General features: G+C 38.0%; 54 protein-coding genes and 1 other annotated feature (1 of these 55 running past the window's edge). Of the genes, 35 read left to right on the top strand and 19 right to left on the bottom strand.

Annotation, left to right across the window (positions count from 1 at the left end):
• The 3 genes from ACOMCU_RS22345 to ACOMCU_RS22335 all read left to right on the top strand — a co-directional run.
• Positions 1 to 288: the 3' end of a S41 family peptidase gene (locus ACOMCU_RS22345; RefSeq protein WP_421051429.1), read on the top strand. The gene continues 1,155 nt to the left of window position 1, outside the view; only the last 288 of its 1,443 coding nucleotides appear in the window; its start codon lies off the left edge, out of view; the stop codon is at positions 286 to 288.
• A 123-nt stretch (positions 289 to 411) separates the two neighbouring features.
• Positions 412 to 1,593, top strand: coding sequence for a PDZ domain-containing protein (locus ACOMCU_RS22340; protein WP_421051428.1), 1,182 nt, complete (start codon positions 412 to 414; stop codon positions 1,591 to 1,593).
• Positions 1,593 to 1,817 (top strand): DUF2198 family protein, encoded by a 225-nt coding sequence (locus ACOMCU_RS22335; protein WP_036131113.1) that lies wholly within the window; start codon positions 1,593 to 1,595, stop codon positions 1,815 to 1,817. Before ACOMCU_RS22340 ends, ACOMCU_RS22335 begins: the two co-directional genes overlap by 1 nt.
• Before the next feature lie 373 nt (positions 1,818 to 2,190).
• Here the strand turns inward: ACOMCU_RS22335 and ACOMCU_RS22330 are convergent, their stop codons facing one another.
• Entirely contained in the window at positions 2,191 to 2,517 is a 327-nt protein-coding gene (locus tag ACOMCU_RS22330) for an AzlD domain-containing protein (RefSeq protein WP_421051427.1), read from the bottom strand.
• Complete coding sequence (locus ACOMCU_RS22325) at positions 2,514 to 3,245, bottom strand: AzlC family ABC transporter permease (protein WP_010858084.1); 732 nt, start codon at positions 3,243 to 3,245, stop codon at positions 2,514 to 2,516. The genes ACOMCU_RS22330 and ACOMCU_RS22325 overlap by 4 nt, the downstream gene beginning before the upstream one ends.
• 133 nt (positions 3,246 to 3,378) lie before the next feature.
• Here ACOMCU_RS22325 and ACOMCU_RS22320 point away from each other — a divergent pair, with 133 nt between their 5' ends.
• The 8 genes from ACOMCU_RS22320 (at position 3,379) to ACOMCU_RS22285 (ending at position 16,626) form a co-directional block, all read left to right on the top strand.
• Positions 3,379 to 3,930: an XRE family transcriptional regulator gene (locus tag ACOMCU_RS22320; RefSeq protein WP_219361450.1), complete on the top strand. Its 552-nt coding sequence runs from the start codon at positions 3,379 to 3,381 to the stop codon at positions 3,928 to 3,930.
• Positions 3,931 to 3,941: 11 nt separating this feature from the next.
• The gene (locus ACOMCU_RS22315) at positions 3,942 to 4,577 is read left to right on the top strand and encodes a TVP38/TMEM64 family protein (protein WP_010858086.1); all 636 of its coding nucleotides are present in this window, start codon (positions 3,942 to 3,944) and stop codon (positions 4,575 to 4,577) included.
• Positions 4,578 to 4,735: 158 nt separating this feature from the next.
• Positions 4,736 to 8,245, top strand: coding sequence for a helicase-exonuclease AddAB subunit AddB (addB, locus tag ACOMCU_RS22310; protein WP_421051426.1), 3,510 nt, complete (start codon positions 4,736 to 4,738; stop codon positions 8,243 to 8,245).
• Between the two features lies 1 nt (position 8,246).
• Positions 8,247 to 11,960, top strand: a complete 3,714-nt coding sequence (gene addA, locus ACOMCU_RS22305; protein ID WP_421051425.1) for a helicase-exonuclease AddAB subunit AddA — start codon at positions 8,247 to 8,249, stop codon at positions 11,958 to 11,960.
• 106 nt (positions 11,961 to 12,066) lie between these two features.
• Positions 12,067 to 13,236 carry a DUF418 domain-containing protein gene (locus ACOMCU_RS22300; protein ID WP_010858089.1) on the top strand — a complete coding sequence of 390 codons (1,170 nt, stop codon included), beginning with the start codon at positions 12,067 to 12,069 and terminating at the stop codon, positions 13,234 to 13,236.
• A 97-nt stretch (positions 13,237 to 13,333) separates the two neighbouring features.
• Complete coding sequence (locus tag ACOMCU_RS22295) at positions 13,334 to 14,236, top strand: fumarylacetoacetate hydrolase family protein (protein WP_010858090.1); 903 nt, start codon at positions 13,334 to 13,336, stop codon at positions 14,234 to 14,236.
• 134 nt (positions 14,237 to 14,370) lie between these two features.
• On the top strand, positions 14,371 to 14,739 hold the full coding sequence (locus ACOMCU_RS22290; RefSeq protein ID WP_010858091.1) for a YisL family protein: 369 nt from the start codon (positions 14,371 to 14,373) through the stop codon (positions 14,737 to 14,739).
• A 417-nt stretch (positions 14,740 to 15,156) separates the two neighbouring features.
• Positions 15,157 to 16,626: an alpha-amylase family glycosyl hydrolase gene (locus ACOMCU_RS22285; protein ID WP_421051424.1), complete on the top strand. Its 1,470-nt coding sequence runs from the start codon at positions 15,157 to 15,159 to the stop codon at positions 16,624 to 16,626.
• Positions 16,627 to 16,681: 55 nt separating this feature from the next.
• Here ACOMCU_RS22285 and ACOMCU_RS22280 read toward each other — a convergent pair whose 3' ends face one another.
• Both ACOMCU_RS22280 and ACOMCU_RS22275 read right to left on the bottom strand, forming a co-directional pair.
• On the bottom strand, positions 16,682 to 17,539 hold the full coding sequence (locus ACOMCU_RS22280; protein WP_421051422.1) for a DegV family protein: 858 nt from the start codon (positions 17,537 to 17,539) through the stop codon (positions 16,682 to 16,684).
• An 80-nt stretch (positions 17,540 to 17,619) separates the two neighbouring features.
• Complete coding sequence (locus tag ACOMCU_RS22275; protein WP_010858094.1) at positions 17,620 to 18,429, bottom strand: Cof-type HAD-IIB family hydrolase; 810 nt, start codon at positions 18,427 to 18,429, stop codon at positions 17,620 to 17,622.
• Positions 18,430 to 18,553: 124 nt separating this feature from the next.
• On the opposite strand from ACOMCU_RS22275, the gene ACOMCU_RS22270 reads away from it, so the two are divergent.
• On the top strand, positions 18,554 to 19,318 hold the full coding sequence (locus ACOMCU_RS22270; protein ID WP_010858095.1) for a prolyl oligopeptidase family serine peptidase: 765 nt from the start codon (positions 18,554 to 18,556) through the stop codon (positions 19,316 to 19,318).
• Between the two features lie 53 nt (positions 19,319 to 19,371).
• Positions 19,372 to 19,680: a metal-sulfur cluster assembly factor gene (locus ACOMCU_RS22265; protein WP_010858096.1), complete on the top strand. Its 309-nt coding sequence runs from the start codon at positions 19,372 to 19,374 to the stop codon at positions 19,678 to 19,680.
• 105 nt (positions 19,681 to 19,785) lie between these two features.
• Here the strand turns inward: ACOMCU_RS22265 and ACOMCU_RS22260 are convergent, their stop codons facing one another.
• Complete coding sequence (locus ACOMCU_RS22260) at positions 19,786 to 20,472, bottom strand: Crp/Fnr family transcriptional regulator (RefSeq protein WP_036131116.1); 687 nt, start codon at positions 20,470 to 20,472, stop codon at positions 19,786 to 19,788.
• Positions 20,473 to 20,748: 276 nt separating this feature from the next.
• Between ACOMCU_RS22260 and ACOMCU_RS22255 the strand changes: the two genes are divergently transcribed.
• Complete coding sequence (locus tag ACOMCU_RS22255; protein ID WP_421051421.1) at positions 20,749 to 22,875, top strand: ATP-dependent Clp protease ATP-binding subunit; 2,127 nt, start codon at positions 20,749 to 20,751, stop codon at positions 22,873 to 22,875.
• Between the two features lie 52 nt (positions 22,876 to 22,927).
• Here ACOMCU_RS22255 and ACOMCU_RS22250 read toward each other — a convergent pair whose 3' ends face one another.
• Positions 22,928 to 23,122 (bottom strand): YjzD family protein, encoded by a 195-nt coding sequence (locus ACOMCU_RS22250; protein ID WP_010858099.1) that lies wholly within the window; start codon positions 23,120 to 23,122, stop codon positions 22,928 to 22,930.
• Positions 23,123 to 24,062: 940 nt separating this feature from the next.
• Here ACOMCU_RS22250 and ACOMCU_RS22245 point away from each other — a divergent pair.
• Positions 24,063 to 25,001: a beta-ketoacyl-ACP synthase III gene (locus ACOMCU_RS22245; protein ID WP_010858100.1), complete on the top strand. Its 939-nt coding sequence runs from the start codon at positions 24,063 to 24,065 to the stop codon at positions 24,999 to 25,001.
• Positions 25,002 to 25,031: 30 nt separating this feature from the next.
• On the top strand, positions 25,032 to 26,273 hold the full coding sequence (gene fabF, locus ACOMCU_RS22240; RefSeq protein WP_010858101.1) for a beta-ketoacyl-ACP synthase II: 1,242 nt from the start codon (positions 25,032 to 25,034) through the stop codon (positions 26,271 to 26,273).
• A 528-nt stretch (positions 26,274 to 26,801) separates the two neighbouring features.
• Here the strand turns inward: fabF and ACOMCU_RS22235 are convergent.
• Positions 26,802 to 27,122, bottom strand: coding sequence for a hypothetical protein (locus ACOMCU_RS22235; protein ID WP_010858103.1), 321 nt, complete (start codon positions 27,120 to 27,122; stop codon positions 26,802 to 26,804).
• An 11-nt stretch (positions 27,123 to 27,133) separates the two neighbouring features.
• Positions 27,134 to 28,123 (bottom strand): tryptophan--tRNA ligase, encoded by a 990-nt coding sequence (gene trpS / locus ACOMCU_RS22230; RefSeq protein WP_421051420.1) that lies wholly within the window; start codon positions 28,121 to 28,123, stop codon positions 27,134 to 27,136.
• A 158-nt stretch (positions 28,124 to 28,281) separates the two neighbouring features.
• Positions 28,282 to 28,514: a binding site (T-box leader), on the bottom strand.
• A 484-nt stretch (positions 28,515 to 28,998) separates the two neighbouring features.
• Between trpS and spxA the strand changes: the two genes are divergently transcribed.
• From spxA to pepF, 4 genes are all read left to right on the top strand, one after another.
• Positions 28,999 to 29,394 (top strand): transcriptional regulator SpxA, encoded by a 396-nt coding sequence (spxA, locus tag ACOMCU_RS22225; RefSeq protein ID WP_024362527.1) that lies wholly within the window; start codon positions 28,999 to 29,001, stop codon positions 29,392 to 29,394.
• Positions 29,395 to 29,828: 434 nt separating this feature from the next.
• Entirely contained in the window at positions 29,829 to 30,497 is a 669-nt protein-coding gene (mecA, locus tag ACOMCU_RS22220) for an adaptor protein MecA (protein ID WP_010858106.1), read from the top strand.
• 186 nt (positions 30,498 to 30,683) lie between these two features.
• On the top strand, positions 30,684 to 31,805 hold the full coding sequence (locus ACOMCU_RS22215) for a competence protein CoiA (RefSeq protein WP_010858107.1): 1,122 nt from the start codon (positions 30,684 to 30,686) through the stop codon (positions 31,803 to 31,805).
• 332 nt (positions 31,806 to 32,137) lie between these two features.
• Complete coding sequence (pepF, locus tag ACOMCU_RS22210; RefSeq protein WP_010858108.1) at positions 32,138 to 33,955, top strand: oligoendopeptidase F; 1,818 nt, start codon at positions 32,138 to 32,140, stop codon at positions 33,953 to 33,955.
• A gap of 523 nt (positions 33,956 to 34,478) precedes the next feature.
• Here pepF and ACOMCU_RS22205 read toward each other — a convergent pair.
• The 4 genes from ACOMCU_RS22205 to ACOMCU_RS22190 all read right to left on the bottom strand — a co-directional run bounded on the left by ACOMCU_RS22205 (position 34,479) and on the right by ACOMCU_RS22190 (position 37,374).
• Positions 34,479 to 35,288 carry a DsbA family protein gene (locus tag ACOMCU_RS22205; protein ID WP_010858109.1) on the bottom strand — a complete coding sequence of 270 codons (810 nt, stop codon included), beginning with the start codon at positions 35,286 to 35,288 and terminating at the stop codon, positions 34,479 to 34,481.
• Positions 35,281 to 35,688, bottom strand: a complete 408-nt coding sequence (locus tag ACOMCU_RS22200) for a hemoglobin (protein WP_010858110.1) — start codon at positions 35,686 to 35,688, stop codon at positions 35,281 to 35,283. The genes ACOMCU_RS22205 and ACOMCU_RS22200 overlap by 8 nt, the downstream gene beginning before the upstream one ends.
• A gap of 262 nt (positions 35,689 to 35,950) precedes the next feature.
• Positions 35,951 to 36,745, bottom strand: a complete 795-nt coding sequence (locus ACOMCU_RS22195; protein WP_421051419.1) for a lytic transglycosylase domain-containing protein — start codon at positions 36,743 to 36,745, stop codon at positions 35,951 to 35,953.
• A gap of 35 nt (positions 36,746 to 36,780) precedes the next feature.
• Positions 36,781 to 37,374: a CYTH domain-containing protein gene (locus ACOMCU_RS22190; protein WP_421051418.1), complete on the bottom strand. Its 594-nt coding sequence runs from the start codon at positions 37,372 to 37,374 to the stop codon at positions 36,781 to 36,783.
• 204 nt (positions 37,375 to 37,578) lie between these two features.
• Between ACOMCU_RS22190 and ACOMCU_RS22185 the strand changes: the two genes are divergently transcribed.
• The 6 genes from ACOMCU_RS22185 (at position 37,579) to ACOMCU_RS22160 (ending at position 42,508) form a co-directional block, all read left to right on the top strand.
• Positions 37,579 to 37,962 (top strand): hypothetical protein, encoded by a 384-nt coding sequence (locus tag ACOMCU_RS22185; RefSeq protein WP_010858113.1) that lies wholly within the window; start codon positions 37,579 to 37,581, stop codon positions 37,960 to 37,962.
• A 59-nt stretch (positions 37,963 to 38,021) separates the two neighbouring features.
• A complete protein-coding gene (locus ACOMCU_RS22180) occupies positions 38,022 to 38,693 on the top strand; it encodes a GTP pyrophosphokinase (protein ID WP_010858114.1) in 672 nt (223 codons plus the stop codon).
• Positions 38,690 to 39,484, top strand: a complete 795-nt coding sequence (locus tag ACOMCU_RS22175; protein WP_010858115.1) for an NAD kinase — start codon at positions 38,690 to 38,692, stop codon at positions 39,482 to 39,484. Before ACOMCU_RS22180 ends, ACOMCU_RS22175 begins: the two co-directional genes overlap by 4 nt.
• Position 39,485: 1 nt before the next feature.
• The gene (locus ACOMCU_RS22170) at positions 39,486 to 40,388 is read left to right on the top strand and encodes an RluA family pseudouridine synthase (protein WP_036131130.1); all 903 of its coding nucleotides are present in this window, start codon (positions 39,486 to 39,488) and stop codon (positions 40,386 to 40,388) included.
• A 279-nt stretch (positions 40,389 to 40,667) separates the two neighbouring features.
• Positions 40,668 to 42,044, top strand: coding sequence for a magnesium transporter (gene mgtE / locus ACOMCU_RS22165; protein ID WP_010858117.1), 1,377 nt, complete (start codon positions 40,668 to 40,670; stop codon positions 42,042 to 42,044).
• Positions 42,045 to 42,094: 50 nt separating this feature from the next.
• Entirely contained in the window at positions 42,095 to 42,508 is a 414-nt protein-coding gene (locus ACOMCU_RS22160) for a hypothetical protein (RefSeq protein ID WP_010858118.1), read from the top strand.
• A gap of 65 nt (positions 42,509 to 42,573) precedes the next feature.
• Here ACOMCU_RS22160 and ACOMCU_RS22155 read toward each other — a convergent pair whose 3' ends face one another.
• The gene (locus tag ACOMCU_RS22155; protein ID WP_010858119.1) at positions 42,574 to 43,098 is read right to left on the bottom strand and encodes a CotY/CotZ family spore coat protein; all 525 of its coding nucleotides are present in this window, start codon (positions 43,096 to 43,098) and stop codon (positions 42,574 to 42,576) included.
• A 135-nt stretch (positions 43,099 to 43,233) separates the two neighbouring features.
• Between ACOMCU_RS22155 and ACOMCU_RS22150 the strand changes: the two genes are divergently transcribed.
• The 6 genes from ACOMCU_RS22150 to ACOMCU_RS22125 all read left to right on the top strand — a co-directional run bounded on the left by ACOMCU_RS22150 (position 43,234) and on the right by ACOMCU_RS22125 (position 46,132).
• Positions 43,234 to 43,638: a hypothetical protein gene (locus tag ACOMCU_RS22150; protein ID WP_010858120.1), complete on the top strand. Its 405-nt coding sequence runs from the start codon at positions 43,234 to 43,236 to the stop codon at positions 43,636 to 43,638.
• Positions 43,638 to 44,093 (top strand): stage V sporulation protein AC, encoded by a 456-nt coding sequence (gene spoVAC, locus ACOMCU_RS22145; RefSeq protein WP_010858121.1) that lies wholly within the window; start codon positions 43,638 to 43,640, stop codon positions 44,091 to 44,093. The genes ACOMCU_RS22150 and spoVAC overlap by 1 nt, the downstream gene beginning before the upstream one ends.
• Entirely contained in the window at positions 44,087 to 45,082 is a 996-nt protein-coding gene (locus ACOMCU_RS22140; protein WP_010858122.1) for a stage V sporulation protein AD, read from the top strand. The genes spoVAC and ACOMCU_RS22140 overlap by 7 nt, the downstream gene beginning before the upstream one ends.
• A gap of 16 nt (positions 45,083 to 45,098) precedes the next feature.
• Positions 45,099 to 45,458 carry a stage V sporulation protein AE gene (spoVAE, locus tag ACOMCU_RS22135; RefSeq protein ID WP_010858123.1) on the top strand — a complete coding sequence of 120 codons (360 nt, stop codon included), beginning with the start codon at positions 45,099 to 45,101 and terminating at the stop codon, positions 45,456 to 45,458.
• A 64-nt stretch (positions 45,459 to 45,522) separates the two neighbouring features.
• Complete coding sequence (locus tag ACOMCU_RS22130) at positions 45,523 to 45,699, top strand: YjcZ family sporulation protein (RefSeq protein ID WP_010858124.1); 177 nt, start codon at positions 45,523 to 45,525, stop codon at positions 45,697 to 45,699.
• A gap of 184 nt (positions 45,700 to 45,883) precedes the next feature.
• A complete protein-coding gene (locus ACOMCU_RS22125) occupies positions 45,884 to 46,132 on the top strand; it encodes a stage VI sporulation protein F (protein ID WP_010858125.1) in 249 nt (82 codons plus the stop codon).
• Positions 46,133 to 46,449: 317 nt separating this feature from the next.
• Here ACOMCU_RS22125 and ACOMCU_RS22120 read toward each other — a convergent pair whose 3' ends face one another.
• From ACOMCU_RS22120 to ACOMCU_RS22110, 3 genes are all read right to left on the bottom strand, one after another.
• Entirely contained in the window at positions 46,450 to 46,878 is a 429-nt protein-coding gene (locus tag ACOMCU_RS22120; RefSeq protein WP_010858126.1) for a GNAT family N-acetyltransferase, read from the bottom strand.
• 3 nt (positions 46,879 to 46,881) lie between these two features.
• A complete protein-coding gene (locus ACOMCU_RS22115) occupies positions 46,882 to 47,397 on the bottom strand; it encodes a YjcG family protein (protein WP_010858127.1) in 516 nt (171 codons plus the stop codon).
• Positions 47,398 to 47,480: 83 nt separating this feature from the next.
• Positions 47,481 to 48,200: an alpha/beta hydrolase gene (locus tag ACOMCU_RS22110; RefSeq protein ID WP_010858128.1), complete on the bottom strand. Its 720-nt coding sequence runs from the start codon at positions 48,198 to 48,200 to the stop codon at positions 47,481 to 47,483.
• A 115-nt stretch (positions 48,201 to 48,315) separates the two neighbouring features.
• On the opposite strand from ACOMCU_RS22110, the gene ACOMCU_RS22105 reads away from it, so the two are divergent.
• The gene (locus ACOMCU_RS22105; RefSeq protein WP_010858129.1) at positions 48,316 to 48,897 is read left to right on the top strand and encodes a phosphatidylglycerophosphatase A; all 582 of its coding nucleotides are present in this window, start codon (positions 48,316 to 48,318) and stop codon (positions 48,895 to 48,897) included.
• 113 nt (positions 48,898 to 49,010) lie between these two features.
• On the opposite strand, the gene ACOMCU_RS22100 is transcribed toward ACOMCU_RS22105, so the two are convergent.
• From ACOMCU_RS22100 to ACOMCU_RS22090, 3 genes are read right to left on the bottom strand one after another with little or no spacing between them, the layout of a single operon-like run.
• A complete protein-coding gene (locus ACOMCU_RS22100; RefSeq protein ID WP_421051417.1) occupies positions 49,011 to 50,810 on the bottom strand; it encodes an ABC transporter substrate-binding protein in 1,800 nt (599 codons plus the stop codon).
• Between the two features lie 20 nt (positions 50,811 to 50,830).
• Positions 50,831 to 52,327 (bottom strand): ABC transporter permease, encoded by a 1,497-nt coding sequence (locus ACOMCU_RS22095; protein WP_421051416.1) that lies wholly within the window; start codon positions 52,325 to 52,327, stop codon positions 50,831 to 50,833.
• A 13-nt stretch (positions 52,328 to 52,340) separates the two neighbouring features.
• Entirely contained in the window at positions 52,341 to 53,771 is a 1,431-nt protein-coding gene (locus ACOMCU_RS22090) for an ABC transporter permease (protein ID WP_421051415.1), read from the bottom strand.
• A gap of 122 nt (positions 53,772 to 53,893) precedes the next feature.
• Here ACOMCU_RS22090 and ACOMCU_RS22085 point away from each other — a divergent pair, with 122 nt between their 5' ends.
• Positions 53,894 to 55,633: an ABC transporter ATP-binding protein gene (locus ACOMCU_RS22085; protein WP_421051414.1), complete on the top strand. Its 1,740-nt coding sequence runs from the start codon at positions 53,894 to 53,896 to the stop codon at positions 55,631 to 55,633.
• Between the two features lie 966 nt (positions 55,634 to 56,599).
• A complete protein-coding gene (locus ACOMCU_RS22080) occupies positions 56,600 to 57,412 on the top strand; it encodes a thermonuclease family protein (RefSeq protein ID WP_421051413.1) in 813 nt (270 codons plus the stop codon).
• Positions 57,413 to 57,671 lie beyond the last annotated feature (259 nt).

Below are 57,671 nucleotides of genomic sequence, written 5' to 3'. Positions count from 1 at the left end.
TTTAAAGTAGGGGATATGAGTGAAGAAATTGCTTATACACAAAAAGCCTTACAAAAGCTAGGGTATCAGATTGTTCGTCTAGACGGTTATTTAGATGAAGCAACAGACGAAGCGGTAAAGCTTTACCGTAAGCAGAAGAAGTTACCGAAATCAGACAACGATGTTTATATGGATACAGCCTTTTTCAATAGCCTGAATGAAACGTTAAAAAACTATAAAGAGGATCGCACAAATGATTTACAATTCCAGATGGCAACAAGCTTTTTATTGCATAACATTGAACAATAGCCACTATACATCTAGTAAATATGACGGGAATACAAAGCTTTCTACTAGTTTGTACTACGCAAGAGAGTGGTCCTTTGATACAATGAATTCATAGTAATCGAGATAGAAATGGCGGGTGTCTGTATGGCGAGTAGTATTTTAATAGAATTTGTAACAGCGATTGGCCGCTTTTTACTGAACCCAGTACTATATATAGCAATTTTATTCGCTATTTTATTAGGATATAGTCGCGTGAAGCAGGAGCGTAAATTTTTTAATAGACGTATTATTTGGGGCTGGACAGAGTTAGTAGGGCAATGGAAACGTGGATGGCCTTATGCACTAATCATTTCAATTATAAGTGTTGGGGTGGGTTTGACCGTACCAAAAACATTTTTACTTGTGTTGGTTGCATTCTCTACACTGGCGCTCTTGCTGTTTTTCATTAATTCACTGTCACCAATTTATACAATGGGGTTCGCAACACTAGCAACATGGGCTATGTATCATTATAATTGGTCGTTTTCATGGTGGAAAGTTTCGTTAGTAGGTACAGATTTATTTGAAGGCGCGATTGTAACAATCACTATTATAACTGGATTGTGTGTGATTGCTGAAGGTATGCTGATTCGTCGAACTTCAACAATGGTGACTACACCACGTGTTGAAAAAACGAAGCGCGGTATGCAGGCTATTGTGTATCGCACGAGAAACATTTGGGTACTACCAATATTCTTTATAATGCCTGGAGATATGATTTCGTCAGTCTTTCCATACTGGCCACAATTCACATTGGGAGAAAGGTCATTTGCATTTATCCTATTTCCTGTAGTAATCGGATTTGCTAAGCTTTCAAGAAAAGAATTACCCGTTTTACAATTACCGAAAATTGGCCGTTCCGTATTATTATTAGGGCAACTGATATTAATAGGCGGACTTGCATCATTCATCGAGCCACTCATAGGCTTTATAACGCTTGCAGTAGGCGTAATCATTCGTCTTATTATTGCAATATACTATGCGATGCAGGACAAGACGGAAATTTATGCGGTTGCACCGAGTTCTAAAGGGGCAGTTATTGCGGCAGTTTTACCGCATTCACCAGCAGAGAAAATGGGTTTACTTGCAGGGGAATGTATTCGGAAAGTAAATGGCCACCCAATCTACACAGAAAGCGAATTATATGAGGCTTTACAATTAAATGCTGCTCATTGTCGATTAGAGGTACTTGATCGTAACAATGAAATCCGTCTAACACAGCACGTAATTTACAGCAATGATCATTATCGTATTGGATTATTGTTAGCGGAGCAGAGGGATGTATGATCGATGTTTTTGGAAAAATGATGTTGGCATTATTTGTACCTGCATTATTAGTGTTATTGTTTACACGAATTACGTATAATCGCTACGTGGCCCTTTTATTAGCAATTGCCCTCATTGCCGCATCGGTTTATGCAGGCTATACTTCGCCACCAATTATTTTCGTAGTAGATGCTTTTTCGTTAACAGTAGGTTTTTGGCTCGCAAGTCGCATGCAAAAAAAATAGGCTCATCACCAAAAGTTGGGGATGACATTTGTTATAAGGTATGTCATTTATACCGCATTAACTAGGTGGTGGATACACTGACCGTAAAAGCCCGACTGATTGAAGTTTCACTTTATATTAGTTGATTGGAGTGGAGGCTGGGCGACTCTTTGGGGATCAGCGTCACAGATGAGACCCTGGAGCGAGCCACGTAGAGGAACGAAGGCTAAAAGCATCACGTCCTGTGATAACGCCTTCGTGACCAACATCCTATTGCCCTAAGCAGCTCATTGGACGCCCACAGGAAAGCCCAGCCGGAACGGAAATCAACCCCACGTTATGGTGATGAGCCAAAAAAAGGTACTTAGCAGACAAAAATCTGCCAAGTACCTTTTTACATGAAAAATCTTACCGCTGCCATAATAACGACCCCTGTAACAACCGTAATGGACAAACTTTTTGTGACAAGTGCAATAATAAGTGTTGGCACAAATGTAATAAATACAGGCCAATCGAGTGTAACGAAACTTTTGCTTTCCGTGTCCAGCAAATTTTCGAAGACAAGGGCACTTAAAATACAAACAGGGATGAAGCTAAGCCATTTTAATACAACCTCAGGCAACTTCACACTGCGTACGAACATAAATGGAATAATACGTGGCAGCCAGGTTACTAGCGCACACCCGATAATAAGCCACACCATTGAAGCTGTTGTTGTCATTTATCTGTCACCACCCCAATTGTTGCTACAATGATTGTTGCTAGAAGCACAGCAACGTGAGAAGGTACTATATAGGATAAGCCATACATACAAACAGCCATATATCCAATTAACATCAAGTAGTGCATAATCTTCGTTTTATTGACACTACTAAGCTGTAGAACAAGTAAAGCGACAAACATGCCAATCAATGCAAAGTCTAGGCCCCATTTTTCAGGATTTGCTACCCATTGCCCTAAAAAGGCACCCGTTACACAGGACAAAATCCAAAATAAATAGGCGGTTATATTTAAGCCATCCATCCATTTTCCATATAACTTGCCGTTTTGCATTTGTTTCGTGACAGCCACACCAAATGTTTCATCAGTTAATAAAGTACCGAATCCAACATTTCGTAACATAGAATAACGTGTAAAATGAGGCGCTAAAGTTAAACTCATTAATAAATGGCGTAAATTTACGACAAATATGGTTACAATGATGGCAGAGGCAGGACTACTAGTTAACAGCAAGGCACAAAAAATAAATTGTGCAGAACCAGCATAAACGAGTATTGTTAATAGTGCGATTTCAAGTACAGACAAGCCTGAAGCGGAACCTACAACACCGAAAGCAAGTCCTATACTAATATAGCCGAGTAAGGTAGGAACACAGTCCTTGACTCCTTGGAAAAAGCTGTTGTCTGTTGAGATTGTGGGTTTATCGTGAAGTTCTGTCGTACTTGTCATAAATAGATCATCCTTTCGAAAAAAATTCCATGTATACTAATAATGGAATGGTGAAATAATTTGATAGTTCTGATATGTCTATTAAAGTATACATATGTCTTATAAAATAAACAATAGGAAATGGTGAGTTAAGTTGGAACAAATGAGTCGAAATTTAGCTTTTCAACTAAAAAAAATACGGCAACAAAGAAGTTTGAGCCTAGACGATGTTGCCAAAGCAACGGGGGTTAGTAAGGCGCAACTTGCCCAAATTGAAAAAGGTGAATCCAATCCAACTGTATCAACTATTTGGAAAATAGCTGCGGGCTTACGGATTTCATTTTCTTCATTATTGCAACCTCCAACTGCCCATTTTATGAAATTTAGTAGTAAGGATGCGCCACATGTCGATGAGGATGAAGGACGCTATCGTGTGTACTCCATTATTCCTTACGATCCAGAGCGAGGCTGGGAGTTCTACAAGATTGAAATGGAACCCGGAGCTTGCAGTAGGAGTGAAGCGCACACAGAAGGGGTAGAGGAAACAGTAACAGTTATCCAAGGACAAGCTGTTATTTCTGCTGGAGAAATGCATGAACAATTAGTAGAAGGGGATACACTGGTATTCTCGGGGCATCAACTACACGAATATAAAAATACGTCGGAAGAACTGACAATTTTACATTTAATTTTGCAATACAAATAGAGGTGTCTATATTGAATGAATGGTTTACTGTAGAAAATATTGAGCATGTTGCAGCCGAATATCGAACATTTGGTCCGCTGATTGGTTTGTTATTGCCCTTTATAGAGGCATTCTTACCGTTTTTACCATTGGTCGTGTTTGTTGTAGCAAATGCAAGTGCGTTTGGCTTATGGTTAGGTTTTTTAATGTCGTGGCTTGGCTCAGTGGCCGGCTCGTATGTAGTTTTTTTGCTCGTCCGTCATTTTGGTAAGCATCCAAAGCTCCGTTTTGTAACGGGCAGTAAAAAGGTAGAAAAACTGATTCAATGGGTAGATATGAATGGGATTAGCCCGTTGTTTGTATTGCTGTGTTTTCCTTTTACACCTTCTGTTATTGTCAATATAGTAGCCGGATTATCTCACATTCATAAAAAGTTTTACTTAGTAGTGCTGTTAGCAGGTAAATTCGTCATGATTTTAGGAATGAGTGTGCTTGGCTATGATTTGAAATCGTTATTGACAAGTCCTGTACGACTAATAATTGCTGGAGTTGCGATTATCGTGCTATGGTGGATTGGAAAGCTGATTGAGAAGCGATTGAATGCTCGTGTGGAAAGAGATTTGAAGCAAATGCGAAAATTGCCGAAAAATGATAACCATGCCAGTTGAATATACACATCTAGGCCCTTGTATCATGTAAAATGGTAGAAGGGACTTTTTTAATTTTTAATAATATAGCCTTAAATCGGTGTCATGAACATTGAAGCGACAGCTATATAAAAACCAAGACATCGTTAATTTTTATCATAAAGCAGGGGGAAAAGTGAATGACATTGCGTATTGTTTCAGGGCGTGCTGGTACAGGAAAATCAGCGTTTATTCATAAGGAGATTGTTGAGCAGTTAACTACAGATCCGTTAGGGTATCCGATTTTTATTATTGTACCTGACCAAATGTCTTATACAACGGAGTATGAGCTCACGAATAAGCATGGCTTACAGGGGTTAATTCGGGCGCAAGTTATGACCTTTAAACGTTTGGCATGGCTCGTACTACAGGAAACAGGTGGTATTGCTCGTAAAGAGGTAAACGGCTACGGCTATCGGATGCTCATTCGCAAACTACTAGAGGAGCAAAAAAATGAATTCTCGTTATTTCGACAAGCTGCAGGGAAGCGGGGCTTTACGGAGGAAATTGAAACATTACTACGTGAATTTAGCCGCTATAGTGTGAATAGTACAGTGTTGTCTGAAGTGGCTACGTCTTTAAAGGCCATTGACGCACCGAATACATTACAGGCAAAAACCAATGACCTGCAAATTGTATTACAGGCTTTAGAGGATCGACTTGGCACGACTTATGTCGATAGTGAAGGGTATTATCCAATTTTAACGGAACAACTGAAACATTCAGAGACAATGAATCAAGCAACGATTTATATAGATGGCTTTACAGCATTTACGGTAAGAGAGTTAGAGCTTGTGAAGGAACTGCTCAAGGTGACAAAGCACGTAACAGTTGTGCTACCCTTTGACCATATTGAGGAAGCGAAAGATGAGCAGGCACTATTTAATGAAGCAGCGACAACAAATCAACGCCTACTTGACATTGCACAAGAGGAAGGGATTGAGGTCGAAGCACCATTGCATTTTATTAAAACGCATCGTTTCCACTCCGAAGATTTGCGTCATGTGGAAGCAGGATTTACAGATATGGTACCACATACGAAAAAAACACATGGAGATGTAATGGTCTTAGAGGCTTCAAATCGTCGTGCTGAAGTCCATGCCATTGCCCGGGAAATAACAAAATTGACAAGGCAGGAAGGCTACCGTTACAAGGACATTGTTCTGCTTTATCGACAGGCCGATGTATATGATCCATTGATTTCAGCAATTTTCCAGCAATATGATATTCCGATATTTACGAATACCAAAAAGACAATGCTGCATCATCCTTTGATTGAATTTAGTCGTTCAGCTTTAGAGGTTGTTACATCTAATTGGAAATACGAACCTATTTTTCGAAGTGTGAAAACAGATTTATTTTTCCCGTTATATGCTGAGCGAAGTGTGTGGCGTGAACGTGCGGATCGTTTAGAGAATTACTGTTTGGCACAGGGGATTTACGGCGAACGCTGGTTTGAAGAATCTCGCTGGTTTTATAAAAAATATCGAGGTCTTGAATTCCATTCGCGCATACAAACCGACGAAGAGCGTGCGATGCAGGCAGAAATCGAGGCAATTCGTGATGATATACGACAACCATTAAAAATTTTTCAAGACAAGCTAATACTAGCGAAAACAGGAAGAGAGGTTGCAACGGCATTATTTGAGCTGATTGAAGATGTCCAAGTATATGACAAGCTCCAGTCTATGAAGGACAAAGAACTAGACAGAGGAGATGCACTTGCTGCAAGTGAGCATAATCAAGCTTGGAATGAATGGGTTGTAGTGTTGGATCAGTTTGTTTACATGTTCGGCGAGCAGGAAATGTCTGTCGAAGAAGCAGCAAAGATTTTAGATGAAGGCTTTGATACTTTAGAATTTTCGCGTATACCCCCTACACTTGATGAGGTGATGGTGGCAACAGTCGATTTAGCACGATTATCAGACGTTAAGATTGCTTTTGTTGTCGGCATGAATGATGGCATTTACCCAACAAGATTGGATTATGAAGGCTTACTGTCCGATACTGAACGAGAATGGTTCACTCAGATTGGCTATGAACTTGCACCAACTTCAAAAAACCGTTTATTGCAGGAGAATTTCCTATTATATCGCGCGTTGACAACACCTTCGGACAAGCTATATATGACTTATCCAACGGCAGATGAAGAAGGCAAGGCATTATTATCATCGTTGTATATCAAAAAAATTATCGGCAATGACAAAACAGCAGGTCTATTAAGTGGTGTAAGGGTCCAACGTGTCGTCATAGATCCAATAGAATTATTAGATGACAATGTGCTGCCTTATTTACGTCATCCTCGAACGGCATTAGCCCATTTAATGGTCCAACTACGTCAAGCTGAACATAGTCGTGAACTTGAACCAGAATGGCTAGCTTTACAGAAATTTTATGAGCAGGATCCGTACTGGTCATTAATATTAGAGCGAGTTATGCAACCAATCTCACATAAGAATGAAGCAGAGCCATTAGAAACGTATATCACCCAAGAGCTATACGGCAAACGATTAACATCGAGTGTGTCGCGAGTGGAGAAATATTTTCGCTGTCCATTTTCACATTTCACAACGTACGGCTTGCGTTTAGAGGAACGTGCTGAGTATCGATTAGAAACATTTGCAATGGGCGATTTATTCCACGAGGCATTAAAATGGATAACAGAGGAGACACATCGTCAACAGCTGTCATGGATTCGTTTAACAAGACAGCAAATTCAGCAGTTAGCTAGACAGGCTGTTGAACAAATTGTACCAGTATTTTCACATCAAATCTTATTGTCCAGTGCGCGTTACCGTTACATTCAGCGCAAGCTTATTCGTATTGTGGAACGCACAATGACCGCACTTACCCAGCATGCCAATGTCTCCCATTTTAAACCGATTGCCATTGAAGCATCATTTGGGCCAGGGCAACATGAACAGTTACCCGCGCTTGAAATTGATTTAGCAGGTGGAAAGAAAATGTTTATGCGGGGACGTATTGATAGGGTAGATAGTGCATCATTTGATGATCGCTCCTATTTACGGATTGTCGATTATAAGTCGTCCAGTCGGGATTTAGATTTAAACGAGGTGTATCATGGGTTGTCATTGCAATTATTGACATATCTAGATGTAGCGATGGAAAATGCCTCATACTGGCTACCAGGAGATGCTGAACCAGCGGGCGTATTATATGTCCACGTCCACAATCCGATGTTAAAGCTCGATAAGGATTTGAGCCATAGTGAAATTGAGGAAGATCGTTTAAAGCAATACAAAATGAAGGGCCTTTTAACAGAAAATCCACAAGCGATTTTATCAATGGACGAACAGCTTGAAGAAGCTAGTGGACATTCACAAATTATCCCAGTCTATATGAAAAAAGACGGTACCCCGTCAGAATCACAATCGCGTATTGTGCCTGTGAATGACATGAAAAATATCCAGCATTTTGTGCGTCGTAAGCATCAAGAGGCAGGAAATGGCATTTTAGCTGGTGACACGGCGATTAGTCCGTATAAATTAAAATCAAAAACGGCATGTGATTATTGTCAATTTGCATCTGTCTGTCAATTTGACACGTCTGATGGTAAGCAAAGTTATCGTCAGTTACCTCAGGCAAAGCCGATAGAGGTCGTAGAGAAAATTCGTAAGGAGTTGAATTAAGATGGTGCAGCAAATACCAGTGAAGCCAGAGAATGTCACTTGGACAGACGCTCAATGGAATGCGATTTATGCAAGTGGACAGGATACACTTGTGTCAGCGGCAGCTGGTTCTGGCAAAACAGCGGTACTGATTAATCGCATGATTGAAAAAGTGGTAGCGAACGACAATCCTATCAATGTTGATGAACTGCTCGTCGTGACGTTTACAAATGCTTCCGCTGCTGAAATGCGTCATCGTATGGGTGAGGCATTAGAAAAGGCGATAACAGAAAATCCGACGTCACAACATTTGCGACGACAGTTAAGCTTGGTCAATAAGGCACAAATTTCGACGCTCCATTCTTTTTGTTTAGCCATTGTGAAACAATATGCGTACATGTTAGATATTGATCCGGGCTTCCGTATTGCGAATGAGGCAGAGATAGCATTACTTCGAGATGATATCTTGGCAGATGTGTTAGAAGCTGCATACGATGTTGAAGACGAAGCACAAGTCCAAGCAATCTATCGCCTTGTTGATAGTTTTACATCAGATCGTGATGATCAGGCTATTGAAACACTGATGAGCAAGCTTTATGATACATCTCGTGTTCATGCCGAGCCACAAAAATGGCTAAGCAGTCTACCACAGGCATATGAGCTAGCAGGTGATGTCACGATTGACGATTTAGAGTTATCCATTTATGTAAAACTAACTGTGAAACATAGCCTAGAGGAAGCTTTTGTCTTACTTTCTGAAATGCGTGCGATTACGTTGCAGCCAGAAGGACCTGCACCGTATGCTGAAACCGCAGAAATTGATTTTGCGATGATTCAAGAGGGAATTCGCATCAGTCGTGAAGGAACGTGGCAGGAATTATTTGATTACTTTTCGACCGTCAAGTGGTCGACATTAAAGCGAGTGGCGAAGGATGCTTTAGTCGATGTGGATTTACAAGAACTTGCCAAGAAAAAGCGTGATGCAGCCAAAAAAATTATAAATAAACTTAAAGAAACATACTTTGTGCGTACACCTGCACGGTTGCTTGAAGAAATTTGTCTCATGGCACCTACCATTGCCACATTGGTTGAGTTGACAAAAGTGTTTAGTGAGCAATTCCGTATGGCAAAGTTAGAACGGGGAATTATTGATTTTTCTGACTTAGAGCATTTTGCATTACAAATACTAACAGAAAATGTAGATGGAACACTACAGCCATCTCCTGTTGCATTAGATTTAAAAAAACGTTTTAAAGAAGTGCTAGTCGATGAATATCAAGATACCAATATGTTACAAGAAACAATTTTACAACTAGTGAAAACCGGCGATGAGTTAGACGGCAATCTTTTTATGGTGGGTGACGTTAAGCAAAGTATTTACCGCTTCCGCCTAGCAGAGCCAAAACTCTTTATGAGAAAATATGGTGAGTTTATTGAGCAACCTGATGGGACAGGTATGCGCATTGATTTAAATGCTAATTTTCGTAGTCGCAAGGAAGTGCTGAACGCAACAAACTTTGTTTTTGCACAAATTATGGGAATACGTGTTGGAGAAATACATTATGATGAAAATGCCTCGTTAAAGCCTGCAGCACCATATGATGAAAAGGAAGTCCCGGTTGAGTTGGTTGTGTTACATCCACCGCTAGAAGAGGAAATCGACGACGAAGTAGAGGACCTAGTCAGCGAAGCATCTGAACTAGAAGAACTAAAGAAATCGCAGTATGAGGCGCGCTTTATAATTGAACGCATAAAGCAAATGATGGAAGACGGCACAACTGTATACGACACAAAAACGAAGTCAGAACGTCCGTTAAAATATAGTGATATTGTTATATTAATGCGCTCAATGACCTGGTCGACGGATTTAGTGGAGGAATTTAAACTTGCAGGCATTCCCCTCTATGCAGAATCATCAAAGGGCTACTTCGATGCGCTTGAGGTTATGATTATACTCAATACATTGAAGATAGTAGATAACCCCTATCAAGATATTCCTTTAGCCTCCGTATTACGTGCACCATTCGTTGGCTTAACGGAAAATGAGCTAGCGAAAATTCGTTTGGCAGAGTCCAAAGCGCCTTTTTATGACGCTTTGAGACAGTTCATTCGCAGTGAAGGTCATGGCGTGCAATCAACCACGTTTGAAAAGCTACAACGTTTTATGCTGGCATTTGAAAATTGGCGTGATTTAGCACGTCGTGGTTCGCTGTCAGATTTAATTTGGAAGATTTACTTGGATACGCATTATTATGAAATGGTTGGGGCCATGCCTAATGGCAAGCAGCGTCAAGCGAATTTACGTGTCTTACATGACCGTGCATTAATGTATGAGAAAACGGCATTTCGAGGACTATTCCGCTTCTTGCGTTTTATTGACCGCATGCGCACACGCGGCGATGATTTAGGGACAGCTAAATCTATTGGTGAAAAGGATGACGTCGTGCGCCTTGTGACAATTCACTCATCCAAAGGACTTGAGTTCCCGGTCGTTTTTGCCGCTGGTATGGGCCGTCCATTTAATAAAATGGATTTCCACAATCCATATTTATTTGACCAAGATTTTGGACTTGCTGTTAAAGCGATTGATCCAGAAGATCGTATTACTTATACCTCGCTACCGTTTTTAGCGATGAAGGAGAAAAAAGAGCTTGAAATGCGCGCTGAGGAAATGCGTGTGCTGTATGTAGCCATGACACGTGCGAAGGAACGACTGATTTTAGTTGGCTCCGTAAAAAATTGGGAGAAAACGCTCGACAAGTGGCAGGACGCACAAACTTTGCCAGTAGATGAACCTTTGCAGGAATATTTACGTGCTCGTGCAAATAGTTATTTTGACTGGTTAGGACCTGCAGTGGCAAGACATGCAGATTTTGGCCCACTCTCTACAACGATGTATAAAGAGCGAGAGGATGCATCACATTGGTGGGTACGAGCTATCGAAACAAGTTGTTATATGTATGAGACTTTCGCTCTGGAAGATGGAGCACAGCACATGATAACAACATCAGAGGATACAGCATTGCTCACAGAAATTGCCACTCGCTTCCAGGCACAGTACCCTTTCCAAAGTTCTACAAAAAAACACTCGAAAACATCCGTTAGTGACATTAAACGCTTAGAAAATTTACAGCGTCAAGCAGAGCCTGAGTACTTTTTTACAGTACCAAATAAGCAACAATCTGCGCTTGCACCGAGACCAACCTTTTTACAGGAAAAACAGATGACTGGCGCAGAAATTGGCACAGCTGTCCACGCAGTCATGCAACATGTACCACAGTACGGTTTTACGAATTTGCAGGAGGTCGAAAGCTTTGTTGCTGATTTAGTGGCAAGACAGCTCTTAACAGAGGCTGAGGCTAAGGTCGTCCCATCTGCGAAAATTTTGAAGTTCTTTACAACAGACATTGGACAACGTTTTAAAAATGCGAAGCAACTTCGTAGGGAATTGCCGTTCACAATTAGTCGCGTGGATGAGGACGGTGATGCGCAAATCGTCCAAGGGATTATCGATTGCTTGTTCGAGGATGCAAACGGTGAATGGGTTTTGCTTGATTATAAGACCGACCGTATTCAATCCCATTTTGCGGAGGAACCAGCATTATCGAAGGAACTATTAGGGCGCTATGGTGTACAATTACGCGTTTATAGTGAAGCGATTGAATCTATTTTGCATATAAAAGTGGGCGACAAAGTGTTGTACTTATTCGACATTGAAAAAGCATTACACGTATAAGGCAACCTTCCCAAGATAAAAACAGTCCATTATAAAAAAGTAATGGGCTGTTTTTTCACTATAGCGTAATATTAAGGGAAGTGTGTTTGAAAGAGGAGGCAATTTTGTGGATTTAAAACCAACAATGTTGCAAGAACGTATCGCAACATTAGATATTTTACGTGGGTTTAGCTTACTAGGTATTTTGCTCGTAAATATGTATGCCTTTTATTTGCCAATGCCACACATTGATTTGGGGTCGTGGTTTACGACACCTTCTGATATGGTTTGGCAACAAAATCTAGATATTTACGTTCAGAGTAGCATTTACCCATTGTTTGCTATGCTGTTTGGCTATGGTCTAGCCATGCAATGGCAGAAAGCACAAAGCCGTGAGCAAAACTTTTATGGTACGAGCTTACGACGATTAGTTGTATTATTTATGTTCGGTCTTGTGCATGCTGTACTGATTTGGTGGGGCGATATATTAATGACATATGCATTTTGTGGCGTCTTTTTATTGTTATTACTTCGTCTGCATCCCATGTGGTTATTGTCTATCGGAATAATTATTAACGGTTTCATGCATGTTTTTATGTTGTTTATAGTAGGCTATATAAACTTTAATACGAAAATCGATACGTATTTAAATATTACTGCGGTTGAAAAAGCGATAACTGCTTATGGTGCAGGTAATTGGTTAGATGCTTTTATGCAACGACTATCAGACCTATCCGTACAGGCTGGGGTTGGCATGTGGATTGCCTCATTATTTACCATTTTACCGTATATGCTTATTGGAGCGGCTGCTTCTAAATGGCATTTAGTAGAGCGTGCAAAGGAGCTAAAATGGCTCTGGCTGGCATTAGCGATAGCAGGACTGGCCATTGGTATTTTTGTGAAGAGCATGCCTATTCTCCACACTCGTACGTATTTACTGGACTATATAAAAGTGTATATGGGTGGGCCGATTTTGTCGGTTGGTTATATTGGATTGATTGTATTACTTTGCATGATTCCGCTTGTACCAAAGTTGCTTAGTCCATTTGCCAAAATTGGTCGCATGTCGTTAACTATGTACATATTACAATCCATTATTGGGACATGTTTATTTTATCAATTTGGATTTGGTTGGTATGGCAAGGTCAGTGTCGCAACAGGTGTGTTAATCGCAATCGGCATAATTGTTGTTCAAATGGTTTTAGCTGAAATCTGGCTATCAAAATGGAAGCAGGGTCCGTTAGAAGCAATTTGGCGTAAAATAACGTATAAAGTGAAGCCGGGGGACACCAATTAGTTACGATTTTTATGCAGTGAAAAAATGTTATCGCAAAATTAAGGTAATTTAGATCATATTGTTGTATCATGTAGAAAAAAGAAGGAGCTCTTAAATCATGAAAATTTTATCATTCAAATTAGGTGGACATGTAAGTTTTGGACCGAAAGTAAAAAAAGAAGAAGCAGTATGGGATGTACTCGCTATTCAAAATGAACTTCAAGTTCTCCCTTCTTTTTCAAATTCAATCGTCGATGGTATTGCTTTAGGCTTTGATTTTGTTGAACAGATTCGTAAATTAGTAGAGGCAGCTGAAAAATCAGAGCGCGCGGATAGCTTTAAACGTGAATTTACGGTGATTGAATGGTTATCGCCAATTCCTCGTACACCCAAAAATATTATGTGTATTGGTAAAAACTATAATGAGCATGCAAAAGAAATGGGCGCAGAAGCAGCTCCAACAGAGTTAATGGTATTTACAAAATCACCAACTGCTATCGCTGCTGACGGCCAAACGATAGCGATTCATGCAGACCTTTCATCTAAAATGGACTACGAAGGGGAGCTTGCAGTCGTGATTGGTAAACGAGGTAAAAATATTCCTAAAAACTTAGCATACGATTACGTGTTTGGCTACACAATCGCCAACGACATTACAGCACGTGATCTGCAAGATAAACATAAGCAATATTTCTTAGGCAAAAGCTTGGATGGAACTTGCCCACTTGGACCATATCTTGTCACAAAAGATGAAATTCCAAACCCACAAGACTTAACTGTCGTAACAAAAGTGAATGATGAAGTACGTCAAAACGGTACGACTAAAGATATGATGTTCTCAGTAGAAACATTAGTATCCATCCTATCTCAACACGTAACATTAGAGCCAGGAGATGTTATTTTAACAGGTACGCCAGCGGGTGTTGGTAAAGGCATGAACCCGCCACAATTTTTAAAAACGGGCGATACTGTCAAGGTATCTATCCAAGGAATTGGAACATTAGTGAACCATTTCGAATAATTATTCAAATCCGCGTGAGTCGATGCTCCGCGGATTTTTTAGTATATTTGGTGAACGCAATTGTAATATTTGAAACCATTTCCACCTCATGATAGGATAGAGTTTGATAGAAAAAGAATGAGGTGGGGACACAAATGGATTTTTTAACAAATACAACACATCTACACATTACGACATGGGTAGTGGGTCTCGTAATCTTTTTCATTGCAGCACTTAGCGGCAAGCAATCAAAAGGCTTACATATGGCATTACGATTATTTTACATTCTAATTATTATTTCTGGCGGGGCATTATTCATCCATACAATGGGCTATGGTCAAGGTATGCTATACGGCTTCAAATTTATCGCTGGTATTTTAGTCATCGGTATGATGGAAATGGTATTAGTTCGCCAAAAGAAAAACCAACCAACAGGCATGTTCTGGATCTTATTCGCAGTGTTTTTATTCATCACGCTGTTCTTAGGATTCAAACTACCAATGAACATTAATTTCCTTGCGTAATTGCTCGTAAAGGTCGTGAAGTTTTCGCTTCACGGCTTTTTAATTGTTTAAAAGGCAGGTACGTATCGCCCAATTTAGGTGGCAGATTGCCTGAGGGCGAGTGAAGAAAGCTCAGGTTAACCGAAGAAACGCTCAGGTAAAAAGAGACAATCGCTCGGTTCAACCGCGGTAACGCTCAGCTACAACTAACAACCGCTCCGGCGGGCCAATGTGGAGCTGAAATGAGCATCAAATAGAGCGTAGTTAGTGTTAGTTGTCGCTTATGACTGCTCACGTTAGACCGCGAAGAATACTAAAGTTGACACCTTTTTGCCGTAATTCATTTTGCAATTCGGGAAAATATTTTGAAATGATAGCGACGGTACTGTTTTATTTGGTAAAATGACGATGGATTGGTTTGAAAGAGAGGGAATAAAAGTGAAATTTAAGAAGTGGATAAGTGCGACAGCTGCTTCGCTTTTACTGGCGACTTCATTGTTTGGAGCATTACCAGTAGCACATGCAGATGAAGTACAAACAAGAACGATTGCACAAGAAAGCATCTATGATTTACTCGTTGACCGTTTCTTTAATGGCTCGGGCACTAACGATTTTGATACAAATACGCAAGACCCTTCGAAATTTGCTGGTGGTGACTTTACTGGGCTCCAAGATAAACTAAAATTTATCGGAGAGATGGGGTATACAATCGTCTCCATTGGGACAATTTTCTCTACAGACGTGTATGATGGCTCGATGCCAACAAGCTATACGACAATAGAAGAGCATTTTGGGACAGCAGAAGAATTCCAAAGTGTTATTGAGGCCTATAAAGCGAATAATATGTCGATCATGGTTGATTTTCCTCTAAACAATGTAAGTCCAAACCATGAGTGGGCAAAGGACGCAGTAAAACAGGACTGGATCGCCTCTACAAATAATGGTCAAGTACAATGGGATTTAACAAACAAAGATGTACAAAACGCCCTGATTGAGGCGGCAACAGAATTCGCCTCTACATATAATATTGGTGGTATTCGTTTAACAAATATTGCTGATGCTGATACAGCATTTATCAATGCGCTAATTGATGCGTTAAAAGGCACGAAAGATTCATTATATGTGATTGCAAATGAAGAAAGTGATGCGAATTTTGATGCGAACTTCTCACCTGTAACAGCAGATATTTACCGTAATATTTTTAAAAATGTTGATATGGATTCTTCCAAGCTAATGGAACCTTTTTCAAGCGACAAACCGACGCAAATTATGATTGATTCACTTCAAACACATCGTTTTACATTTGACTCTGCGTCTGAAAATATGTTCCCACCAACTCGACTAAAAATGGCGTTGGGTGCTCTATTTATGTTGCCAGGAATACCAGTTGTACAGTATGGCTCAGAAATTGCAATGAACGGGGAAGCGAAACCCGATACTCATCAATTTTATAATTTTAAAACGGATGAAGAATTAATTGATTACGTAAAAAATGTACAATCCTTAAGAAATAAATCTGCGGCATTACGTAATGGCGATTTTGAGGTCATTACAAATGAAAATGGTCTACTTGTATTTACAAGAACATCTGATGAAGAACAATGGGTCATCATGATAAACAATACTGGTAAAACACAACGCGTTGATTTTACACCGGCTCAGCTTGGTGAGGGTAAAATGCTCAATGGTATATTGCATCAAGAAAAAGTTCGTATTAATGACAAAGACGTGTATCCAGTTATTTTAGACCGAGAAATGGTAGAGATCTATCAAGTTAAAGAAGATAAAGGCTTAAATATTCCCTATATGGTGGCACTTGGATTAGTGTGGCTAATATTTATAGGATTTGTAGTTGTTATTATTAAACGAGGTAAAAAACGTCGCCAGGAACAAGACGTTACAAATTAACCAATGAAAATCCCTCCAGTACGGCCAATTTGGCGAGCGCGGAGGGATTTTTACATTAAGCTTGGTAGCTTTTATTTGAAAAGAAAATAGCAATTGTGCCTGGCCCTACATGGGAGCCAATGGCTGAACCAATCATTGTAATTTGAACTGCTTTTGGTGCGAACTTGTCCTGGATGGCTGCTTTTACTTCGTTGGCAAAGACTAGGTCATCACTATGGCTAATGCCGACAATTTTGTCGGAAAAATTACCACCACGTTGTTGCATCAAATCTAACATACGTGTAATGGCCTTTTTACGTCCACGTGATTTTTCAATTGGTACAAGTTTACCGTCCTCAACATTTAATATTGGCTTAATACTAAGGAGTCCACCAAGAAATGCACTGGCCTTAGATACACGGCCACCCTTTGCAAGGTAGTCTAAATCCTCTACTGTAAAAAGATGCTCCATCTGTGAAGCAAGTGAAGTTAATTTTGTTTCCAGTTCCTCCAATGTGGCACCAGTATTACGAAGTTGAACCGCTTCTTCAACCACTAATCCGTGACCTAAGGAAGCACATTTAGAATCAATGATAGTTAGCTTAAGCGATGGATATTGTTCAAGTACTTGATTGCGAATCATCAAGGCAGTACTGTATGTACCTGATAATTCTGATGAAAAAGCGATATAAACGCCTTCCTCGTCGCTTTGTGCTAATTTTTCAAAGTGTTTAAGGAAGAGCTCTGGTGATACTTGTGACGTTTTTGGGTGGGCACCTTGTCGAATAGCATCGTAAATTTCCTTACAATCAATGGCAATGACATCATCATATTCGCTGTTGTTTAAATGCACGCGTAATGGCAGTAGCACGACATCATTCTCTTCATAGTAAGACTTCGGTAAATCACATCCACTATCAGTAAAAATTTTCATTATCTTGTCCCCCTAAATAAACTGTCTTCATCCAAATTTAAACCGTAAAAAATGGAAAGTCAATCGAGCTTACTACGTAACTATGATAATTTCAAGCGTTCAATGAGTATTTTAGCGATACCATCTTCGTTATTGGTCGTAGTAATTTCATTGGCAATGTTTTTTAAGGACGGAATGCCGTTGCCCATTGCGACACCAATGCCTGCAAAATCAATCATTTCCAAATCGTTATCTTCATCGCCAAAGGCTATAATTCGCTCACGTGGGATACCTAAATCTTTCGCAACATGTGAGAGTCCTACTGCTTTATTTAAGCCACGTCGGACAATCTCAATAATGTGTAGTGGTGCGCCCCAACGACGATGCTCAATAACCTCTGCATGAACTGCTTGTAAATGATCACGGATAATCATTGAATTGACTTCATTTGCTTGGATAAGTAGACTTGTTGGATTATCCTGCAAATGCGTCGATAAATCACCGAGTGTAATCTTAGGATTGCCCATGTTAAAAATATTTAAAATTCGGTCATCCGGTGTATGGACATAAATGTCATCGATCACCTCAGCAATAATATTTTCATATTCATAACTATTCACTGAATCAACGACATCACGCACAACGCTTAAATCAATCGGTGTATGCATTGCTTGCCAAGCCATATTTTTTGGATGGTGAACGTAAGCACCATTAAAATTAACAATGGGAGTTGTCAGACCGAGCTCATGGTAATAAATATCGCTTGCACGATAAGGACGACCTGTGGCAATCATCACCTGATGTCCTTGTTCTTTTGCCTGCAATAATGTTTTTTTAGTTTTCGCTGAAATTTGTTGTTGGTCCGTTAATAACGTCCCATCTAAATCTAAAACAATCAAATGCGGTTTCATAGCATGTTGCCCCTTTCCTATATGTTTGAATAGTATCGCTTTGTCACCTTCTCGTCAAAATTTTGTCATGTAGAAAAAAGTTTGCTAACATAAAAAGAAGAGACAAAAGTTGGGAGTGACAAAAATGTATACAGAGAGAGAAGTGTGGGGAAATATTCCTTTATTACATATACATACAGACGATATGAATGAAGAAACCCCAGTCGTGATTTTCTTGCACGGCTTTATGAGTGCAAAAGAACATAATTTACATTATGCATATCAGCTAGTCAATAAAGGGGTGCGTGTCCTATTACCAGACGCAAAATTACATGGTGATCGAAGTGAAGGCTTAACAGAGATGCAAATGAATTCACACTTTTGGGATATTGTCTTAAATTCTATTCATGAAGTAGAGCAATTATATAATGAGTTAAAGAATAAACAACTATTAGTGAATGATAAGATTGGTGTGGCTGGTACTTCGATGGGGGGAATTGTCACAGCGGGATGCTTAAAGCTTTATGATTGGATACAAACAGCGGCGATATGCATGGGCGCACCTTGCTATATAGAATTAGGCGCATATCAATTACAACAGTTTGCTGAAAGTGGCTTAAATTGGCCGATGTCAGAAGAAGAAGTACGAAAAACGAATGAGCAATTAGCGAAGTATGATATAAGCTTAACACCAGAAAAATTTGCACAACGCCCGGTATTTTTCTGGCATGGTAAAAAAGATAAAACTGTGCCATTTAAAGATACCTATACTTTCTATTTAAAATTACGTGCGTATTATGAAACGAAACCAGAAGAGTTGAATTTCTTCGTTGACAATCAAGCCGGTCATGCTGTAACTCGTGATGGTATGCTAGCAGCGACTGAATGGCTTGCGCAGCATTTGGCATAATAAGTAGCATCTGCTATGATGAAGTTAACACTGTGATGGAAGGAGAAATACAGATGGATCAAGATATGAAAGACAGTATGTTAAGTGCATTAGAAAATGTAATTGACCCTGAGCTGGGTATTGATATTGTCAACTTAGGATTAGTATATGATGTTGAATTAGATGAAGAGGGCTTAGCAACAGTCACAATGACGCTGACATCAATGGGATGTCCACTTGGCCCTGTTATTGTTGACCAAGTAAATACAGCATTAAACGAACTACCAGAAGTAAAAAGTACTAATGTTAACATTGTGTGGAATCCACCTTGGTCGAAAGACAAGATGTCCCGATACGCAAAATTGGCATTAGGCGTACGTTAATAAGACTTTAGCTCAATGTATTTGTAGCTAGTTTTGGTACTAAATAGAGTACGCAAAAACAAATTCCCACTGCACCCTGCATGTGGGAATTTGTTGTATAACGGATTAATCGATTCGGCAAATTTGTAATGGACAATTTTCACAGGCGATTTCATCTTTGAGAAATTGTAAATCATGAATCGTAATATATCCTTTTTCAAAGGATAAAATATTATGCTTTTTTAAATCATTTAGCATACGATTTATCATTTCTCTACTTGTTGCACACAGATTAGCAATTTCTGAATTTGTTAATGGAAAGTCGATCAAAATCGTACCGTTTTCTAATATGTTTCCATAGGTATTAGATAAACGAATTAACGTTGAAAATAAAGCACCCTTCTTACCGTTTAATACTAAATCACGCAAACGACTTTGATGCTTTAAATTTTCAGTTTGTAGCCATTTTAAATATTCAACCATTAAATTAGGTTGTTCCATTAATAATTGCTCCAACGATTTACGGCTAAGGACGTATAACGTAGATGGCTCTAATACTTTTGCAGTCATGGAGTGATACGTAAGGTTACAAAATAATGACCCCTCCCCAATAATACTATTAGGACCACAAATTCGTATTGTTAATTCTTTTCCACTTTCAGTTTCCTGACTAATCGAAATGGCACCAGTGTTAATATAATATATTTCTTTTGCGCGTTCGCCTTCTAAAAAAATTTTACTTTCTTTATTCACTTTTATAAAAACTCCGTGTTTTTTAAAAAGAGCATGAATTTTCTCTTGATAATCATCCATTAATACCATAACTCACACACATCTCTTTCTTTTTGTAATAAGTGACTGTATTACAAAAGAATGGTAGATTAATCATTCCGATATACTAAAACAACGAAACATATCATTATTATAACGTAATCTTCTCTATGTAAGGGGAAAATTTTTAGTGCTAATTTTTTGCTTGAGCTTGTCGTTTGTTGTAAAATTAAGTTAGTCAAAAAAGGTCAAACATTTTCGGTAAAATAGAATGGTGAATATGATTACGCCAAACATAATTGAAAAGGAGTGCTAATGATGCAATTTCAACAAATGGATAATAAAAAACCATTAGAACAATTTGGACGTAATTTAATTGAAGAAGTAAAAAACGGCAAGATGGATCCAGTTATTGGCCGTGACGAAGAAATTCGTAATGTTATTCGTATTTTAACGCGAAAAACAAAAAATAATCCGGTATTAATTGGTGAACCAGGTGTTGGTAAAACAGCGATTGTAGAAGGGCTTGCTCAACGTATTGTGAAAGGTGATGTACCAGAGGGGTTAAAAGAATGCGTCTTGTATGAGCTTGATATGAGTGCGTTAATAGCAGGAGCTAGTTATCGTGGACAATTTGAAGAACGATTAAAAGGTGTATTGAAAGAAGTCAAAGAATCACAAGGGCGTATCATTTTATTTATCGATGAAATTCATACGATTGTTGGTGCAGGGAAAACAGATGGTGCAATGGATGCAGGAAATATGTTGAAGCCGATGCTGGCTCGTGGTGAGTTACATTGTATCGGTGCTACAACATTAGACGAATACCGTATGTATATTGAAAAAGACCCAGCTTTAGAACGTCGTTTCCAACAGGTGCTAGTGCGTGAACCATCTATAGAAGACACGGTATCCATTTTACGCGGTTTAAAAGAACGCTTTGAGTTACATCATGCTGTACGTATTCATGACCGTGCCATTGTGGCGGCAGCAGAGCTTTCCAATCGCTATATTACAGAGCGCTTTCTACCTGATAAAGCAATTGATTTAATAGATGAGGCCTGTGCAATGATTCGTACGGAAATTGATTCGATGCCACAGGAATTAGATGCAGTGACACGTCGTATTATGCAACTTGAAATTGAAGAGCAAGCACTACGTAAAGAAAAAGATGAGGCAAGTAAAAAACGTCTTGAGCAATTACGAGACGAATTATCCAAACTAAAAGAATCCTCTGAGGGGATGCGTAAGCAGTGGGAAGCTGAAAAAGATGCACTTCATGGTATTCAGAAAAAACGTGAAATACTCGACAAATACCGTCGTGATTTAGATGAAGCTGAAAGTAAATATGATTTGAATAAAGCAGCAGAATTACGTCACGGAAAAATCCCTACACTTGAAAAAGAAATTCAAGATATGGAAAAACAGTTAGAGGATGGATTAGAGGTCCGTATTTTACGCGAGGAAGTAACTGCAGATGAAATAGCTTCGATCGTGTCTCGATGGACAGGTATTCCCGTTACAAAATTAGTTGAAGGGGAACGAGAAAAATTACTGCGTTTAAAAGATACGCTACATGAACGGGTAGTGGGGCAGGACACAGCTGTTCAGCTTGTAACAGAAGCGGTATGGCGTGCTCGTGCAGGTATTAAAGATCCACATCGTCCGATTGGTAGCTTCTTATTTTTAGGACCAACTGGTGTTGGTAAAACGGAGCTAGCAAAGGCACTAGCTGCACAGTTATTTGATTCTGAAGATCATTTTATCCGTATTGATATGAGTGAATATATGGAGAAGCATAGCGTGTCACGTCTTGTTGGTGCACCTCCAGGCTATATTGGCTATGAAGAAGGGGGACAATTAACAGAAGCTGTTCGCCGTAATCCGTATTCAGTTGTATTACTGGATGAAATTGAGAAGGCTCATCCCGATGTAGCCAATATTTTACTGCAAATTTTAGATGATGGTCGCATTACGGATAGTCAAGGTCGAATAGTCAACTTTACAAATACAGTTGTGATTATGACATCTAATATTGGTTCTAATTACTTAATGGAAGCAAAAAAAGATGATGTAGCGGTTGAAGATTTAGTGATGTCTGCACTACGTCAGCATTTTAAACCAGAGCTATTGAATCGTATGGATGATATTATCCTATTCCATGCTTTATCAGATGAGCATTTCACAGCCATTGGTTGGAAATACGTTGAACAGCTTGTCAAACGTGTAGCAGAACAGGACATAACTTTAGAAGTAGAAAAAGACGTTATTAATTGGGTTGTGGAGCAAGGTGCAGATGTGCAATTTGGTGCGCGTCCATTAAAACGTTTCGTGCAACGATACATTGAAACAGCTGTTGCGAAGGAATTATTACGTGGTGAAGTTTTACCAGGCGAAACATTGCGTGTAAAAATGCTTGATGGCTACTGTATCGTGGAAAAATAATAGAAAAAAACCTGTTTCGCTTGAGGCGAGACAGGTTTTTTTTAGGATTTGATTAGTGATGGTCTGCAGCTTCTGGCGTTGGCTCGTTTGGAATGATTGCACCAATTACGAAAATTAGTACTGAGAACACAACTGAAATGATAGCACCTGTTTGGAAATCAAATGGTACACCAAGTACAGAACTTACTACATAGTTCAACATTGAAACCAGTAGGAATGACCATACGAATGTAACGATATATTGCATTAAATTTCACCTCAACCGAACTTTTTAAAAGCATAAGTTTTACTACATATACATTATCATATCATAACATAAGACGAAAAAAAAAGAACCTTTTATGATAAAGTGAACTTTAATCGTTGGTATACTTTCTCCACCGATGATAGGTTGATCCAAGTAGGTTTTTAGCCGTGGCTTGATCTCCCATTGAAACGCTTGATTTCTCTATGTTTTGAAGCGGAGGACTTAATATTAGAGAGTTTAAAGTATCATGGCGATTTTGTCACAACAATGTGACACTTATCACGATGTAGTATTATGAGGGCACTGAAAAAGTTCATAAAATAAATTTTAGCCATGGCGGAAACGATTAATCGTGACCGCCATGGCTTTTTCTTCGATGCCGTTGATTTCCGTTTCAGCGGACGCTTTCCTGGGGTCAGATCACTAATCCACCAAGGAGTCGCCGCCTGTACTCCAATCAACTAATTTTATCGTTTCACCATATGTCCAGCTAGACAGATAAACATACCGGCATCTTTATTAAAATCAAAAGTTGTTTTACGTTGAGCATTTGAAGAGCAAGCAGCTTTTCAAGAAACGGAAAGATTCAAAGACTTAGCGAAAAAGCGCTATAAGATTGAATCGTAGAATAGTGAGTTGAAAAATCCGCATCGCTTTCCGCGGGCAAAGCCGCCGTTTTCCATAGCCTTGTTTATACTCAGCTATCTTTTTACATTAATAGCTGTTATAAGATTTTCGATTTATAATTTCAGCCATAAGCTCCCAAAATATGCTTCTTTTTAGCATTGCCTTGTTAAAGAAAAAAGCATAACGACTAGGCACTTGATAACACTAGTTTTAAGGCATTAATTTTAATTCATCTTGCACCCTTCCTTCATTATGAGTTATAATTATGACCAGTTACTAATAATTGATAGTAAGAAAGCAGAGGGGTAGCTATATGAACGCAGGTATTATAGGGATAGGCAGATACGTTCCAGAAAAAGTCGTTACGAATTTTGACTTAGAAAAAATTATGGACACGTCAGATGAATGGATTCGAACTCGTACAGGAATTGAAGAACGCCATTTTGCTGCTGAGAATCAGGAAACTTCGGATTTGGCAGTAGCTGCTGCTAAAGATGCTATTGCGAAAGCAGGTATTATGCCTGAGGAAATAGGACTAATACTTGTAGCAACTGTAACACAAGATCAAAATTTTCCAAGTGTAGCATGTATGGTTCAGGAGCAAATTGGTGCAGTAAATGCAGCGGCGATGGATCAGGCAGCGGCTTGTGCAGGATTTATATATAGTTTAGTGACAGCCAAGCAATTTGTAGAATCAAATGCTTATAAATATGTCTTAGTAGTAGGTGTTGAAAAGCTGTCAAAAGTACTTGATTGGGAAGATCGTAATACGGCTGTGTTATTTGGAGACGGTGCAAGTGCTGCCATTATTGGCCCAGTTTCAGAAGGTAGAGGTATCTTATCTTTTGAGCTTGGAGCTGACGGCACAGGTGGTAAAAATCTTTATTTAACACAGCAACAGACGATTGCCATGAATGGTCGTGAAGTCTTTAAATTTGCAGTACGCCAAATGGGCGAATCTGCTTTGAATGTGTTAGATAAAGCAGGTTTAACAAAAGAAGATGTGGACTTTTTAGTACCACATCAAGCGAATATTCGTATTATGGAGTCTGCACGTGAACGTCTCGATTTACCAATTGAAAAAATGTCGAAAACGATTCACAAATATGGTAATACATCGGCGGCATCTATTGGCATATCATTGGTAGAAGAGCTTGAAGCAGGTAAAATAAAAGATGGTGACTTACTAGTACTTATTGGTTTTGGCGGTGGCTTAACTTGGGGTGCCGTTGCAATGAGATGGGGAAAATAATAACGATAAATGCTTGAGGGGAGTAAGACAATGAGTAAACGACGAGTAGTAATTACAGGAATTGGCGCAGTTACACCACTAGGGAATAGCATCGAAGAAACATGGGCAAACATTAAAGCTGGGAAATCTGGTGTGGGCGAGTTAACACGTTTAAATAAAGATCTATTCGCTGCTAAAATTGCCGCTGAAGTAAAAGATTTTGATATTGAAAAGTATATTGAACGTAAAGAAGCCCGTAAAATGGATCGCTTTACACATTATGCATTAGCAGCCTCTATCATGGCGATGGAAGACGCACAGCTTACAATTGACGAAGAATTAGCACCGCGCGCAGGCGTGTGGATTGGCTCTGGTATTGGCGGTATGGAAACGTATGAACAACAATTTTTAACGTTCCAAGATCGTGGAGCAAGACGTGTAAGTCCATTCTTTATTCCGATGATGATTCCAGATATGGCATCAGGTCAAGTATCGATTCATTTCGGCGCAAAGGGCATTAATTCTTGTTCTGTAACGGCTTGTGCTTCTGGAACAAATTCAATTGGTGATGCATTTAAAGTAATTGAACGAGGCGATGCAGATGTAATGATTTCGGGTGGTGCAGAGTCTCCAATCGTAACAATGGCAGTTGCAGGCTTCTGTGCAAATACAGCCTTGTCTTTAAATACAGACCCAACAACAGCTTCACGTCCATTTGATAAAAATCGCGATGGCTTTATTATTGGTGAAGGTGCGGGGATTGTTATTTTAGAAGAGTATGAGCATGCAAAAGCTCGAGGTGCAAAAATTTATGCCGAAGTACTTGGATACGGATCAACTGGTGATGCCCACCATATTACAGCCCCAGCCCCAGAAGGCGAGGGTGCAGCACGTGCGATGAAGCAAGCATTAGCTGATGGGGGTGTAGAACCTTCACAAGTGAGCTATATTAATGCGCACGGAACAAGTACACCATACAATGATTTATTTGAAACGCAGGCTGTAAAATCAGCCTTTGGCGATCATGCTTACAAACTAGCGATGAGTTCTACAAAATCAATGACAGGTCACTTATTAGGCGCAGCTGGTGGTGTTGAAGCGATTTTCACAGCACTTGCGTTACAAGAGGGAATCCTACCACCAACAATCAATTTAACAGATCCAGATCCTGAATGTGATTTAGATTATGTGCCAAATGAAGCGCGAGCGGCAAATATAGAGTATGCAATGAGTAACTCTCTTGGATTTGGCGGTCACAATGCTAGTCTATTATTAAAAAAATATGATGAATAAATAAAACGTCAGCTTGTAAACAAACTCGGGTAAAAGAGTTTGGTTGCAGGCTTTTTTTACAATAGAAAGGAAGCATCATCAAGTCCGCAAAAAGCCACTTGCTTTCCATGGACGAACCATCTTGCCTATTGAGGGAAGAGATTCACCACTTCCTTGTGGAAGACATGTGCTTATGAAAAACAACACGCTCACTCATCCTATTATTAAAAAAACCTGTAGCAAACTAGAAATTCTTCAGGTTTGTCTACAGGCTCATGTATTTTTTATTATTTTTTTGAATAAATGATAAATAAGAAGAAATAGAAAGGATGCCGTCTACTTGTTCCGTCTCTTTTTATTTTTAATGAGCTATGGCTTAATGATACTTTCAATAGGAAATTTGATTTTGTACTTGAATTATCGTACTCTCGGTTATTCTTGGTCTGTTGTTTTTAAATTCATGGTCCATACCACAGAGTTTTACTTGGCGATTGGGGCCTGCATTGTTTTATGCGGTGTTGTACTTGACTTTGGTTTTGAGCGAACATCCTAGTCTGAAAGATAAGGAGAGAATGTCACGCTAATTCCGAGTGCAGATGCTACCTGTTGGGCCAAGATTGTACCTTGGTCATCATGGACTTTGGCTAAATGTTCCTTACCTTCGACGAATGAATCTATTTCAAGATCGATCCATTCACCAAAGTTGCACATCCATGAGGTCAACTCAGCTAGCAAAGCATCATTTAAAGGAAGGTTTTCTAATTCCAAATTTGCCAGACACTGACCACACCATAGAGGATCAGCACCAAAGTCTCCTTCTAAAATAAGCGTGTGTATTGGCTTTTTACAATATTCGCAGAACATAGACATAGACAAACCTCTTAGCGACGCGTGCGGCCTAAGCCCATTGCTTCTTCCATACGTTTTAATGTAGCACTGGCAATGTTATTTGCTTTCTCTGCACCTTCATCTAAAATGATGTCCAATTCAGCTGATTCTACGAGATTGTAGAACTTCTCTTGTATTGGTGTCAGATGGTCGATAACTGCTGTGGCCACACCTTGTTTGAAGCCACCGTAGCCAATACCTTCGTATTTTTTTACTAAATCGTCGATAGATACACCTGAAATTGCTGATTCGATCGTCAGTAAATTTGAAACACCAGGTTTATTTGCAACATCAAATGCCACAATACCATCAGAGTCAGTTACGGCAGATTTAATTTTTTTCTCAATATCTTTTGCAGAATCTAATAGCTTGATGTTTGCTTTTGTATTTGGATCAGATTTACTCATTTTTTTCGTAGGTTCTTGTAATGATTTAATACGAGCACCTGCTTTTGGTAATTGAATTTCAGGAATAGTAAGTACTTCACCATAACGTTTATTAAAACGTTCTGCAAGATCTCGTGTAAGTTCAATATGTTGCTTTTGATCATCGCCTACAGGGACGATATTAGTATTGTATAATAAAATATCTGCGGCCATTAACGGTGGATATGTTAAAAGAGCTGCTGAAACAGTTTCTTTTCCATGTGATTTATCTTTGAACTGAGTCATACGCTCTAATTCCCCAATAGATGCAACACATTGTAAAATCCAGCCTGCTTGTGCATGAGCAGACACTTCTGATTGAATGAATAAAGTGGATTTCTGTGGGTCGATACCAGTTGCTATATACATAGCAGCTAAGTTACGAATGTTTTTACGCAACTCTTTAGGGTCTTGTGCGACCGTGATGGCATGCTGGTCAACGATACAATAAATTGCATTTCCTTCATCTTGTAATGCAGGGAATTGCTTGAATGCTCCAAGATAGTTCCCTAATGTAACAATTCCTGTTGGCTGTACGCCTGAAAAAATAGTTGTCAAAATAAATTTCCTCCTTCGAGTTAGCAAATAAATTTAGCCCGGGTACAATCAAGATTTTTTGATCATGGACGGATAGCCATCGTACTACCTAGTAGAGTGCCCGAACGAATACTAAAGAACATAAAAAAACATCATGCGTCCTCATTAGTTCTTTCTAATGAAGGGACGAATGATGTTAGTATCCGCGGTACCACCCAGCTTGCCAAAAAGGCCACTCGACTTCGTAACGTGAAGGGACGAGCTTTGCTAGTAGTCAATTGTACACGTACTTGAACGTTCGCAAAACTAACTCGGAAGTCCATTCCAAACGCGTACACGATCTGTTTGCAGCAACCACAGACTCTCTAAACGTGCACAATGCATTTGTACTACTCTTCGTCAGCGTTTTTAATTATTGCAAAAATTATATTATAAAGAGTTAACTAATTGCAAGCATATAAAAATCAGACTTTTAGCGGTGTTTTTTTTTTGAAAAAAACTTTATGCTGGTTATGCTGTGTTTTTTTGTTAAAGAAGCAACCTTTATTACTAAGTATACGTCCCAATTGTACACGTGAAATTGACATTATTCTCGTTTATGTTTTTTAACTGAGAACAACCGAGAACAAGTAGTTGTAATAAATGAATGTTTAAAAACGCTGATAAGTGGGAATATTATTAGTAGTTCACGGTATACATTTCATATAAATAGCCTATTTAAAGCCATATAAATAGACAGAATATTTTGTAATATGGTTGTTCTTTTTTTCATTGGAACTATATTCAAATACAGCAGAGTGCTGTATAATGGAGATGTAGATTTACATTACATTAATTCTAATTTAACAAACTGTTTTATAGATAACGATTACAATCAGAAAGGATGTGTCAGTATGATAGTAACTTTATTTACATCACCTAGTTGTACGTCTTGCCGAAAAGCGAAAGCATGGTTGGAGGAACACGAAATCCCGTATACAGAGCGAAATATTTTTTCTGAGCCGTTAAGCATTAGTGAAATAAAAGAAATTTTACGCATGACAGAGGATGGGACAGATGAAATTATTTCAACTCGTTCTAAAATTTTCCAAAAACTAAATGTTGATGTAGAAAGCTTACCATTACAGCGCTTATATGAGTTAATTCAAGAATATCCTGGATTATTACGACGTCCAATAATCTTAGATGAAAAACGTTTACAAGTGGGATACAACGAAGATGAAATTCGTCGATTCTTACCACGTAAAGTTCGTGCTTATCAATTACAAGAAGCACAGCGTATGGTGAACTAATATCTCCCTATTGTGCATATAATGTATTAGGTGTTGCAAATGCAAAAAGCATGTTGTGACATCTATTTTTTTGTGCTTTACTTATGTAAAAACCTCCTGTACAGGATATAATATTTAATAGGAAAAAGTCATATATTTCCGTAAAAGTATGTTAAACTTGATTTTAGCCAAATAGTTTACTACAATTTCAATAATTCAAATATCTTTTGTGAAACGGTGTATATCCTTTTCATTTTATGAAAGAACAGCATACAATAGAATTAGAGACAACTGTGAACTGTAAATACAAAGATCTCAGTTGCTCGACGCTTTAATTGTGGTGTGGTCAAAGGTTGAAAAACAAGGGAGTATGAAGGTTAAAAACAATGAATCAAAGCATACTAATGAAATAATACTGTTTTTCGACAAATGACAGTGAAGGGAGATGAAGTCTAGTGGACATCGAACGTGTAAATGAAAATACACTCAAGCTCTTTATAACGTACAATGATATAGAGGATCGCGGCTATAGTCGTGAAGAAATCTGGTACAACCGAGCAAAGGGTGAACAACTTTTTTGGGATATGATTGATGAAGTAAATACAGAGGATTATTTTGATGTAGAAGGTCCGATTTGGATTCACATCAATGCGTCTGAAGTTGGCTTAGAAATCATTGTCACACGTGCACACATATTAAAAGACGGTGAAACATTAGATGGTCATTCGCATTTTGATGAACACAAAGAAATGTTTGCCCCATTTGATGAAGTTGGAGACGATCTTCTCAGTCAACTAACTCAATTCGGTGACATTGACGAGTCAGAATTATTTATGGATACAGATATTTATGTTTATAAATTTAAAGATATTGATGAGTTAATCCCTGTTGCAAAACGCATGACAGATGAACTAGTGGATTCCTCATTATTCAAATATGAAGATTGGTATTATCTAGTTGTAGACTTCACGAATGCAGATGACGATTTAAATCGCCATGACAAAAATGCGGTCATTAAAGAATTTCTAAGCCCATCAAATTTCACAATTCATCGCCTCGAAGAATACGGCGATATGATTATGGAGTACGATTGCTTTGAAACTATTCGCAAGTATTTTAGCTAAATGATTCAAGCCTCTGAGAATATCCAGAGGCTTTTTTGTATGGCTTGTTTTCAGGGTGCGTATCTGGCTTGCATGTAGAGCGCATGACGATTAGCAATGCAAAAATCGAATTTGGCAAAAAAGCCGATTTTTTTTTTGTAGCGAGCGAGATGACATTTTATAATGGGATAAAAAGGAGACGATTTTATGCTAATTGCCCACACAGAGCATGGTAAGCCTTTTATCTCATATCAACATACAAGAGAAGCATTACAATTATTTCGCCGAAACTCAAATTTTTTTTGCCCACAATGTCAGCAACCTGTCCAGTTGAAAATTGGTACTGTCAATATCCCACATTTCGCACACATAGCGAATCAGGTTTGTGAACAGCTATTTGCAGAAGGTGAATCTATGCTTCATTTACAAGGTAAGGTTCAATTGTTCGAATGGCTGAAGAAACTTGGTCATACAGTAGAGTTGGAGCCATTTATAAAGAGGCTATCTCAACGACCAGATATACTTGTAACGAAAGAGCATCATCAAATAGCAATTGAGTTCCAATGTAGCGCACTCTCTCTTGAAAAATGGCAGTTGCGCACAGCAGGTTATGAAAGTATCCATATCAAAGCACTGTGGCTTTTTCAAACACCAAAGAAAAACCTTACCTCACAGGACACACTCAAAATTACTATTCCTCCTATCATACAACAAGCTATCACCTATCCTTATAAGGGTTTGCCCTATTTATTGACATATGATGCGCATACAACGAGGTTTAACTATTGGACGAATCTTCTTTATGTTCAAGGGCATACTTTTATAGCGAAACTACAGTACCTACCTATTGAAAAACAGCAATTTCCGTTTTATGTTCCGAAGCCAGTAACAAAAGAAGCATTTTATCGTTACTGGCAGCTCTATAAAAAGATTTGTGCGCAGTATGTATATCAAAGATTACTACGTAGTAAAAAAGGCGTGCAGGATACTTTTCTCCGAAGTTGTTATGAGCTACGCTATTCACTCGAGGCAATGCCTGTTTATGTTGGTATACCTGTTAAAAATGCAGAAGCAATTCCAATTTTTTCACTCGAATGGCAGACGATTTTACATCATTTTTGTAGGCAATGCCAACTGCATCCTCAAGCATTATGCAATGCAGATATTCAACTTTTTCTTCATCAGCTTGATTTGGAGGTGACAAGTGACGCCGTTCAAGCTGTAAAAAATTATTGTAAGGTGTTCGAAAGGTGGATGCAAAACAAAGATAGTTTTCCAAATATCACAGAGCAAGTTTATGTACATTTTTTCAATTTTAATGAGGAGTAAGGTTGTCATTGTACCCCACATAAACGGTCAGTAGTCATCCATCAAGATGCAAGGTGAAAATAGGAGGGCGAACAACTGACCGTAAAAGCCCGATTGGTTCAACTAATAATCAGTGGGGAAGAAGAAAATCCCCACTGATTGAAGTTGTCACAGTATAACGAAATGGGAGCACAATGTTTAGGTTTAGAAGCCAATATTATGTAAGTAATTAGTTGGTTCAATTTAACATAAATTACTCTACCAATAATAGGGTCACTTTATTTGCAATTGCCACAATATACTGAGAAAATATGAGAGTACAGGAAAAACTAACATATAGAGGGGGCTGGCATATGGCTAGTAACAGCAATCAGCTTTTAATGAGAAATGAAATACCAGTAGAGTTAACTTGGCGCTTGGAGGACATTTTTGCAACAGATGCACAGTGGGAAGAGGAATTAAAAGAAGTCGCAGCATTTGCAAAACAGGCACCAAGTTATGCAGGTACTTTAAAAAATGGTGCAGACGCCTTATTAGCAGTCCTAACGTATTACGATCAAATTTACCAGCGCACTATGAAGCTCTACACATATGCTCATATGCGTTACGACCAAGATACAACAAATAGCTTTTATCAAGATATGAATAGCCGTATCCAAACGTTAGCAACAAATATTTCAGCTGCCCTATCGTTTTTAACGCCGGAAATTTTGTCATTAAGTGAAGAAACAATTGAAAGTTACTTAGCGGAAAAAAAGGAATTACAATTATATAAGCAATCTTTAAAAGAGATTACCATGGCACGTCCGCATGTGTTACCTGCTGAGCAGGAAGCACTTCTTGCCCAAATGTCAGAGGTAACAGGTACAGCATCGAATACATTTAGTATGTTGAACAATGCGGATATGGTCTTCCCAAAAGTGAAAAATGAAGATGGGGAAGAGGTTCAGCTTACACATGGTAACTATATTAAGTTCTTAGAAAGTAAAGACCGCACTGTACGGGAAGCGGCATTTAAAGCAATGTACGAGACATATGGTCATTTTAAAAATACATTTGCGTCTACATTAACAGGCAATGTGAAAAAACATAATGTAAGTGCACGTATTCGTAATTATGATTCTGCCCGTCATGCGGCAATGTCAAATAACTTTATTCCCGAAAATGTATACGATCAATTAGTAGAGACAATTCACAAGCATTTACCAGTTATGCAGCGTTACATTGCCTTACGCAAAAAGTTGTTAGGCGTAGAAGAATTGCATATGTGGGACTTATTCACACCACTTGTGAAAGAAGTCGACATGAAAATGCCATATGACGAAGCGAAGGACATTTTAGTGAAGGCTTTAGCACCACTTGGTGAGGAATATCAGGGCATTGTCCAAAGTGGTTTGGATAATCGCTGGGTAGATGTGAAAGAAAACAAAGGGAAACGTAGTGGTGCCTATTCTTCAGGTGCATATGGTACTAACCCTTATATTTTAATGAACTGGCAGGATAATGTAGATAATTTATTTACATTAGCGCATGAGTTTGGCCATAGTGTTCACAGCTATTACTCGCGAAATAATCAGCCGTTTGTCTATGGAGACTATTCTATTTTCGTGGCGGAAGTGGCGTCCACATGTAACGAAGAGCTATTAAATGATTATCTACTGAAAACAATTGAAGATCCTCAACAAAGGATTTATTTATTAAACCATTGGCTTGATGGCTTCCGCAGTACAGTTTTCCGACAAACAATGTTTGCAGAGTTTGAGCATTTAATCCATCAAATGGATCAAAATGGAGAGTCCTTAACATCAGAACGTTTAACGGAAGTTTATTATAATTTAAATAAACAATACTTTGGCGAGGATATGGTGGTAGACAAAGAAATTGGCTTAGAATGGGCACGTATTCCACACTTCTACTACAACTATTATGTATACCAATATGCAACTGGAAAATCAGCTGCAACTGCATTAAGTAAGCAAATTTTAGAAGAAGGTACACCAGCTGTAGAACGTTATATTAATAACTTCCTAAAAGCAGGCTGCTCAGACTTCCCAATCGAAGTATTAAAAGCAGCAGGTGTTGACATGAATGTAGCAAAACCAATTGATGATGCTTGTAAAGTATTTGAAGAGCGTTTAAATGAATTAGAAAAATTATTGTTAAATAATTAATTTGTGTGGCTGTAGTAAGTTTACTACAGCCATTTTCTATGCGGTGTTGAAAATATGGCCATGAATATTTTTAAAGATTAATGTTTTTCTTAGATTTCTAAATGGATAAAAGTATCCATCTTGAAAAAATACTGTACTGTAATCGCTTTCTATTTGACAAATTTGTGAATCTAGAGCACGTTTCATTGCTAATTTTATTATTCCATGATAAAGTGATTCTTGTGAAATAAATCACAAAACAAACATACACCCCTTTGTTTGAACGTGAACATTTCTCCCATCCCCTTTGTGAAAAAGAGGCGTCTCTATCTGTCGAGGATAGTGGCGTCTCTTTTATTTTTTCATGATGATGTTAGGGTGATTATAAAGGATTGTTTTGTGAGAATTCAGTAAGCACTTTTAGAAATTTACAGCGCTTCCTCTAATTTTTTTATGACTAATTTAGCTTAAGTTAAATATAAAAAGGATAGGGACTCATCACTAGTGTTTGAGTCCCTATCCTTTGAAAAATAGTATAATTGCATTATTTAGTACGCCATAAAGTAGCGTGGTCTGTTTGAATACGTTCAATTTTTTGTTGCAGCATGCGTTTTTTTAATTCACGTTCTGCAGATTGTTCTGTTAATGAATAGATGAAGGCTATCTCATTGGTTGATAATGTATGGTACTTCAGAAATAATTCTTCAAATGTTGGTAATGGTTGACGGATAAGTTGTTCATCCATCATTTCTTGTAATATATGCTCGTAAACTTCATAAGAGTAGCTACCACTAACTTTTAGTCCCTCATCTTCAATACACTCATTGAAAAAAACGATACTTGGTACTTCATCTACTTCCATTTCGCGTTTAATATATAAATCGCATTGGAAGGCACGAGCAGCTTCCTTTGAACCGAAATCTACAGTAAATTCATTCATATCTAATTGTACATCCTCTGCAATTTTTAAGAGAGTTGCATAGGAATTTACATCTTCATGTTTCAGTAATACATATTCTTGTAATTTGGACAAATATCGTGCGCCTGCACGTTTACCCTGTAACTCTGCTGCTTTGATGGCAATAGAAGGTAAAACAGGATGGTTGATGTCGAGTTCAATCCCAGATCCACAGCCTTTCGTACGCTTGCTCAGACAATTCAGAGAAGAAAGCTCTGTGCTTAGTACAAAACGCCATGTGAAATAATGATTATACTCAAGCTGTAATTTGCGAATAATCGCTTGCATACTGAAAGCTTCAGGACAAAGTGGATCTACGAAAATATACAATTCAATTGGCTTAATGGCAGTAGAAATCGCGTGAGTAGGCTCTTGTAGCATTTGAATATTATTCACGTAATAATTCCCCCTCATCGTCATTAGGTGTATTAATCATGTGATGAGCTGTTAACACTAAACGCTGATAATAAGTTTCACGGAACTTTCCTTCCAAACCAACTTCATCCATTGCTTCGGCCATACATTCGAGCCAAGCTTGTGCACGATCAGGTGTAATGGCAAAATTCATATGACGTGCACGCATCATTGGATGTCCATGTTCTTCTGTAAAAAGATTTGGTCCACCTAAATACTGTGTTTGAAATTGAATTTGCTTGCGGGCTGTCTCAGTTAAATCTTCTGGAAAGATTGGAATAAGATCAGGATGCTGAGCGACTCTTTTATAGAACGCATGGATGAGTTCTGAAAGTTTTTCAGCACCCAGCTCCTCATAAGGAACAGTGTATTTTCGACTCATGGGTAAATGCTCCTTTAATTCTTTATATGAAGTATATCGTAAAGTACGAATCAATTTGTTGGCAGGACAAATTGTCTTTTTTATAGATTTTGAATTTGTTCACCAGAAAAATGTGAATTTCTTGTGACTACCTTCATTCTATCAACGTCTTTTCGTTTACACAAACAAAGAGCTCTCGATTAGTTTTTCGCTAGAAAAGCACAAATTTCACCATCAAGGGTGAAATTTGCTGAGAAAGACTGAAAATATAGGGATACTGCGATTAAGCTGTGAAGTAATTCATCACTTTTTTGACATAGTTCTGCGTTTCTTTAAAAGGAGGAATGCCACCATATTTTGTCACACGGGAAGCCCCCGCATTGTATGCTGCTAAAGCTAGAGATGGATCATTATCGAATTTATCGAGCATTTGACGTAAATATTTGGCTCCTGCCATGATATTTTGTTCAGGGTCAAAGGCATTTGTGACACCTAAATACTGAGCTGTTTTTGGCATTAATTGCATTAAGCCCTGTGCTCCTGCATGGCTTACGACACTAGCATTAAAATTAGATTCTTGTTTGATTACAGCAGCGATTAGTTTATCAGGTACATTATACGTAGCTGCGGCCTTTTCAATGATTGAAGCGTATCTACTTGCTCCTGCCAGTGAGTTTGCATAAGCTGTCGAGCCAATAACATCATCAGAAACGTAGCTATCTAACTTTGTGCTAGATTGAGTGTTTGCTAATGCTGTATAAACAGATGCAGGTACATAGACTGAATTTGAGCCTTTATATAGTAACGATTGGATAGCCATATTTGACGTATTGCCAGGTACGTTAGCTAAATTACCAAGCTGACTCATAATATCTGATGTGTTTGAAGATGAACTCATACCGAGTAAACTAGACATTTTTGCACTACTAGCTGTTGTGGCATCGCCGAGCAATTCGCCAATCATATCAGAAAAGATAGAATTATTGTCTGTTAGAGCGTTCGATGATGAACTTTCAGTAGAACCTAGTGATTGTAGTGCTTGAATTTCGAGTAAAGTCTTTAGTGATTGGATATCCAAGTAGTTGGTCACTCCTTCTTTCGGCAGTTAAGCAATCATGATTGTTTTTTATGTGCTTGCAATGCTTTCATAAAGCGTGCAATTTTTTTATCTGTAACTTGTTTTTTTATACCATATTGTTGTAGAAATACGTCGAAGATTGCATTTCCTTTTATTACATCATTTGATTCATATTCTACCTCATAATCGTCACACTGCAAATAGAAAGAATGATCAAATACAAGAAGCCCGTCTTTGTAAGGAATTTCGACACGGTCCGTAGTGAGGGAACCAAATACTTCTAATGCATCTAAATGGACATTATATACGGCTAGTCTTTTTGCTACTTCTGGAGCAAAAAAGCCTTTACCATCAAGCATTTTCTTTGCCTGCTCTGCAGTCAATACATCAGTTGTTTCAAGGTGTTCATGTTCTGCTGATTTTTCTTTTAGGGTACATTCATAATAATTGTCGATTTGTCGAATACGGAGCCCGCTCTTTAAATTTCTAATCGCATGAAGCGGTGTGTCGAAATAATGATTTGTTTGACGATGAATTGCATTGTCGCTAATCTGGAAATCTTTCAATAATTGCTCATATTGTTGTTTTGTTAAGAGATTTTTAAATTCAATTTCAAGTTGTTGTGACATTGTTTTCACCTTACCTGTTTATTTTTTAGGATTAAGAAGGAACTGTTTCGCGCATCCTTTTGTTCAATATAATCGAAAACTACCACGTGGAAATACGCTTTTTTTATAGAGAAGTTTGTTAATGGTTTTCACAATTACACACTGCAACTATTTACCCCATATGCTAAAATAAGAGGAAGAGTAAGACGAAAAGGGGACCATCAAGTGCGTAAAATTTATACGATAGAATTATTTTATTTTGAAAACCAACAACTTCATTTTAGTTTAAACGACAATGAATTAAATTTACAGTTAAAGCCTGCAGCACAATTAATCGCAGATTCGGATGATTTTGCTTTTATCTATTTACTTGATGCAGGAGAGGACTATCATTACTTGCGTTTCCCTACAAGTAGTTGGGAGAATCTTGTACATATTTTACAAGCAAGGCAAAATCCAATGTTACAAGTAGGAGAAGAAGTGATGGAACTTGTAAACTTCTACGAGGAATTGGAAATGCTCGTGTATAATATTGAGGGAAATTACAATTATGGAGCAGAATTTGTTCAAGCAGTGGAACAACACTTCAAGGCAGTTCTCGCTGACTAAAAAGACAAAACGAACAGACGGTGTTCGTGTTCAATGCCGTGTGTCGGGAGGTTTTAGCGATGGGACAATGGGAGATCTTTTTAAGTCCTTATAAACAAGCAGTAGACGAGTTAAAGATAAAATTAAAAGGTATGCGTTCTCAATTTGGTATTGTAAATGCAAACTCACCAATTGAATTTGTAACAGGACGTGTAAAACCGCTAGCAAGTATATATGATAAAACGTTAGAAAAAGGACTAGCCTTTGAACCTTCAAAGCAACTAGGCGATGAACTTGGTGATATTGCAGGTGTTCGTATTATGTGTCAATTTGTAGACGATATCTCGACAGTGACTGAGCTGATACGACAGCGTAAAGATATGCGTGTAGTGGAAGAACGCGACTATATTACGCATAGCAAACCAAGTGGTTATCGCTCACACCATATGATTGTAGAATATCCAGTTGAGACCATACAGGGAAAAAAGGTTGTACTAGCAGAAATTCAAATACGTACACTAGCCATGAATTTCTGGGCATCAATTGAGCATTCTTTAAACTATAAATATAAAGGCATGTTCCCAGAAGAAATCAAAAATCGCCTACAGAGTGCAGCGGAGGCAGCTTTCCGATTAGATGAAGAAATGTCATCAATTCGTAGTGAAATCCAAGAAGCACAGGCTTACTTTAGTGAATACAAAGAAGCATCGAATCCTAATTTACTATCGGAGAAGGAGCGTGACGCGCAATGAAATTTTCCATTCAATCACGTAGAGATGCGCAGTCGAACGAATTAATGGAGTTAGCAAAAACGTATTTGCAGGATTTTGGATTAACGTATGATGAAGAAATGCCTGAAATTGTTGTATCTATTGGAGGAGATGGTACGCTATTGCACGCTTTCCATCGATATTCCCACTTATTAGATCAAGTTGCCTTTGTGGGTATCCATACAGGGCATTTAGGCTTTTATGCTGACTGGAAGCCATCTGAATTGGAAAAGTTGGTATTATCCATCGCCAAAAAAGACTTTAATGTCGTTGAGTATCCATTATTGGAAGTAAAAGTAGAACATCATAATACAGAATCAAATACGTATTTGGCGTTAAATGAGGCAACGGTGAAATCACCAGATGTGACACTTGTTATGGATGTGGAGTTAAATGGCAATCAGTTTGAACGTTTCCGTGGTGACGGTCTTTGTGTCTCAACGCCTTCTGGTAGTACAGCCTATAACAAAGCCCTCGGAGGAGCTATTATTCACCCGACATTAGCAGCACTGCAAATTACTGAAATTGCATCCATTAATAACCGGGTGTTCCGTACAGTTGGTTCACCACTTATTTTACCAGCACATCATCACTGTATATTACGTCCAGTTAATGAACAAAACTTTAATATGACAGTAGACCATCTGCAAGTCACTCAAGGTGATGTGAAGTCAATTGCATTTAATGTAGCAAATGAAAGAGTGCGTTTTGCACGTTTCCGACCATTCCCATTTTGGGAGCGAGTACATGAATCATTTGTGGCTAACGAATAACATGGATACACGGTATACATTAAGTTTTACAGCACAGAAAGATGGCCAGCTTTTACGAGAGGCATTAAGTGGATGGCACATTTCCAAACGCGCATTAACAGCCATTAAGTTTGAAGGTGGCTTACTAACAGTAAATGGCGTCGAACGTAATGTGCGCCACCCTCTGCAAATGGGCGATTGTGTTGAAGTAAAATTTCCACCAGAAGAAAAAAGTGAGGGACTTGTCGTTGAATATGGTGAGCTTATAATTGTCTACGAAGATGAAACAATCTTAGTGCTCGATAAGCCAGCACATCAAAGTACCATTCCGTCACGTGAGCATCCGACAAAAAGTATCGCAAATAATGTATGTGGCTATTTTGAGCACCTAGGTCTAGCCTCGACAGTTCATATTGTCACAAGGCTTGATCGTGATACGTCAGGCTTACTATGCATTGCCAAACATGCACATATCCATCACTTAACAGGACTTGCACAGCGAGTTGGGCAAGTGTCGCGCGAATACGAAGCTATTGTACATGGACATGTAATGGAGGATTGGCAGTCCATTATTGCGCCGATTGGACGTAAAGATACGAGTATTATTGAGCGTGAGGTGCGAAAAGATGGCCAGTTTGCCCACACAGACGTGTCAGTAAAACGGCGTTTCCACATTGAAGAGGAGCCGATGACACACATTCGATTAAAGCTTCATACAGGGCGGACACATCAAATTCGTGTGCATATGGCTTATCTTGGTCATCCACTTGTGGGAGACGAATTATACGGCGGAACACGACAATGGATAGATCGTCAGGCATTACATTGTGTTTCATTGTGTATGCAGCATCCTTTAACCAGAGAGATTTTGCACTTTACGAGTTCTTTAAATGGAGATATGCAACAGTTAATTGATAACAGTTAGACTAATTTATAGATGAAGAGATGGCTACTGGATAAAGTGAAATAATTAGGGAGATGTTCGCAAAAACGGGCATCTCCTTATCATTTTTTTGTACGATGTCCCGTTCTTAACAGCATATTTACAGAAAATAGAGCAATTGTAGGGTATAGTAGAGTAGAAAGTTTAGGTCAAAGAAAAAAAGAGTTTGCAGAAATAGTACAATACCTACTATTATATAAAAGGTAGATTTACGTCATTGTACGTACAAATGAATTTAATGCTCGGAAGGAGGGGACAAGCATGATAGAGGAAAGAAATGAAAAGGATGATGTGCAATTTGACGAAGCACATTTACGAAAAATGCTCGAGGGGCATGATATTGAAGCATTCCGTGATGAGTTTTTAGAGCTTCATCCATATGATCAGGCAACGTTTTATGAAAAGGTGGAACCTGATATAAGGAAAATCATCTATTCGTTCTTGTCTCCGACGGAAATGGCTGATATTTTTGAGGCAATTGAAATAGATGATGATGAATATAAAGCATATCTAGCAGAAATGGATCCGGCCTATGGGGCAGAAATGCTCTCGCATATGTATGCAGATGATGCGGCGGACGTTTTAAATGAGCTAGATACTAAACAACGTGAAAGCTATTTAGGCATGATGGATGAAGAAACGGCTGAAGAGATTAATGAGCTATTAAGCTATGATGAATATACGGCCGGTTCTATCATGACGACTGAATATGTAGCTATACCGGAAAATTCAACAGTACGTTCAGCAATGGCTATTTTACGTAAAGAGGCACCGAATGCTGAAACAATTTATTATATCTTTGTTGTAGATGAAGCGCATCGCCTCACAGGCGTCATTTCACTGCGTGATTTAATTATTGCTAATGAGGACACACTAATTCGTTCCATTATGAATGAACGTGTTGTCATGGTGCATGTTGGCGATGACCAAGAAGCGGTTGCGCAAATCATGAAGGATTATAATTTCCTAGCTACACCAGTTATTGATAATAAGGGCGAGCTACAGGGGATTATTACGGTTGATGATATTATCGACGTCATCGATGAGGAAGCGTCAGAGGACTATTCTAAATTAGCTGGTATCTCTGATATGGATAAATTTGATACGAGCTCTTGGCAAGCAGCAAAAAAACGGTTACCATGGCTTGTCATTTTGTTGTTTTTAGGAATGCTGACTGCAAATTTAATGGGGCAATTTGAAGATACATTAGATAAGGTAGCGTTACTTGCTGTATTTATCCCTCTTATTTCAGGTACTTCAGGGAATAGTGGTACACAGGCATTAGCCGTAGCTATTAGAGGGATTGCGACAGGGGACGTCGAAGAACATAGCAAGTTGAAGTTGCTAATTCGTGAGGCTGGCACTGGCCTCATGACAGGTATTGTTTGTGGATTGATAGTTATCGGTGTTGTTTATTTTTGGAAGCATGAGCTTATTCTTGGCATGCTTGTAGGTGCAGCAATTTGCGGTTCGATTTTAGTGGCAACCCTTGCAGGATCATTTATTCCATTACTGATGCATCGCATGAAAATTGATCCAGCTGTTGCATCTGGTCCATTTATTACAACATTGAATGATATTACGAGTATTTTAATTTACTTAGGATTAGCAACAATGTTTTTAAGTCAGATAGGCTAAGAACCTATTCCTTTCTTTTTGCATATTGTATGGAAAAAAGGGAAGTGAAAATGGTGGATCGAGAGCCACGTTTGTTTATTAAATCACCAACTTATTTTTTAAATATTTCCAAAATGCTGCATGAACTTGATTTAGAGGATGAGTTGGATGAAAGTACGTCAGTGTATATTAGGGACCAATATGGCGATGAGCCCGACATGCTAGAAAAAGAGATTCAGAAAGACGTACAAATCGATGAATACGTACTTAAACAACTCCAATTTTTAGAAAAACCATTTCGACAAAAGGTATATCAACCATTATTAATAACTTTAAAAGATGGTAGAAAACTTAGTGGAACTGCATCTGATTTACAGATTGATTCATTGATGCTTAGTTCTGTAGAGTTAAAAACACAAGAGATTATACTTTTTGAGGATATTCAAGAAATATTATGGCGCGGAAAAAACTTGCCAACTTTATAAAAAAGTGTACAGCAGAGGATGCTGTACACTTTTTTTTATGTGTAGTGTGTCAAAGGAGGAAAGAATTAATTACAAATCCCTAAGTCAACATCAGCAATACATTGTACTGCGCAGAAACAAGATAAATCTACCGTAATACAGCTGTCAGTAGAATTCCAATCGTCTACTTTACAAATTTTCTTCATATTAACGCAACAGCCGTCACGACTTAATAAGTCTACAGTGCTTTCGCTAGAATCGAATGTGCATAAAGGTTCTAAAACGCGTAAAGTAGCGCAGCACTCATCAAACATATCTTCTACACGGAAAAATACAGATGTACATATACATGGATCTGCTGAAGGTGAGCTAAAGAAAGCTTTGAATGGAGTACCGTCTTTTGTAATTAACATAAATACACGAGTATCTGCTGCTGAACGTGCAGGACTAACGATGCCACCAAGTGGCTCTAAGAAACAGTTTGATGTACATGGTGAACACTCATCTTGTACCGCTTGATTTTGAATATCTAAAATTGCGCGTACTACGTCACAAACGCAACCTGCTGAATGGATAGGGCTAATAGGATTTGTTGGTTTACCACAACCCATATTGTCACCTCCTTTCCTTGTTACTACTCCTACAATATGTACTTTTGTAATATGGACTCGGGCTTTTGTATATATCTTCGAATGAATAGTTTTTTTTATGTGTGGTGAAACTGTAATGAAAAGGAGGGTAAATACTTGAGGTTATTAGGGATGATGCTACCGATAGTGGTCTGTATGGCACTACTTAGTGGTTGCACAGATAAAGAAAAATTTATTGTTTATGGTTCGCCTAAAAATGAAGAAGAAGTTGAGGCGGTTTTAAAAGAGGAAAAATTTATTGAAAGAACAACGGTTATACAATATGACGGTAAAATGCTTGTTGCCGTGCAATTTAAACCGTGGGATAAGTGGAAAAAAGCCAAATTAGAAAAGAAGTTACAAAAGAAATTTGATAAAAAATATCCAAACGATGAAGTATTTGTCTCGGCTGATTACAAAATTTTTTATGAAGCCAATAAAATAAATAAAGACCAACTTGAAGATAATAAGCTAAGCGATAAAATCACAGAACTGAAAAAGCTAGCACAGGAGGAGACATAATGGAAAAAGAGCAATATCAACAGTTAGAACAAAGTGTAACACCAAAGCCAACTTACTTCAAAAATATTGCAAAGGCATTTTTTGTAGGAGGCATTATTTGTACAATCGGACAAGCTGTTTCTCTTTTTTATATTATTTTCTTTGATTTTACAGAAGCAACAGCAGGTAACCCAACGGTTTCAACAATGGTATTTTTTGCAATGATTTTAACGGGCTTTGGCATATACAAAAAAATTGGTCAATTTGGAGGAGCAGGATCGGCAGTACCTGTTACCGGATTTGGTAACGCTGTTATCTCAGCGGCAATTGAACATAAATCTGAGGGACTGGTACTGGGTGTAGGTGGAAATCTCTTCAAATTAGCGGGATCAGTAGTATTATTCGGTGTTGTTTCAGCATTTTTCGTTGCGCTCATTAAATACATTCTTGTGACGTTAGGGGTGGTGTCATGGTAATTGTCTTTCAATCGAAACCGTCTTTATTAGCAGGTGGTGTGGTAGCAGGGCCGTTGGAAAATCGTAGTATTTTCAGTCAATATTTTGATACCATTTACGATGATGAGCGCTGGCAAATGGACACAAATGAACAAGGCCATCGAAAGATGATTCAAGAAGCTTGCGAAATTTTGATGAAAAAGTCAGGCGTGAAAAACTTAGAAATTGATTTCTTTTTGGGGGGCGATTTAGTCAATCAAATGACGCCTACCAATTTTGCTGCAAGAGAACTAGCCATCTCATTTATTGGATTATTCTCCGCATGTGCCACTTCTGTTTCATCCGTAATTGTTGCAAGTCTTTTAACTGAATTAGGTGCATCTAACTTATCGATTGCTGGAGCATCCAGTCAACATAATGCCATTGAGCGACAGTTTCGATATCCCGTCAATTATGGGGCACAGAAGCCTCAGACTGCGCAATGGACTGTAACAGCCGCTGGTTTCGCACTGGTTGGTAAACATCGAGAAGAATGCCCATGTATTGAAGCAGCAACGATTGGTAAGGTCATTGATTATGGAATGGATGATCCGTTCCATATGGGTGCAGCGATGGCACCGGCTGCCTTTCAAACAATTCAATCTCATTTAGAGCAACGTAATCAAAAATTTCATCATTATGACTTAATTTTAACGGGTGATTTAGGTCAGCTCGGATTAAAGCTTCTGAAAGGGATGTTAGTAGAAAATGGCGTGAAAAAAGAAGAATTAACACTTCTACGCGATGCTGGAGCAGAATTTTATGGACAAGATGAGGCATTCCAATCAGGAGCAAGTGGAGCAGGCTGTTCAGCAGCTGTTTTTTTTAGTTATATAATTCAACAGTTGCGAGCGGGAAGCTATAAACGAGTGCTTCTTGTGGCAACAGGTGCATTATTGTCTCCACTTTCTTATCAACAGGGAGAGACAATTCCATGTACAGCACATGCAATTGAAATTACAATGAAATGAGGCAAAATCTATGGTTATGACATTTGTATTTGCTTTTATCGTTGGCGGCATTATTTGTGTCATCGGACAATTATTAATGGATGTTGGCAATTTAACGCCAGCACATACGTTAAGTACGTTAGTCGTCGCAGGTGCAATTTTGGATGGGATGGGTTTGTATGAGCCTCTCATTCATTTTGCAGGTGCAGGTGCAACCGTGCCAATCACATCATTTGGTAACTCCTTAACGCACGGTGCATTGGCTGAAGCCGAAAAGCATGGTCTTGTTGGTGTATTAACAGGGATGTTTGAAGTGACAAGTTCAGGTATAAGTGCAGCAATTGTCTTTGGATTCATTGGCGCATTAATTTTTAAACCAAAAGGAAATGTTGACTAGACGAATACCCCTCTCTTATTTACAACTATACATATTATAGGTTGTAGAAGGGAGGGGTGCTTTTATGGGATACCAAGGCTGGTGCGCACAACCGTATGGAAATAATGTTGCAGGTGCAAATAGCTGGAACAATAATTATTGCGGAGGCAGTAACAATTATGGCTATGGCTCAACGTTTGTGCTGATTGTTGTCCTTTTCATTCTTCTAATTATTGTCGGCGCTACTTTCGTTAGTTATTAACTTAGTTTACATGATCATTTTCTAAGTGTTGATATGATTTTTAGGCTTTAGCTTTTTCAGCGAGTCACTAAAACAAGCTGAAATTGGTTAAAGCCTCCAACAGTTGTCAAAAATGTGTCGTGCGCGATAGCAAAGAATGCATTTTTGATAATTACGTTGAGGTGGAATTGATAGGAGGGGGAACATGCATCGCTCGTTTTTTAATTCTATTGAACAAAAAACAGGTGTATCGATGGATGAAATCTTCGCATTAGCAAATGCAATTCAACATGCAGATTTTACAAATGAAAAACAAGTTAGAAAAGTCGTACGCCGTGTAGCAAAAGTGTCCAATAGACAAATCACACAAGAACTCGAAGATAAATTAGTGCAATCTATTATTCAAGATGGCTCTTCACTAGATTTGGATAAGATTACTAGAATGATGAAATAACATGGCATGTCCATCACAGGGAAACATCCCGTTAAGTATGGAGCTGGCTTGCTTAAGTGCTTATTCAAACAATAATCGAAAATTAAAGCATTTAAGCAGTCACATAAAAAGGTGTTACGACCATGCATTAGCATTTTCGTAACACCTATTCATCTTCATTCTGAGAACCATCTATAGATGGTTCTTTCTAAGAAGGCCATTTGTGAGTACAACATCATGATGAACTAAAGCCTATGACAGATGTCGTGGATTTTAACAGGGATGAATTGTGTTACATAATTCAAAATCCGAACGCAAATATGTCTAGGCATATTCGATTAAATACTTTTTTCCATAGCACGATGAGGAATACCAGCATCCATAAATTCTGGAGACGTTACTGTGTAACCAAGTTTTTCATAAAAAGGAATAGCATAGCTTTGTGCATGAAGTTTCAATTTCTTCTTATTTATAGAGATGGCGTGCTTCTCCATTTCTTGCATGATTAGCGCACCTAGTTTTTTGCCACGCTGTGTTTGTAGAATACATACACGTTCAATTTTTGCTGTGTCATTTTCTACACCACGAAGACGTGCAGCGCCGACAGGCTCATGATTTTCATACATAATGAAATGCGTCGCAGTTGCATCCTCAGCATCACATTCTAGATGAAGAGGCACACCTTGTTCCTCTACAAATACTTTTTTGCGGACAGTGAATGCATCATCATGTTCTTTCTGTGTATCAACAATCTTAACAGTATACAAAGGTCATTCAGCTCCAGTCAGTCGGAATGTTTCGTAAGTTGTCCAGGAGCCGTCCTCCAATTGGTATAATAAATGAAAGCGATCAATCGTGTCTTTCTCGTCGACACCTATCATACGTAATTGGCCAAAGATGTCATCGTGCTCAGAGTCAGTCATTTTTTGTGCAATCGTAATATGCGGTACGAAGACATGTTTAGTATCGCCAAAAGATATTTTTTCTTCTAGAACATTATGGAATGTTACTAATTGTTCTGTTGGTTCAATGCGGAAATAAATTGCATTGGTTGTTGGGAAAAACGAACTTATGCGTGATGCATAAATGTTTAAAGGTGCATATTTCGCAGCGATTTCATCTAATTGCTTAACGATGGATTGAATATCCTCTTCCGTTGCATCAAAGCTGTCCTTTAATGTCATATGCGGTGTAATTTTTGCATAATGCGGATCGTAACGCTTGCGATACATATTCGCTAAGTCTTGTAATTTTTTTGATGGAAATGCCACAATTCCGTACTTCATAGTCCATTACCTCCCTAAAATAAACAATTTTTCTATCTAAGTATAACAGAAATTTCGTATTTCGTAATTTGAATCGCCTAATATTAATTGAAATTTTCAATTAATGCTCGACGAAGGTCGGGTTTCCAATATTTCCATGTATGATTGCCATCAAACTCGTCATAAAATGTAGAAAAGCCTTTACTTATCATTAGATTATGCAATTGGCGATTCGGAGTTAAAAAATCCTTGACTGTTTTATCTGTTGTGATGACTTTATCTTCTTTTTTACCAATGATATGATAAATGGAAATCGCTCCTGGATCTTTGAAATTTTCAACAGCTTTCAGTACATCTTCATCGACAAGTGGTGATTGTAAAATGACTTTTCCAAAAATGCTTGGGTATTTTAGAGCTGCCATTAAAGAAGCGGTTGCAGCCATCGAGTCACCGATTACAGCGCGGCTCATCCCCATTTGGTAGGTTGCATATTCTTCATCTAAATAGGGCACAAGCTCATGAGCTAAAAAACGCAGATAAGCTTCATGCTGTTCACCGCTTGGCAAATATTTGTGACGTCGATCTTTTATATCTTTGTATGGAACGAATACAATAATTAAATTTTCGATTTCATAGTCATCAATAAGTTCATCAGCTAGTTTTGTAATCCCTCCAAGTTGAAAGTAATCTTTGCCGTCTGATGCAATTAATATATTATATTTATATAGCGGAGAATAATTTGCAGGGACATAAATATAAAGCTGTAATTCCTCACGTAATGCTTCACTATAAAACTTTAAATCCTGAACTGTTCCCTTATCCAACGATGACACTCCTTCATGTAGTTTGTAACAAAATTGTATCATATTACGTAAGTAAAGGTATAATAGATTGGGCTAGCCTTGTACTAGCAATAAAAATGGAAATGAGGGTAAGAATATGCATGATAAAAGTATTCGCGTGCATTCCGAAGAAGTAGCGAAAGCAGCTTTAGGTGCGCTAGTTCGTCGGGGTGTGACGCTTGAGGACATTGCTAAAATTGTTTATGAAATGCAAAAATCTTATAATGATGGCTTGACATTAGAGCATTGTGTTCATTCTGTTGAGCGTGTGCTGCGTAAACGTGAAGTCCAACATGCGGTCTTAGTAGGAATAGAATTAGATGAACTTGCAGAGAAAAAGTTATTGTCATCGCCACTACAACAAATTATTGAATCTGATGAAGGTTTATTCGGAGTTGATGAAACAATTGCCCTTGGATCTGTTTTTACATATGGTAGCATAGCTGTAACAACTTTCGGTCACTTAGACAAACAAAAAATTGGCATTATTAAAAAGCTCGACACGGAACCTGGGCAGCATGTGAATACATTTTTAGATGATTTAGTTGCAAGTATTGCGGCTTCAGCAGCTTCACGCATTGCACACCGCATGCGTGACTTGGAAGAAGAAGGCGAAACATTTGCGGATATTGAGCCTGAAGAGCTCGGACCAAAACCAAAACCCCATAATGAAATTTAGTCTTTTCAAAAGAACTCTCAAAAACAGATGAACGTTGCACAAAGATGTAAATAACAAGAGTTTCTTCTATTTAAAAAAGAGCCTCCCAATTAACTTGGGATGGCTCTGTTTTTTTATTTTGTATCGTTATATGCGTTTAAAAATTCTTTTACTTTTTCACTGTCGGCTTCAAGTTTTAATCCTGTGTTTACGAGTGGAGAAACGGTTGAAACAGCAGGCTTTTTATTGCCTTGGTAGTAACTGATGAACTCATCTTGATTAATCGAATAAAGAATGGCTTTACGTAAATCAGCTGATTTAGATAATGCACGACCAGATGTGTTCATTTGTAAGTATGTGACAGCGTTACTATCTGCCGTGTTTAATGTTAGTTTGGCATCAGATTTTACGATATCAAGCTTCGTTTCTGGTACTGCTTGTAATACGTGGATCTCACCGTTACGTAAGGCTGATACAGCACTATCATTATCTGCAATAAATCGAACGTTGACTTTAGCAATCTTTGGTTCATACTCACTACCTACGCGATAGGCAGGGTTTTTTAGGAATTGTGCTTCATAATCATTCTTTTGAACAAGAATGTATGGGCCACTAGCAAATAGTTGGTTATTGTATGTTGCAGAACCTTCAGTAATTGTTGCTTGATCACCGTATGCAATATCTTTATTTGGATTATAGTTTGCTACATCATATGTGTTAATACTTGTTACTTGTTTTTCAGACACGATACCACCAGATTGATGTGCTAAGTAGTTTAATACTTGCGGGAATGGTGTTGGTGTTGTAATTTTCACCACTTGGTAAGCACCAATTGCATTATTCACGGCACCTTTATCCTTAGCTAATTGAGCTACAGTAGCAGGTAAATTTTGAGATAATGCATCTAAAATCGATTTGTCTGAGCCTGCCACTTTTTTATTTTGTAGTTCTGTTAAGTCTGTTACAGCCTCAACAGTCTCAATGTTTTCATGAATGCTATAAGTACGATGGTCTGGTACTGATTTTGAATCTTTTGCGCGATTTAATGAGAATACTACATCCTCAGCCGAAACTAATTCACCAGTATCCACAGCAGCCCCGTCCTTGATGGCTGCAAAATGAATATCATCACGTAACATAAAGTAGTATTCTTGATTTCCTTCAGCAATGGCATGGTTATAGGATAAAGAGCCATCTGAAACAACTTCATCCGTATCCGTTAAGTTGACAAGTCGAACATACATATTTGTATTAAGTGTATTAATAGAACCATCATTGCCTTTGATTGGATCAAGAGATGTTAATGAATCAAGTGTTTGATGTAAAATTAAAGTTTCTGTTGAATTTAATGAGGCATCATTAAATTCAATGTTCTCCCATACTTGGGCACGTGATTTCGGTAAAAGTACAGATTTTGGATTGACTAAGTCAGAATATATCCCTTGATATTTGTTGGAAATGTATAGCGGTGCAATATGCGCTTGATCGAATACCAATCGTTCTTCAAGTTCTTTATATTTGGTTACTGCTTCATCGCCCGTTAAAGTACTTGCTTCATCAATTAAAGCATCTAAAGTTGAATCAGCTACGACACTATAGTCACCGCCAGTTTTGAATAAACCCCGTACAGCATAATCAGGATTTCCAGTCACTGTCGTCCAGCTAGAAAGTGCAATATCATAGTTGCCAGCTTCTTTTTGTGCTGAAAACGATCCATAATCCGGTTGAATATTTAGCTTAACATCAAAGCCGTTTTTTACTAGTTGATCACGTACGATATTCATATCTTCTTCTGCTGCAGCCATACCTAATAATTCAATTGTCGAGTTTCCGTCATCTTTAGAGTTTTTACCACCCTCTACTTCTGTCTTTGTTTGTACACAGCCTGCTAATGCTAAAACTGCAATGACTAAAAATAACAGTAATTTCTTCATATTAAGAACCTCCGATTTTTTTAATTTGTTTTTGGATCTAAAGCATCTCGTAAACCATCACCTAAGAAGTTAAAGGACAGGACGAGCAGCATAATACAAAGACCTGGGAAAATAGCAACATAGGAATGTGTTTCCAGGTACGTACTACCAACTTTCAAAATGTTACCCCATTCAGGAATGTGCGGCTCAATACCGAGCCCTAAAAAACTTAAGCTACTTGTAGAAATCACTGCACCACCAATTGTTAATGTGGCTTTGACAATCATCGGTGCTAAAGAGTTCGGAACAATATGTTTAAAGATAACCGCTGCATCAGAAGCCCCAAGAGCCCTAGCTGATTCAACGAATTCATAATTCGAAAGCTGCATCACATTTGCCCGCATAGTACGTGCATATGTAGGGATAGCCCCAACGCTGAGTGCAATGATTAAATTAATGGTATTTGCACCAAAAGCGGCAATAATGGCAATGGCTAGTAGTATGCCAGGGATCGCATATAAAATATCCAGACTGCGCATGATGATGTTATCTGTTGATCTCCCATAATATCCGGAAACTGCACCGAGAGCGCCACCAACTAATGCTGGAATGATTGTTGAGAAAAATCCGACAATTAACGAAATTTGAGCACCAAAAACGATGCGAGAAAATAAGTCACGCCCGTAATTATCAGTCCCAAGGGGATACTGTAATGATGGTGTTTGTAACAATGCACCATAGTTATTTTTAGTTGCAAAGTCGTAATCGAACGTCCAAGAACTTGTCACAGATAGTGAAAAAATAAGGATGATGAAAAATAATCCGAATATCGCCATTGTATTACATATAATTTTTTGCCACATTTTTTGCCATTTTACAATGGCTGATGGATTTGCTTTTCTAGTCTTTTGAATGAGGCTAAATCCTAACAAAGTTGCAAATAAATTACCTGTAACAGTGGCAATGAGAAGCAAGATACCAGGCACCATCATCCATTTAGGGGCTTCCGTTGCTGTAACGAATTTTGTACAAAGGAATAACATCAAGATATAAAAAATAGCAAGTAGTAAAAATAACCCCATTGCGACGACAAATGTATCGGTAACATAGGATTTAAATAAATTCAAAGCTGAAATACCAATAATAAACAGCTGGGTAATAAATGCATAGGCTGCAAAAGTATATTCAGCTGTCTTTGTTTTTGACACGAGCATAAAAGCGAAGGAGACTGAGAAAATATTGCCTGAAGCAATAGTCAGTAGCAATGGATAACCAAGTAAGCGCGTTCTTTGTTGTATATCACCATGCTTTGCTAAATCACTCTTTATTCGTAATGTGAGGAAGCCAACATAAACTGTCGTTAGTAAATAAACAAAGAACAAAAGTAATATGATTGGTCGCCAACTTTGACTAGAAAAATTGTAGCTGTAAGCTAGAAATAATAAAGAAAATAGTAAGGAAAAGACAAAGGTAAAATGTGCATTGACATATTCCTGTGTAATTTTCAAAAGTAGTTTGACATGTATGATAGTTTTCACAGGTGATCCCCCTTTAAGACTTCTTCATTTTCGAGCGAATACGTGGATCGAAAAAGGCATACAGAATATCGATCAACAAATTGACAATCGAAATGGTAATGGCAATATAGACAACGCCACCGAGGATAGCTGGAATATCAGGTATGAATTGTTTATCAACAATATAGCTGCCAATTCCACTAATATTGAAAACCTTCTCCGTAACAGAAGCGCCTCCTAACATTCCTCCAAAGAGAAGTCCAATCACCGTGATAATAGGAATCATGGCATTACGTATTGCGTGCTTTGTAATAACTTTATATTCATTTAAACCCTTTGCTTTAGCAGTAATAATATAATCTTCATGAATAACTTCGAGCATACTTGATCTTGTCATCCGGGCAATAGATGCCGTTATTGAAGTACCCAAGACAACGACAGGCATCAATAGTGATAACCAATTTTGTGGATTATACGTGGCTGGTAACCATTGTAGTTTTAACGCGAAAGTTAAGATGAATAGTAAGCCTTGCCAAAAACTTGGGATCGATAAGCCAATTAGGGCAATAAACATGAATGTGTAATCTAAGTATGAATTTGGGCGGACTGCTGAAATAATGCCAACAGGAATCGCAATGGCAATGGCCATTAGCAGTGATAATAGAGCAATTTCAAGTGTGACAGGGAATTTATTGGCAATGCTATGTGTAATATCTTCTTTGCCAGCAAATGATGTGCCCAAATCAAATGTGAATAGACCAGAAAGCGCATGCCATAATTGTGATAAATAGGGTTGATCTAAGCCATAAATACGATTAAAGTTAGCAACTTGATCGGGAGTTGCCTCGACGCCGAGTAAGTTTCTTGCTGGATCAAACGGCGACAAATATAAAATCGTAAAAACGAGTGTTGCAACACCAACGATAACGATGAAGCTTTGTAATATCCGTTCAATAATAAATTGTAGAAATGGATTCGCAAACAATAGTAGTAATACATAAAATAACACTGCTGGTATAAACGTGATTGCTACAAATTTTTGTTTTTTCAGCTGCTGCCCCAAAAACTGTAAATAGGATGAATCATAGAGGCCTTCATTGGCTAAATCTTTCTCTACAATTCGGTTAAGCTTTGCATCTGCTAAAGAAGTAGCTACTGTTTGTACCTGTTGTTCAGATATAGGATCATTGAAAAAGCGAGCCTTGGCCTGTTCTTGTTCTGCAAATGCAGACTGCCACTGTCCGTAAGATCCATTTACTTTATAAAACTGACATTGTTGCTCAAATCGTTGCTTGTATATGTGTGAATTTTTGCTTTTTCGATAAAAGAAATATGTAAATGGATGGATCAAGACACTAAAAAGAAAAAGTAGCAACGTGTAGTGTCGATGATGCAATAATTTTTGATAAACCGTAAAAAAGAATACATGTTCCTTTGTTGATGAATGATTTTTTGACATAACCATGCATTTCCTCCAAACGTAAATGACATAACAAGTATTATATTGTATAATTCCTATCAGTATTGTAAAGTATGGATTATACTTGGTATTAAGTCAATCATAAAATTTAAAAAAGGATGGATTGAATGAGTGAAAAGCTTTTAGAAATCAACAATCTTCGTGTGTCCTTTATTACTGGGGAGACAGAATTTGAAGCAGTAAAAGGTGTTAGCTTTCATGTAAATAAAGGTGAAACCCTCGGAATAGTAGGAGAGTCAGGAAGCGGAAAAAGTGTAACAGCTCGTTCAATTATGCGCTTACTTCCTTCACCACCTTCATTTCTAAAATCAGGCGAGATTGTGTTTCAACAACAAGAGCTTACTGCCTTAAACGAAAAGCAGATGGAAGCAATACGTGGGCAAGATATAAGTATGATTTTTCAAGACCCGATGACATCTACAAATCCTACTATCCGAGTAGGCGAACAAGTAGCAGAAAGTTTAAGAAAGCACCAATCACTTTCAAAAACAGATGCTTACAAGCAAACGATTGAATTATTAAAGCTTGTAGGGATTCGAGATGCAGAACAACGTTATAAACAATACCCTCATGAATTTTCAGGTGGTATGCGTCAACGGGTTATGATTGCTATGGCCTTAGCATGTAATCCATCTTTGCTGATTGCAGATGAACCCACAACCGCACTTGATGTGACAATCCAAGCGCAAATATTAAAATTAATGCGTGACATGCAAAATAAAATGGGTACATCAATTATTTTAATTACGCATGATTTAGGTGTTGTTGCAGGTATGTGTGATCGAATCATTGTTATGAAAGAAGGCGAGATTGTTGAGCAAGGTACTACCGAAGAAATTTTTACGAATGCTCAGCATCCCTATACAAAAAAACTACTGAATGCTTTACCAAAATTACATGAGAAGAAACAGCCTAAGCCATTATCAAATTTATTGGCAGGCATAGATGCAACGATACCATTAATTGCAGTAGAGCATCTTTCAAAGGAATTTGAATTGGGACGTGGTCAAACAGTAAAGGCGGTTAATGATTTATCATTTCATATTTACCCAGGTGAAACGTTAGGGCTTGTAGGAGAATCAGGTTCAGGTAAATCGACTACGGGACGTACGATTTTGCAGCTACATCAGCCTACAAATGGTGAGGTTTTGTATCAGGGAGTACCAATTACGAGGCTAACAGCAAAGCAATTGAAAGCAATGCGTCGCCATATGCAGATTATTTTCCAAGACCCGTATTCTTCTTTAAATCCTCGAAAAAAAATAGTAGATATTGTTGGAGAGGCATTAGATATTCATAAACTTGTGAAAACAAATGAAGAACGCCAACAGCGCGTTGAACATTTACTTGAACTTGTGGGCTTAAACAAAGAACATGCAATGCGTTATCCACATGAGTTTTCTGGTGGTCAACGCCAACGTATTGGTATTGCAAGAGCATTGGCTGTTGAACCGAATTTTATCGTTTGTGATGAACCACTATCTGCGCTAGATGTTTCGATTCAAAAGCAAATTGTCGATTTATTAAAGGATTTACAGCAGCGTCTGGGTCTGACTTACTTATTCATTGCGCATGATTTATCTATGGTTAAGCATATAAGCGATCGTGTGGCTGTCATGTACGGTGGGAAAATTGTTGAGCTTGCTGAAAGTGAAGAGCTATACACGAATCCGCAACATCCATATACTCGCGCATTGTTGCAAGCGATTCCAGTTCCAGACCCAGCAATAGAAAAACGAAAATATGCTGTTTCAGAAAATGAGGAACTACAAGTCCAATATGATGTAGAAAATAGTGAACTCGTTGAAGTTTTACCTAATCATTGGGTTGCAGTAACATCTACATAACTTGAATGTAATAGCTTGATATTTTACAATAGAAACAACGTGAAACTTTTTTCAATCAGCGGGGGCTTTTACTATCCACGCAGTTGTTCAGTTGAACGTATCAGACTTTTACAGTGCTCAGCTGTGAACTTCAGTTTAAGCATGCAATATAGAGGCCACTTGTTAAAGTGTGATAATGGCGAATAGTTGTGAGGGAACTACTCAAGACATAAAAACGTTAATAACGAGTGGTACAATCATTGTGGCTGTTGCTTTGTATATGATTTTTGGCAGAACACCAGCGAAGATAAGGATACTGCTACTTCTGAGCAACAAGGCATTATTACAATTGAAGCGGTTGAAGAAAAGACCGGAGATGATCGCTTTAATGTAGAGTGTAGAGTATATAAAAGCTTATGACGGGTTATCACTATAAAACTGTACAGTAAAATTTTGTACACATTAAGATCGCAAAGTGTTGATATTACTGTAATTTCATGTAGGTCTTCAAAATATAGGTGTACACAATAAAATTTAGTTAATTATAGATTAATGTCATATCTTGATTAACTATGTTTGTATAAAAGTGTACATATTTAGCTGATATAAAATAATGATATATCAAGCTGTGATGTATAAATATTGCTTAATAATAAAGGTATTATGATCTTCGGTTTTTGGACTGAAGATTTTTTTATGTGTAAGGTAATAATTAAATTATTATTGAAAATTCTTAGTAGAAAATAAATCAAATTCATTGTGATATTAATATATTGATAATAGACTTAAATAAGATATTAATGAATGCTAGAAGAGAGGTACGGAAAATGAGTGACAAAGATATTAAGACGCTAATTACAAGTGGAACAATTATTTTAGCTTTTGTATTATATTTGATATTCAAATAAATTTAAGATCTTCAGTTTTAATTTAACTGAGGATTTTTAGTTTTATAAAGGGATATAAATTAGAAAGTAGGGTTTACTTTTGAAGAAAATTATTTTTGCTTTATTCATTTCTACATTGGTTCTGAGTGCATGCACAGAAGAAACTAGTACGAATATTATTGAGAATGAAGATATAGAAGGTCTTATATCATCAACGATAGAAAATGCTGAGAAACACGATGTAAGTAAGTTTGAAGAATATGAGCTAGAAAGTGTAATTGACGGTGATACAATAAGAATAAAATATAACGGCAGCTCTGAAAAAGTTCGTTTTTTACTTGTTGATAGCCCTGAAACTAATCATGAGACATTAGGAGAGCAACCGTACGGACCAGAAGCTAAAGAATTTACTAAGCAACTATTAGCTGGTCAAGATACAGTATATTTAGAATTTGACGTTTCGTATCGTGATAAATATAAAAGACTACTTGCCTATATTTATACCAAAGAGGGTATAAGTGTTCAAGAGCAGTTATTGAAAAATGGATTAGCACGTGTTGCTTATATATATGCTCCAAATACGAAGCACGTAGATTGGTTTAAATCGATTCAAAAAACTGCACAACAGTCAGCTATTGGTATTTGGTCAGTTGAAGACTATGTAACGAATCGTGGATACGACAAGGATGCTTATTATGTTACTACAGAAAAAAATAAAGATGATAAGAAAACAGAAAATGATAAATCTATTACTAATAATAACAGTTGTGTAATTAAAGGTAATATCAATTCAAAAGGAAATAAAATTTATCATATGCCTGGTCAACGTGATTATGACAATACAATAGCTGAAGAAATGTTCTGCACTGAAGAAGAGGCAGAGGATGGTGGATTTCTCCCAGCAAAACAATAAAATAATTCCAATTTCCTATCTCCTATCTCTATAAAGAAGGGATTTCGGTTTTTCTTGTGGATTAAGAACCTATTAAGTGATAATAAAGTTATTCCATTAAAGGGCATTTCAAGGCCAAATGACGGATTGTAGCTTTGTAAAAAAGATTGATAATTTGTAATAAAGTTTGATAAAAATCATCTCTTTAGTTATTCTTTGAGATGATTTTTTTATTGGACATTTATGTTAAAACTGATATTTATCTTGTGAAGAATTGTAC

This window comes from Lysinibacillus sp. UGB7 (assembly GCF_049058285.1).
Classification (GTDB): domain Bacteria; phylum Bacillota; class Bacilli; order Bacillales_A; family Planococcaceae; genus Lysinibacillus; species Lysinibacillus sphaericus_B.
Note: the sequence above shows the minus strand (reverse complement) of the source record. Positions and strands in the feature narration are given on the sequence as shown.

Excerpts from the sequence above, each read along its gene's own strand:
- ACOMCU_RS22340 (WP_421051428.1), top strand. The coding sequence starts at position 412 with ATGGCGAGTAGTATTTTAATAGAATTTGTAACAGCGATTGGCCGCTTT.
- ACOMCU_RS22330 (WP_421051427.1), bottom strand. The coding sequence starts at position 2,517 with ATGACAACAACAGCTTCAATGGTGTGGCTTATTATCGGGTGTGCGCTA.
- ACOMCU_RS22325 (WP_010858084.1), bottom strand. The coding sequence starts at position 3,245 with ATGACAAGTACGACAGAACTTCACGATAAACCCACAATCTCAACAGAC.
- addB (WP_421051426.1), top strand. The coding sequence starts at position 4,736 with ATGACATTGCGTATTGTTTCAGGGCGTGCTGGTACAGGAAAATCAGCG.
- addA (WP_421051425.1), top strand. The coding sequence starts at position 8,247 with ATGGTGCAGCAAATACCAGTGAAGCCAGAGAATGTCACTTGGACAGAC.
- ACOMCU_RS22295 (WP_010858090.1), top strand. The coding sequence starts at position 13,334 with ATGAAAATTTTATCATTCAAATTAGGTGGACATGTAAGTTTTGGACCG.
- ACOMCU_RS22290 (WP_010858091.1), top strand. The coding sequence starts at position 14,371 with ATGGATTTTTTAACAAATACAACACATCTACACATTACGACATGGGTA.
- ACOMCU_RS22280 (WP_421051422.1), bottom strand. The coding sequence starts at position 17,539 with ATGAAAATTTTTACTGATAGTGGATGTGATTTACCGAAGTCTTACTAT.
- ACOMCU_RS22275 (WP_010858094.1), bottom strand. The coding sequence starts at position 18,429 with ATGAAACCGCATTTGATTGTTTTAGATTTAGATGGGACGTTATTAACG.
- ACOMCU_RS22270 (WP_010858095.1), top strand. The coding sequence starts at position 18,554 with ATGTATACAGAGAGAGAAGTGTGGGGAAATATTCCTTTATTACATATA.
- ACOMCU_RS22265 (WP_010858096.1), top strand. The coding sequence starts at position 19,372 with ATGGATCAAGATATGAAAGACAGTATGTTAAGTGCATTAGAAAATGTA.
- ACOMCU_RS22260 (WP_036131116.1), bottom strand. The coding sequence starts at position 20,472 with ATGGATGATTATCAAGAGAAAATTCATGCTCTTTTTAAAAAACACGGA.
- ACOMCU_RS22255 (WP_421051421.1), top strand. The coding sequence starts at position 20,749 with ATGCAATTTCAACAAATGGATAATAAAAAACCATTAGAACAATTTGGA.
- ACOMCU_RS22250 (WP_010858099.1), bottom strand. The coding sequence starts at position 23,122 with ATGCAATATATCGTTACATTCGTATGGTCATTCCTACTGGTTTCAATG.
- ACOMCU_RS22245 (WP_010858100.1), top strand. The coding sequence starts at position 24,063 with ATGAACGCAGGTATTATAGGGATAGGCAGATACGTTCCAGAAAAAGTC.
- fabF (WP_010858101.1), top strand. The coding sequence starts at position 25,032 with ATGAGTAAACGACGAGTAGTAATTACAGGAATTGGCGCAGTTACACCA.
- ACOMCU_RS22235 (WP_010858103.1), bottom strand. The coding sequence starts at position 27,122 with ATGTCTATGTTCTGCGAATATTGTAAAAAGCCAATACACACGCTTATT.
- ACOMCU_RS22215 (WP_010858107.1), top strand. The coding sequence starts at position 30,684 with ATGCTAATTGCCCACACAGAGCATGGTAAGCCTTTTATCTCATATCAA.
- pepF (WP_010858108.1), top strand. The coding sequence starts at position 32,138 with ATGGCTAGTAACAGCAATCAGCTTTTAATGAGAAATGAAATACCAGTA.
- ACOMCU_RS22200 (WP_010858110.1), bottom strand. The coding sequence starts at position 35,688 with ATGAGTCGAAAATACACTGTTCCTTATGAGGAGCTGGGTGCTGAAAAA.
- ACOMCU_RS22190 (WP_421051418.1), bottom strand. The coding sequence starts at position 37,374 with ATGTCACAACAACTTGAAATTGAATTTAAAAATCTCTTAACAAAACAA.
- ACOMCU_RS22180 (WP_010858114.1), top strand. The coding sequence starts at position 38,022 with ATGGGACAATGGGAGATCTTTTTAAGTCCTTATAAACAAGCAGTAGAC.
- ACOMCU_RS22175 (WP_010858115.1), top strand. The coding sequence starts at position 38,690 with ATGAAATTTTCCATTCAATCACGTAGAGATGCGCAGTCGAACGAATTA.
- ACOMCU_RS22170 (WP_036131130.1), top strand. The coding sequence starts at position 39,486 with ATGGATACACGGTATACATTAAGTTTTACAGCACAGAAAGATGGCCAG.
- mgtE (WP_010858117.1), top strand. The coding sequence starts at position 40,668 with ATGATAGAGGAAAGAAATGAAAAGGATGATGTGCAATTTGACGAAGCA.
- ACOMCU_RS22160 (WP_010858118.1), top strand. The coding sequence starts at position 42,095 with ATGGTGGATCGAGAGCCACGTTTGTTTATTAAATCACCAACTTATTTT.
- ACOMCU_RS22155 (WP_010858119.1), bottom strand. The coding sequence starts at position 43,098 with ATGGGTTGTGGTAAACCAACAAATCCTATTAGCCCTATCCATTCAGCA.
- spoVAC (WP_010858121.1), top strand. The coding sequence starts at position 43,638 with ATGGAAAAAGAGCAATATCAACAGTTAGAACAAAGTGTAACACCAAAG.
- ACOMCU_RS22140 (WP_010858122.1), top strand. The coding sequence starts at position 44,087 with ATGGTAATTGTCTTTCAATCGAAACCGTCTTTATTAGCAGGTGGTGTG.
- spoVAE (WP_010858123.1), top strand. The coding sequence starts at position 45,099 with ATGACATTTGTATTTGCTTTTATCGTTGGCGGCATTATTTGTGTCATC.
- ACOMCU_RS22130 (WP_010858124.1), top strand. The coding sequence starts at position 45,523 with ATGGGATACCAAGGCTGGTGCGCACAACCGTATGGAAATAATGTTGCA.
- ACOMCU_RS22125 (WP_010858125.1), top strand. The coding sequence starts at position 45,884 with ATGCATCGCTCGTTTTTTAATTCTATTGAACAAAAAACAGGTGTATCG.
- ACOMCU_RS22115 (WP_010858127.1), bottom strand. The coding sequence starts at position 47,397 with ATGAAGTACGGAATTGTGGCATTTCCATCAAAAAAATTACAAGACTTA.
- ACOMCU_RS22105 (WP_010858129.1), top strand. The coding sequence starts at position 48,316 with ATGCATGATAAAAGTATTCGCGTGCATTCCGAAGAAGTAGCGAAAGCA.
- ACOMCU_RS22100 (WP_421051417.1), bottom strand. The coding sequence starts at position 50,810 with ATGAAGAAATTACTGTTATTTTTAGTCATTGCAGTTTTAGCATTAGCA.
- ACOMCU_RS22090 (WP_421051415.1), bottom strand. The coding sequence starts at position 53,771 with ATGGTTATGTCAAAAAATCATTCATCAACAAAGGAACATGTATTCTTT.
- ACOMCU_RS22085 (WP_421051414.1), top strand. The coding sequence starts at position 53,894 with ATGAGTGAAAAGCTTTTAGAAATCAACAATCTTCGTGTGTCCTTTATT.